Origin of the sequence: Pantoea rwandensis (assembly GCF_002095475.1) — a bacterium.
In the GTDB taxonomy this organism is placed as follows: domain Bacteria; phylum Pseudomonadota; class Gammaproteobacteria; order Enterobacterales; family Enterobacteriaceae; genus Pantoea; species Pantoea rwandensis.
In genome coordinates, this window is the sequence record NZ_MLFR01000001.1 from 748,746 (window position 1) to 795,309 (window position 46,564).

At 50.7% G+C, this 46,564-nt stretch carries 48 protein-coding genes and 1 pseudogene (1 of these 49 running past the window's edge); 26 read left to right on the top strand and 23 right to left on the bottom strand.

Annotated features, from left to right (window positions below):
• A protein-coding gene (locus HA51_RS03515) for a LysR family transcriptional regulator (RefSeq protein ID WP_245840136.1) crosses the window boundary here: on the bottom strand, positions 1-814 show its 5' portion. The gene continues 98 nt to the left of window position 1, outside the view; the window shows 814 of its 912 coding nt (coding positions 1-814); its start codon is at positions 812-814; its stop codon lies beyond the left edge, outside the window.
• Between the two features lie 111 nt (positions 815-925).
• Between HA51_RS03515 and HA51_RS03520 the strand changes: the two genes are divergently transcribed.
• On the top strand, positions 926-1,732 hold the full coding sequence (locus HA51_RS03520; RefSeq protein WP_084931898.1) for an alpha/beta fold hydrolase: 807 nt from the start codon (positions 926-928) through the stop codon (positions 1,730-1,732).
• A 19-nt stretch (positions 1,733-1,751) separates the two neighbouring features.
• On the opposite strand, the gene HA51_RS03525 is transcribed toward HA51_RS03520, so the two are convergent.
• Positions 1,752-3,086: an aminotransferase-like domain-containing protein gene (locus HA51_RS03525; RefSeq protein WP_084931900.1), complete on the bottom strand. Its 1,335-nt coding sequence runs from the start codon at positions 3,084-3,086 to the stop codon at positions 1,752-1,754.
• 110 nt (positions 3,087-3,196) lie between these two features.
• On the opposite strand from HA51_RS03525, the gene HA51_RS03530 reads away from it, so the two are divergent.
• On the top strand, positions 3,197-4,078 hold the full coding sequence (locus HA51_RS03530; RefSeq protein ID WP_084931902.1) for a DMT family transporter: 882 nt from the start codon (positions 3,197-3,199) through the stop codon (positions 4,076-4,078).
• 89 nt (positions 4,079-4,167) lie between these two features.
• Here HA51_RS03530 and HA51_RS03535 read toward each other — a convergent pair whose 3' ends face one another.
• The 3 genes from HA51_RS03535 to HA51_RS03550 form a co-directional block, all read right to left on the bottom strand.
• A complete protein-coding gene (locus HA51_RS03535) occupies positions 4,168-5,562 on the bottom strand; it encodes a M24 family metallopeptidase (protein ID WP_084931904.1) in 1,395 nt (464 codons plus the stop codon).
• A 280-nt stretch (positions 5,563-5,842) separates the two neighbouring features.
• Positions 5,843-6,208 carry a hypothetical protein gene (locus HA51_RS03545; protein WP_342744869.1) on the bottom strand — a complete coding sequence of 122 codons (366 nt, stop codon included), beginning with the start codon at positions 6,206-6,208 and terminating at the stop codon, positions 5,843-5,845.
• Positions 6,209-6,333: 125 nt separating this feature from the next.
• Positions 6,334-6,702 (bottom strand): GNAT family N-acetyltransferase, encoded by a 369-nt coding sequence (locus HA51_RS03550; protein ID WP_158087350.1) that lies wholly within the window; start codon positions 6,700-6,702, stop codon positions 6,334-6,336.
• A 787-nt stretch (positions 6,703-7,489) separates the two neighbouring features.
• Here HA51_RS03550 and HA51_RS03555 point away from each other — a divergent pair.
• From HA51_RS03555 to HA51_RS03600, 10 genes are all read left to right on the top strand, one after another.
• A complete protein-coding gene (locus tag HA51_RS03555; protein WP_084931912.1) occupies positions 7,490-8,671 on the top strand; it encodes an OmpP1/FadL family transporter in 1,182 nt (393 codons plus the stop codon).
• 107 nt (positions 8,672-8,778) lie between these two features.
• Positions 8,779-10,362, top strand: a complete 1,584-nt coding sequence (locus HA51_RS03560) for an arylsulfatase (protein ID WP_084931914.1) — start codon at positions 8,779-8,781, stop codon at positions 10,360-10,362.
• Between the two features lie 53 nt (positions 10,363-10,415).
• Entirely contained in the window at positions 10,416-11,708 is a 1,293-nt protein-coding gene (locus HA51_RS03565; RefSeq protein WP_084931917.1) for an anaerobic sulfatase maturase, read from the top strand.
• On the top strand, positions 11,708-12,706 hold the full coding sequence (locus HA51_RS03570) for an AAA family ATPase (protein WP_084932102.1): 999 nt from the start codon (positions 11,708-11,710) through the stop codon (positions 12,704-12,706). Before HA51_RS03565 ends, HA51_RS03570 begins: the two co-directional genes overlap by 1 nt.
• Positions 12,706-13,632: a DUF58 domain-containing protein gene (locus HA51_RS03575; protein WP_084931919.1), complete on the top strand. Its 927-nt coding sequence runs from the start codon at positions 12,706-12,708 to the stop codon at positions 13,630-13,632. The genes HA51_RS03570 and HA51_RS03575 overlap by 1 nt, the downstream gene beginning before the upstream one ends.
• The gene (locus HA51_RS03580) at positions 13,613-14,050 is read left to right on the top strand and encodes a DUF4381 family protein (protein ID WP_084931921.1); all 438 of its coding nucleotides are present in this window, start codon (positions 13,613-13,615) and stop codon (positions 14,048-14,050) included. Before HA51_RS03575 ends, HA51_RS03580 begins: the two co-directional genes overlap by 20 nt.
• Positions 14,043-15,020 (top strand): VWA domain-containing protein, encoded by a 978-nt coding sequence (locus HA51_RS03585; protein ID WP_084931923.1) that lies wholly within the window; start codon positions 14,043-14,045, stop codon positions 15,018-15,020. Before HA51_RS03580 ends, HA51_RS03585 begins: the two co-directional genes overlap by 8 nt.
• Entirely contained in the window at positions 15,017-16,543 is a 1,527-nt protein-coding gene (locus HA51_RS03590; protein ID WP_084931925.1) for a VWA domain-containing protein, read from the top strand. The genes HA51_RS03585 and HA51_RS03590 overlap by 4 nt, the downstream gene beginning before the upstream one ends.
• Positions 16,540-17,556 carry a BatD family protein gene (locus tag HA51_RS03595; protein WP_084931927.1) on the top strand — a complete coding sequence of 339 codons (1,017 nt, stop codon included), beginning with the start codon at positions 16,540-16,542 and terminating at the stop codon, positions 17,554-17,556. Before HA51_RS03590 ends, HA51_RS03595 begins: the two co-directional genes overlap by 4 nt.
• Complete coding sequence (locus HA51_RS03600) at positions 17,556-18,572, top strand: HAD family hydrolase (protein ID WP_084931929.1); 1,017 nt, start codon at positions 17,556-17,558, stop codon at positions 18,570-18,572. Before HA51_RS03595 ends, HA51_RS03600 begins: the two co-directional genes overlap by 1 nt.
• Position 18,573: 1 nt before the next feature.
• Here HA51_RS03600 and HA51_RS03605 read toward each other — a convergent pair whose 3' ends face one another.
• The 3 genes from HA51_RS03605 to ptsJ all read right to left on the bottom strand — a co-directional run bounded on the left by HA51_RS03605 (position 18,574) and on the right by ptsJ (position 22,001).
• On the bottom strand, positions 18,574-19,719 hold the full coding sequence (locus HA51_RS03605) for a GGDEF domain-containing protein (protein WP_084931931.1): 1,146 nt from the start codon (positions 19,717-19,719) through the stop codon (positions 18,574-18,576).
• Positions 19,720-19,928: 209 nt separating this feature from the next.
• Complete coding sequence (locus HA51_RS03610; protein WP_084931933.1) at positions 19,929-20,648, bottom strand: type 1 glutamine amidotransferase; 720 nt, start codon at positions 20,646-20,648, stop codon at positions 19,929-19,931.
• Positions 20,649-20,672: 24 nt separating this feature from the next.
• Positions 20,673-22,001 carry a MocR-like B6 salvage transcription factor PtsJ gene (gene ptsJ / locus HA51_RS03615; RefSeq protein ID WP_084931935.1) on the bottom strand — a complete coding sequence of 443 codons (1,329 nt, stop codon included), beginning with the start codon at positions 21,999-22,001 and terminating at the stop codon, positions 20,673-20,675.
• A gap of 69 nt (positions 22,002-22,070) precedes the next feature.
• Between ptsJ and HA51_RS03620 the strand changes: the two genes are divergently transcribed.
• Positions 22,071-22,880, top strand: coding sequence for a YggS family pyridoxal phosphate-dependent enzyme (locus tag HA51_RS03620; protein WP_084931937.1), 810 nt, complete (start codon positions 22,071-22,073; stop codon positions 22,878-22,880).
• A gap of 398 nt (positions 22,881-23,278) precedes the next feature.
• Here HA51_RS03620 and HA51_RS03630 read toward each other — a convergent pair whose 3' ends face one another.
• From HA51_RS03630 to HA51_RS03645, 4 genes are all read right to left on the bottom strand, one after another.
• Positions 23,279-23,491 carry a hypothetical protein gene (locus HA51_RS03630; RefSeq protein WP_084931941.1) on the bottom strand — a complete coding sequence of 71 codons (213 nt, stop codon included), beginning with the start codon at positions 23,489-23,491 and terminating at the stop codon, positions 23,279-23,281.
• Positions 23,492-23,842: 351 nt separating this feature from the next.
• Positions 23,843-24,340: a DoxX family protein gene (locus HA51_RS03635; protein WP_084931943.1), complete on the bottom strand. Its 498-nt coding sequence runs from the start codon at positions 24,338-24,340 to the stop codon at positions 23,843-23,845.
• Between the two features lie 163 nt (positions 24,341-24,503).
• Positions 24,504-25,958, bottom strand: coding sequence for a sensor histidine kinase (locus tag HA51_RS03640; protein ID WP_084931945.1), 1,455 nt, complete (start codon positions 25,956-25,958; stop codon positions 24,504-24,506).
• A complete protein-coding gene (locus HA51_RS03645) occupies positions 25,958-26,674 on the bottom strand; it encodes a response regulator transcription factor (protein WP_084931947.1) in 717 nt (238 codons plus the stop codon). Before HA51_RS03645 ends, HA51_RS03640 begins: the two co-directional genes overlap by 1 nt.
• Before the next feature lie 152 nt (positions 26,675-26,826).
• Between HA51_RS03645 and HA51_RS03650 the strand changes: the two genes are divergently transcribed.
• The 6 genes from HA51_RS03650 to HA51_RS03675 all read left to right on the top strand — a co-directional run bounded on the left by HA51_RS03650 (position 26,827) and on the right by HA51_RS03675 (position 31,784).
• A complete protein-coding gene (locus HA51_RS03650) occupies positions 26,827-27,426 on the top strand; it encodes a cytochrome b/b6 domain-containing protein (protein WP_084931949.1) in 600 nt (199 codons plus the stop codon).
• A 2-nt stretch (positions 27,427-27,428) separates the two neighbouring features.
• Positions 27,429-28,217: a molybdopterin-dependent oxidoreductase gene (locus tag HA51_RS03655; protein ID WP_084931951.1), complete on the top strand. Its 789-nt coding sequence runs from the start codon at positions 27,429-27,431 to the stop codon at positions 28,215-28,217.
• A 36-nt stretch (positions 28,218-28,253) separates the two neighbouring features.
• Positions 28,254-28,493: a pentapeptide MXKDX repeat protein gene (locus HA51_RS03660; protein WP_084931953.1), complete on the top strand. Its 240-nt coding sequence runs from the start codon at positions 28,254-28,256 to the stop codon at positions 28,491-28,493.
• 167 nt (positions 28,494-28,660) lie between these two features.
• The gene (locus tag HA51_RS03665; RefSeq protein WP_281253406.1) at positions 28,661-29,089 is read left to right on the top strand and encodes an NUDIX hydrolase; all 429 of its coding nucleotides are present in this window, start codon (positions 28,661-28,663) and stop codon (positions 29,087-29,089) included.
• A gap of 258 nt (positions 29,090-29,347) precedes the next feature.
• Entirely contained in the window at positions 29,348-30,505 is a 1,158-nt protein-coding gene (locus HA51_RS03670; protein ID WP_084931958.1) for a mandelate racemase/muconate lactonizing enzyme family protein, read from the top strand.
• The gene (locus HA51_RS03675) at positions 30,498-31,784 is read left to right on the top strand and encodes an MFS transporter (RefSeq protein ID WP_084931961.1); all 1,287 of its coding nucleotides are present in this window, start codon (positions 30,498-30,500) and stop codon (positions 31,782-31,784) included. Before HA51_RS03670 ends, HA51_RS03675 begins: the two co-directional genes overlap by 8 nt.
• A gap of 107 nt (positions 31,785-31,891) precedes the next feature.
• On the opposite strand, the gene HA51_RS03680 is transcribed toward HA51_RS03675, so the two are convergent.
• Positions 31,892-32,437, bottom strand: a complete 546-nt coding sequence (locus HA51_RS03680; RefSeq protein WP_084931963.1) for a nuclear transport factor 2 family protein — start codon at positions 32,435-32,437, stop codon at positions 31,892-31,894.
• 136 nt (positions 32,438-32,573) lie between these two features.
• Between HA51_RS03680 and HA51_RS03685 the strand changes: the two genes are divergently transcribed.
• Positions 32,574-33,467, top strand: coding sequence for a LysR family transcriptional regulator (locus tag HA51_RS03685; protein ID WP_158087351.1), 894 nt, complete (start codon positions 32,574-32,576; stop codon positions 33,465-33,467).
• A gap of 184 nt (positions 33,468-33,651) precedes the next feature.
• Here the strand turns inward: HA51_RS03685 and HA51_RS03690 are convergent.
• From HA51_RS03690 to HA51_RS03720, 7 genes and pseudogenes are all read right to left on the bottom strand, one after another.
• A pseudogene (locus HA51_RS03690) lies at positions 33,652-33,860 on the bottom strand (YdgH/BhsA/McbA-like domain containing protein).
• Between the two features lie 246 nt (positions 33,861-34,106).
• On the bottom strand, positions 34,107-35,561 hold the full coding sequence (locus HA51_RS03695; RefSeq protein ID WP_084931967.1) for a YncE family protein: 1,455 nt from the start codon (positions 35,559-35,561) through the stop codon (positions 34,107-34,109).
• 52 nt (positions 35,562-35,613) lie between these two features.
• Positions 35,614-36,024, bottom strand: a complete 411-nt coding sequence (locus HA51_RS03700; protein ID WP_084931969.1) for a DUF305 domain-containing protein — start codon at positions 36,022-36,024, stop codon at positions 35,614-35,616.
• A gap of 114 nt (positions 36,025-36,138) precedes the next feature.
• Complete coding sequence (locus HA51_RS03705; RefSeq protein WP_084931971.1) at positions 36,139-36,966, bottom strand: alpha/beta fold hydrolase; 828 nt, start codon at positions 36,964-36,966, stop codon at positions 36,139-36,141.
• 190 nt (positions 36,967-37,156) lie between these two features.
• Entirely contained in the window at positions 37,157-37,906 is a 750-nt protein-coding gene (locus HA51_RS03710) for an SDR family NAD(P)-dependent oxidoreductase (protein ID WP_084931973.1), read from the bottom strand.
• 174 nt (positions 37,907-38,080) lie between these two features.
• On the bottom strand, positions 38,081-38,536 hold the full coding sequence (locus HA51_RS03715; RefSeq protein WP_084931976.1) for a 4-hydroxythreonine-4-phosphate dehydrogenase: 456 nt from the start codon (positions 38,534-38,536) through the stop codon (positions 38,081-38,083).
• Positions 38,537-38,550: 14 nt separating this feature from the next.
• Positions 38,551-39,105, bottom strand: a complete 555-nt coding sequence (locus tag HA51_RS03720; RefSeq protein ID WP_084931978.1) for a VOC family protein — start codon at positions 39,103-39,105, stop codon at positions 38,551-38,553.
• A 162-nt stretch (positions 39,106-39,267) separates the two neighbouring features.
• On the opposite strand from HA51_RS03720, the gene HA51_RS03725 reads away from it, so the two are divergent.
• The 3 genes from HA51_RS03725 to HA51_RS03735 all read left to right on the top strand — a co-directional run bounded on the left by HA51_RS03725 (position 39,268) and on the right by HA51_RS03735 (position 41,116).
• Complete coding sequence (locus HA51_RS03725; protein WP_245840137.1) at positions 39,268-40,284, top strand: LysR family transcriptional regulator; 1,017 nt, start codon at positions 39,268-39,270, stop codon at positions 40,282-40,284.
• A gap of 82 nt (positions 40,285-40,366) precedes the next feature.
• On the top strand, positions 40,367-40,684 hold the full coding sequence (locus HA51_RS03730) for a nuclear transport factor 2 family protein (protein WP_245840138.1): 318 nt from the start codon (positions 40,367-40,369) through the stop codon (positions 40,682-40,684).
• 39 nt (positions 40,685-40,723) lie between these two features.
• A complete protein-coding gene (locus HA51_RS03735; RefSeq protein ID WP_084931982.1) occupies positions 40,724-41,116 on the top strand; it encodes a putative quinol monooxygenase in 393 nt (130 codons plus the stop codon).
• A 22-nt stretch (positions 41,117-41,138) separates the two neighbouring features.
• Here the strand turns inward: HA51_RS03735 and HA51_RS03740 are convergent, their stop codons facing one another.
• Positions 41,139-42,032: a LysR substrate-binding domain-containing protein gene (locus HA51_RS03740; RefSeq protein ID WP_084931984.1), complete on the bottom strand. Its 894-nt coding sequence runs from the start codon at positions 42,030-42,032 to the stop codon at positions 41,139-41,141.
• 109 nt (positions 42,033-42,141) lie between these two features.
• On the opposite strand from HA51_RS03740, the gene HA51_RS03745 reads away from it, so the two are divergent.
• The gene (locus tag HA51_RS03745; protein ID WP_084931987.1) at positions 42,142-42,723 is read left to right on the top strand and encodes a nuclear transport factor 2 family protein; all 582 of its coding nucleotides are present in this window, start codon (positions 42,142-42,144) and stop codon (positions 42,721-42,723) included.
• Positions 42,724-42,894: 171 nt separating this feature from the next.
• Here HA51_RS03745 and HA51_RS03750 read toward each other — a convergent pair whose 3' ends face one another.
• Positions 42,895-43,317 (bottom strand): Exc2 family lipoprotein, encoded by a 423-nt coding sequence (locus HA51_RS03750; RefSeq protein WP_084931988.1) that lies wholly within the window; start codon positions 43,315-43,317, stop codon positions 42,895-42,897.
• A gap of 785 nt (positions 43,318-44,102) precedes the next feature.
• On the opposite strand from HA51_RS03750, the gene HA51_RS03755 reads away from it, so the two are divergent.
• Complete coding sequence (locus HA51_RS03755; RefSeq protein ID WP_245840139.1) at positions 44,103-45,263, top strand: oligosaccharide flippase family protein; 1,161 nt, start codon at positions 44,103-44,105, stop codon at positions 45,261-45,263.
• Between the two features lie 5 nt (positions 45,264-45,268).
• The gene (locus HA51_RS03760; protein WP_084931993.1) at positions 45,269-46,147 is read left to right on the top strand and encodes an ATP-grasp fold amidoligase family protein; all 879 of its coding nucleotides are present in this window, start codon (positions 45,269-45,271) and stop codon (positions 46,145-46,147) included.
• Positions 46,148-46,264: 117 nt separating this feature from the next.
• On the opposite strand, the gene HA51_RS27280 is transcribed toward HA51_RS03760, so the two are convergent.
• Positions 46,265-46,564: hypothetical protein (locus tag HA51_RS27280; protein WP_211282894.1), on the bottom strand; the 300-nt coding region annotated here is incomplete at its 5' end.

Sequence of the window (46,564 nt, forward strand, 5' to 3'; positions counted from 1 at the left end):
AAACCGCTTGAATATAGAGTTCAGTCGTCCGGTATTGCGGCAGAAGCCGGATTAAACTGCCTTTCTGCAGGTATTCACTAAAAACAAAATCCGGCCCGTAAACGATTCCTGTCCCGTTGAGGGCTGACATGAGCAACAACTGCATATTATTGGCGGTAACAAGAGGCGCTCCCTCAATAGGATATGCTCGGCCCTCTGCATCAAATAGCGTCCAGTCTCCCGCTGAAATCGACTGGCTGAAGGCGAGACGCGATGCATGAGAAATATCAGCTGGCTTTTCTGGCGTGCCATGCTTTTTTAAATAATCAGGAGAGGCGCACAAAACCATGTTACAGGGCGCCAGCCGCCGTGTGACCAGCCCGGGGTCTTCAAGACGACCGACCCGGATAGCAACATCAATTCGGTTTTCGAGCAGATCGGTATATTTGTCTTCCAGCACCACATCCAGACTGACATCAGGAAACTTGTTCAGGTACTGTGAGATGATCCCGCCAAGATGCATTGCTCCGAAACTGACCGGTGCTGCAACCCGAAGCAATCCGCGCGGAGTGGTCTGAACATCAATCGCCTCACGGTTCGCGTCGGCAAGAAGCTCAAGTATCATTTTACAGCGCTCATAATAGCGCTGCCCGGCATGAGTAAGGCTGAGACGTCGTGTTGAACGTTGAAGAAGCCGAACATTCAATTCCGCCTCTATCGCACTAACATGCTTCCCTGCCATTGCAGCAGAGAGCTTAAAGCGCCTTGCTGCGGCTGCAAAACTTCCCTCTTCTACGGCCGTGATAAAGATTTGCATGCTGGTAAGTCTGTCCATCAGATCCCGCCATTCAATAATCACAGTATCGAGTGCTGATACTTAGCTACGGATTATCATCCCAGGAAAACACAATTACCATTGCTTTACCTACTTGATGGAGATAAAGCGATGAAAATCAATATAAACGGTACCGGAATTAACCTTCAGCAACAGGGCTGCGGGGACGTATCACTGGTATTTCTGCATTATTATGGCGGCTCGTCCCGTACCTGGGAAAGCGTGATAAACCTGCTTCCGAAACACTACCGTACGGTGGCGATTGACCAACGCGGCTGGGGATTGTCAGATGCGCCACCATCCGGCTATCGGATTGCCGACCTGGCCCGGGATGCTGAAGGTGTTATTACTGCACTGGGCATTGAACGTTATATTCTGATTGGTCATTCGATGGGAGGAAAAGTCGCCCAACTTATGGCTTCACGTCGGCCTGCTGGACTTGAAGGCCTGATGCTGATTGCTCCCTCACCACCTTCTCCGATGATCCTTACAGCAGAGGAACGTGAAAGGCTAAGCAGCGCGTACAACAGCCGCGAAGCCGTCGAATTTGTCATCGATAATGTCCTGACGGCGAAACCGCTCAGTCCAGCACTGCGTGAACAGGTCATAGAGGACAGTTTAAAAGGCTCTGCCGGGGCCAAAGCAGGCTGGCCCGGTATAGCAATCAGCGAAGACATTACTCAGGAAGTCGCCGCAATCAACGTCCCCGTGGCCATCATCTCTGGTGAACGGGATCAGGTCGATAATCCGGCAACACTGCAAAGAGAGTTGCTGCCCCGCATTCCTCATGCCGCTATGGTCATTCTTCCTGGCACTGGACATCTGTCGCCGCTGGAATCACCCGCTGAGATTGCCAGCCGTCTGTCGGTCTTCGCAGCATCCATTGAAAATGGGTTGCCGATTGAACGGTTCGATTGATAAAGCTATTGCTGCAAGCTCAGAAGTCGCGCCAGTAATGGATCGTTTCCCTGACCCGCGTCAGTGCATGTGTCAGCCGTTCTTCGGTGAGTGAGGCCAGAGCAAGCCTGATGGCATGTGGTACATAAATACCTGAACTGTAGGGTGACGCAGAAGAAACGGAAATTTGTTCGTCCATGAGGCTGCGAATTAACTTCTCGGAGCGAACGTCCTCTGGCAGTGGCAGCCAGAGGAAATAGGAGGCCGGGTGGCTGATATAAGGCATGTCATGAAAAATACTCCGTGCCAATGTTTGCCGGTCTCTTGCTTCCTGCCGCTTAAGTTTTTCAAGCCTGCTAACGGTACCGTCGTCAATCCAGCCGCAGACGATTGCCGTCATCAGTGAAGGTGTATTCCAGGTGCTCAGCCTGATCGCTCGCTCCAGTGCCGCACGGGTGTTTTCAGAGCAGACAATCATGCCTACACGAAGGCCTGCCGCCACGTTTTTAGAGAACCCGTTGACGTACACGGTTCTCTCGGGCGCATAGACCCACAGCGGTGCAGGCGCATCGGGAATCAAATAGGCATATGCCGCATCTTCAATGATCAATAGATCGTATAGTCGGGCAATCCTGACGAGTTCAGTGCGCTGCTCGTGACTCAGGACCCAACCAAGTGGGTTGTGGAGCGTAGGCATCGTATAAATCGCTTTTACCCGACGTTTTTCACACAGTTTCACTAGCTGTTCAAAGTCAGGGCCGTGGGGCGTTGATGACACGGCGGCAAGCTCCAGATGGCTGAATTCTGCCAGACTCCTGAATCCCGGATAGGTCAGCGCGTCAACCGCCACAACGTCGCCAGGTTTAAGGAGCGCGTTGAGTGCAACGGAAAGCCCTTGTTGAGCGCCATTGACGATCAGAACATCCTCGGCGGCAGGGTTAAGTCCCAGCCCGGACAAATAGCGGGCGATCGTGGCGCGCTCCTGCAGGCGGCCTCCATGCGGCGTATAGCGTAGGAATGACTCGATGTCGCCTGTTGTGGTCAGCTTCCTTAGCGCATCGCGCAGCAGCGAAGCTTGTTCAGGCAGAGAGGGATAGTTGAAATTCAGATCGATCATGTCATTTGCCACGACGAGTTGATCGACACCCAGATGAGGATGAAGCGTAATTTCCCGGACAAAGGTGCCTCGTCCGGCCTCGCCGCTGACCAGACCCATCTCTTCCAGTTCAGCATAGACCCGCGTCGCCGTCGCCAATGAGATCCGCTCTTTACTGGCAAGTTGCCTGTGTGTAGGCAGACGATGGCCCGCCGCCAGTGTCCCTGCGCGGATCTGGCTTGAAAAATCATCGACCAACGCTTTGTAGCGTGCCTTCATTGAATTGTATCCATTACAATTATTTGATTGTCATGGATTGTCTGCTCTACTCTCGACGAGGTCAATCGTTCCCCTTAAGGAGCGGATTATCAACCCTGAGTTAGAGGTACGTGGTGAGTAGATACGAATCATCCAGCGCGATCAGCGGCTGGTTTAACGGTTTTATGGGCGTTCTGATATTCAGCGGTTCGCTCCCAGCAACTCGAATGGCTGTGCAGTATTTTAATCCTTTTCTGCTTACCTACACGCGCGCTGCGATTGCTGGATTGGTTGCGCTTGGCATGCTTCGAATGTTTCGGGAAAAACGCCCAACGGTTCGCCAGTTGGGTTCATTGATTATCGTATCTTTTGGCGTCGTTGTCGGTTTTCCGCTTTTTACCGCTATGGCGCTTCAGCACGTTACTGCATCACACTCGATTGTGTTTCTTGGCCTGCTACCCCTATCGACCGCCATTTTTGGCGTACTACGTGGCGGAGAACAACCGCGCCCGGCATTTTGGTTTTTCTCCCTATTGGGTAGCCTGCTGGTTTGCGGCTTTGCCCTGGCGCAAAACGGCACGGCTTCGCTGGCGGGTGACTTACTGATGCTGGCCGCCATAATAGTATGTGGGCTTGGGTATGCCGAAGGCGCGAAGCTGACCAAACAGCTAGGCGGCTGGCAGGTCATCAGTTGGGCCTTGGTCATATCTCTACCCTTTATGCTCCCGGCAACCCTCCTGATGATGCCCTCCTCGCTTGCTGGCGTCAGCATAACGGCGTGGCTAGCCCTGGGTTACGTCAGTCTTTTCAGCATGCTGATTGGTTTTATTTTCTGGTACAAAGGCCTTGCGCTGGGTGGCACAGCGGCAGTAGGACAGTTGCAACTCATTCAGCCATTTTTTGCTTTGGCACTTTCGGCCCTTATGCTTCATGAAGAAATAAGTCCAGCCATGATTGCCATCACCCTATGCGTCATTGCCTGCGTACTGGCATCAAGAAGATTTGCCCGCTAATCTCTTTTCTAATTATCGGCTAAGGCGAAAAGGCCTCTCATTTTCTTCGACGCTGCAGAAAATAACCTTTCGTCTGCCGATTGCCGAAATTACTTGTCCACGCTCAGCGAATGATTTTTCGCAAGAAGGAATGGGCGTAAATAAGCAACGGTATTCGACAAAGGTAAAACCTCATCACTGAGTTCAATACCAATAACTGCTTTTAGATAATGACGACGCTTATCGATACGATCCCAGAGTGCTGGGTAAGCTGCGCGGATTTCTGCCTGCAAAGTGCTATTCGCCAACACCACACATTCCTCTGCACTTACACCTGTATAACCCGGCACAGAGGGGATGATATCAATCTGCATGATCATGCCACTTTTCAGAACTTCTACAGAATCGTGGTAAACCGGAGAAGACATCCATTCTTCATCAGATACCAGATGGCCCGGATTCAGATGCCAGCCATATCGCTCTTTAGGTAAAACCTCTTCGACCAGATTATAAAGCGCTCCTCCACTCATTCCTGTCTGAATATTCTCAAGCCAGGCTACCACGGCGGAAAAATAGGGTTTAGCAACGCGCTCGAGCCAGTCTTTCTGCGTAACCGGGAGCTCACTTTCTTTGGCAATGACGAAGCCGGTTCTGCTGGAAAGGCCACCTTTAAAGCCCGTGGTCAGAGACAGCGGGTCACCCTGCTGCACCTTTTTATAAGTCGGATAGAGGTTCGCTTTATCAAAACGGCTACCGGTCGCAGCAATGGAAACCACCGTATTGTACTGGCCTTCAGCACTCAAACAGGCACCAAGATCCACTTCGCGCACCCCCACTTCGACTGCGTTCAGCGCATCCAGAATGCAGTTGGATGAGAGATTGGCGCCATACTCATAGTGCGCAATTTCATTCGCGTTACAGATCGACCTAGCTCCACTTTTGCCACCTATAAACAGGTGGGCTGCGTTTTCGAGTGCGGCGTCTGGCTTCAGCGCGCATTTCACCGCCTCTACAATGAAATACGGCAGATCAAAATAAGCTTCACCGTCGCCCTTTGCAGGGGTAAACATCTTCCAGCCGACCAATCCGACTTTGCTTTTGGTACTGAGCCCTGCATCGCTAAGGATATTTTCCAGCGGCACTTCATTGTCCATTGGCTGGTTTGGCAGCGAGAAGTACGGGCTGTGTGCGAGTGTGACGGGAATACGTGAGAAGCGGGCCATTTTGAGATTTTCATTACCCAGCACAGCAGTACTTTTCCCACTGGCATCAAGGATCAACAGTCCTTCTTCGAAACGCGGGATGAATCCCGTCAGATATTCAAAGTTACCGCCGTGCTCTTTATCTGCGTAAATGACGAGAGCGTCAAAGCCCTCATTTTTCATTCCTTCCAGAACTTTAGCTTTACGTTCCAATATTGTTTCATCAGAAAGAAAAACGGGTTCAACATCCGTAAATTTTGCAGGTGATTCGGTCGGTCCGAACTTGATTGCCTTGGAAACCATGATGCACTTCCTCAGGTTAGGTGTTAGTCATTATCCATTCTAGGTTATTCCTATGGAGCGACTGAATGATTGTGTTAACCGACAAGAGGTATCACGACACTTCACGTCAGCGGCCAAAAGTTTGAGTAAGGCATACATATCTTTAGCTGAGAGAGTGGAAAGCGTCTTTTAAAAAACTTTCCTTTATCGACCCAACCGCACAAGGCCATGCCATCTTCACATTCGAGCACAACCATGGTTCTCCATCTCTTTCGACGCCTAACAATTGTGCCGACTTCAGTCATGTTGATGCCTTTTTTGAAAGCGCATCCCCATCAACATTTCTGTTTAAAAGCACCGATCTGACAATGAATTCGTTACACTTCTTGAGATCGTCAATATCAGGCTTTATTTTCCCGTAAACTCGCATTCCTTCCAGCATCATAAAAATGCTCAGGGCCATGACTCGCGGGCTTTCATCGCGCCGGAAGCACTGCTGCGTCTGGCCCTTGCATAATATACTTTCCAACTGATTGATGATTGAGTTGAATTTATGATCCACCTTGCTTTTTATCTCTTCATCACCCGGAAGAAGTTCACTGGCCGCGGCAAAGATCAAACGCTGTTCGGTTGCGGTCTGAGAGGCATCTGTCAGGTTGTTAGTCACCTTCCGCTCTACGCACGATTCCCCTTCAACTTCCGCTCAATGTTGATATTCACCTCAATCAAGCCAAATTATTCAGCTCTCAAGTCCATGGTTTGACCTCACTACAGCAGCAATTTCCGCCAGTTTTAATACACCAAATGCATATTCCACGCGTATTCCGCTAACTCAGTTGTGAAACTTTTACCCCATGCTTCTGTCGCAAATCGGTGTCCAAGATTATTGATCGATATATCGGCATAGCGGGAGAAGGTCAGCCCCCCAAAACCAATAATTATTTCAGGTTGCACGATAGGAGATATTACCCAGTTGCCAACGCCATAATTATCCCAATGGTCAATCCAGCGTTCGAGGGCCTTTCCTGCACATTGAATATCCGGATAAGGGCCTGCCGGATTGACAAGGTTCGTAGCAGGGTCGCCATATATACTTAAAAGTTCATTGGCATCGGATGATGCAGGAAGGCGAAGACATAAACGTTTAGTTTCAAGCTGCAAATCAATCTCCAAAATGCTGAACCCACTGTTTTAAATATAACAGGATAAGTCCCATTCCAGTCGTAAATTCATCGATCAGGATAATTATATTTATAATAAACCACACCTATCCCAATAAAGAAAAAATCATCAATCACTATCCCAGCCCAATATTTAATATGCCACGATAAAAATATAAACATTGAAGATTAGATTTTCAAATCACACCGAAAATAGCCTTCTCTAATTACTCAGTTGAGTTAGCAATGGATAGTAACTAAGCGCAAGAATGTCTTACGTATAAAAAATCAATATGGACTCTTCAACTGTCAACTTAAATCGAGACTTGAGTGGCTAAAATCCTAAAAAATTAGAAATCATGACGTTTTCATTATGCTTTGATTTTCAAGGGTATTCATTAACCTCTAAAAACAACATGCATAACAATAAAAAATAAAAAAACATATAATTCATTATGATACATTCTAATTAGGTCCATTCGCGATTTTAGATCCGTTATTTGATCAACCTCTAGATTTCGACTTAAGGCAAATATTTTTTGATAAGCGAACCTTGTCAAAATGCTGGCTTAAACTATTTTGAATTAAAAAGTGTAACTAAAACAATCTAGTCATTAACAGCTTTCGCCGTTCTTTACGTTCAACAATCTGAAATCCTTTTACAACCACTTCACCAGCGATAATCAGCGTCACCGCAGTTTTCAAATAGCACCATCCATTTTTGAAGATCTGTCGGGAAATTTGAATGTGTGACCCATTGAACTTAAACGTGTTTAAGCAGGAGTCTCATGCGCAAAGTTATCTGTCTGATTTGTTCGCTCAATATTACGCCGGCTCTTGCCAGCGGTTTATACCTTTACGAAATAGGCACTGATGATATTGGACTCGCAGGCGCGGGCCAAGCGGCACGGGCACAGGACGCATCTACCCTGTTTACTAACCCGGCAGGCATGACGATGCTGCCCGACAGCATGCTGACAATAGGCGCACAGGTGCTCTACGGCGATGCTTCTTACCGTCTCGATGATGACGCTCGACTTTCTGGCAACAGCCCTGGCAATGTGATTAGTTGGTTTCCGGGAGGGAGCGCGTTTTATACCCAGCGTCTTTCCCCCGTGCTCAGCGCCGGGATCGGATTTTACGGTAACTACGGTCTGGGCTTACATTTCGGCAACTGGGCGGGTGAAAACCTCATCAAAGACAGCACGCTGTTAGCCGTCACCCTGATGCCCGCACTGGCCTGGCAGGCAACAGACACGCTGTCACTCGGCGCGGGTGTCGGGATTAACTATGGCCTCCTCAAGTTGAAGCGCGGCGGGGGTGATGAACAGACTGATCACGACTGGGCGTTAAACGGAAAAATAGGTGCACTCTGGCAATTCACGCCGCAAACCCGCGCCGGTCTGACTTATACCAGCCGCACGAATTATCATTTCAATGTTAACACCACGGTCCGTCTGGACCAGCTCAACAACTCCCCCTCCTGGACACTGCCCATCGCAGCAACCGTCAATACGCCTCAGCAATTGATGTTCAGTTTGTTTCACCAGCTGGATGCGCGCTGGGCGGTAATGGGTGATGCAGGCTGGCAGGACTGGAGCGATTACAGCAACAGTGAAATCACCGCGGCAGGAAGTCGAGTCGGCGATAACGGGCGTTTGCGTGATACCTGGCACCTTGCGCTCGGCACACAGTTCAGGCTCACCGCAGACTGGACGCTCAATACCGGCGTGGCTTTCGACAGCAGTTTTTACCGTAATCAGCAGGACACCTCACTCACCATGCCCTCTGGCGATACCTGGCGCTGGGGGATAGGCGCCCGCTATCAGCTCGATCCTGACAGCAGCATTGGTGCCGCATTTGAATATGCCCATATCGAATCCTCACGGGTTGCCTCTCCCCTCATCAACGGGGAATACGACAATCCAGCACTTTATTTCTTTGGCGTGAATTACAGCCGAACGTTTTGATCCCACTAAAAAAAGGAGGTGTCACACCACACAGAGTTTTGTCAGAGCTGACTGGACGGGCGTCCGTTTGCCTTTCCCAAGAGAGTCCACTTATCTGGAGCACAGAAATGTCAAAAGTGCCTTTTTGCAAATCGCTGCTCGCCTCAATGTTGTCCGTTGCCTGCTGCGCGACCAGCGTCTATGCAGCCCCGGCAAGCAACGCCACGACGGCGCCAGAGCAGAACACGCAGAAACCCAATATCGTCGTGATTTTTGGCGATGACATCGGCTACTGGAACCTCAGTACTTACAATCAGGGAACGATGGGCTATAAAACGCCCAATATCGACAGTATTGCGGCGGAAGGGGCAAAGTTTACCTCCTACTACGCCGAACAAAGCTCGACAGCCGGACGTTCGTCTTTCATCACCGGTCAGATGCCGTTCCGTACCGGGATGAGTAAAGTGGGCATGCCCGGCGCACCGCAGGGCCTGCAGAAAGAAGACCCCACCATCGCCAGCATTCTTAAACAGCTTGGCTATGCCACAGGTCAGTTTGGTAAAAACCACCTCGGTGACCGCGATGAGTTCCTGCCAACCGCACATGGCTTTGATGAGTTCATGGGCAATCTCTATCACCTGAACGCGGAAGAAGAGCCTGAGAATCCGGATTATCCAAAAGATCCGGCATTCAAAAAACAATTCGGCCCACGCGGCGTGATCAAATCCACCGCTGACGGGAAGATAGAGGATACCGGCCCGCTCACCTCCAAACGTATGGAGACGGTCGATGAAGAAACGCTGGCAGCGAACAATGACTTTATGGAGCGACAGGTTAAAGCCAATAAGCCGTTCTTCACCTGGTTCAACACCACGCGTATGCACAATAAAACCCACATCAAACCTTCGGATAAAGGTGTGACGGGGCTGGGTGATTATGCAGATGGCATGGTTGAGCACGACAAGATGATTGGCGAGGTGTTGAAGAAAATTAAAGATCTTGGCATCGAGGACAACACCATTGTGCTCTACACCACCGATAACGGGCCGATGATTGCCACTTGGCCGGATTCCGGTATGACCCCGTTCCGCGGCGAGAAAAACACCGGCTGGGAAGGCGGATTCCGCGTACCTGCCATGGTCAAATGGCCCGGACATATCAAACCGGGAACCATGATCAACGATATCTTCGGCAGTAATGACTGGTTCCCAACACTGGTTGCAGCTGCGGGCGTACCGGACATCAAGGAGCAATTGTTAAAAGGATATAAAACGTCTGCAATGACCTACAAGGTGCATCTTGATGGCTATAACCAGCTTGATTACCTGACAGGTAAAACACAGGAAGATCCGCGGAAAGAGTTCTTCTATTGGAGTGACGATGGTGACCTGTTGGCGATGCGCTATGGTCGCTGGAAAGCGCACTTCATGATTCAGGAGCATACCGGTCTCGACTTGTGGAAATACCCGTTTGTCAAAATGCGTATTCCGCTGATTTTCAACCTGGAAATCGACCCACTTGAAAAGGGCGATACGGGTATGGACTACAACCACTGGTTCTACGACCGTCTGTTCCTGCTAGGTGGTGCTCAGAAATATGCAGCAGAAATGCTGGAAAGCTTCAAGGAGTTCCCGCCGCGTCAGAAACCAGGCTCATTCACCGTTTCTGATGTTCAGAAGTATTTTACCGAAGGCAGTCCGGCCACTAACTGATGCTCTGACAACCCAGCCGGGTGATCTTTTCACCCGGCTTTCAGGAGGCGTTCATGAAGTACAGCACAACACTGCCCGTCAAACCGCTGCCTACCGCGGAAAAATACAGTGGCAAAGGCCCCGCTTATACTCGCCGCTTTCACGTCATGGCTAAACCAACTGGGTCACGCTGTAATATCGACTGTAATTACTGCTTTTATCTGCACAAAGAGCAACTTCTGGAACAGGACAGACACAGTGGCATGAGCGATGACGTGCTGGAAACCTTTATTCGGCAATACATCGACAGCCAGGACGGCGAGCAGGTGGTGTTCTCCTGGCAAGGAGGTGAACCCACGCTGATGGGGCTGGCTTACTTTGAAAAGATTGTGGCACTGCAGAAGAAATATCAGAAGCCCGGTCAGCGCATTGAAAACGACCTCCAGACTAATGGCATTCTGATCAATGACAACTGGGCGCGTTTTCTGCGTCAGCACAATTTCCTCGTCGGCATATCTATCGATGGTCCGGCTGAACTGCACGATCGTTACCGCGTTACCCGTACCGGCAAGCCGACGTTTGAAAAAGTGATGGAAGGTGTCGCGGCGTTGAAGCGTCATCAGGTGCCGTTCAACGCACTGGTCACCGTCAACCGTACCAATGCACGCTTTCCACTGGAGGTTTATCGCTTTCTGACTCGTGAACTTGGAGCCACCTATATCCAGTTCAATCCCTGTGTCGAACCCGTCGATTTTAAACAAACCGCACCGCAATTCTGGCAAGACGACACCATTCCAGTAATGGGTTCGCGCCGTGCCCGACCCGGCGATCTGGATTCTATTGTCACCGACTGGTCTGTGGACCCCGATGACTGGGGTCGATTTCTGATTGCCATCTTTGAGGAGTGGGTCAATAACGATCTCGGCCGTGTGCAGGTCAATCTTTTTGAAACCGCCGTCGCCCAGACGATGGGCATGCCAGCACAGATCTGTGTGACCTCTGAATTTTGCGGTAAAGGCCTGGCCATCGAGAAAAATGGCGACGTCTTCTCCTGCGACCATTACGTCTACCCAGAATATCGCCTCGGCAACGTTGAAAGCACCAAACTGGCGCATATGGCCTTCTCCGAGCGTCAGAAAGCCTTCGGCCTCGGCAAACGTGAAACGCTGCCTGCCGCCTGTAAAACCTGCCCTTACTTGAAGCTTTGTTACGGTGAGTGCCCGAAAAACCGCATTGTTCGCAGCCAGGAAGGCGAACTGGGGATGAACTATCTCTGTCCCGGTATTACCGCCTTTTTCGATTATGCGCAGCCAATCCTGGTGGGCATCGCCACGCTATTAAACCGCCAGACGGTGGAGCCTGCATGATGACGATTCGTGAGAAGCTGCTGGAACTTGAAGCCAGCATGAACAAGCAGGTGATTGGGCAGCAGGAACTGGTGCGGATGCTGATTGTAGCGTTGCTGTGCGATGGGCACGTGTTGCTGGAGGGCCTGCCGGGTCTGGCAAAAACCCGCGCCGTGCGCGAGCTGGCTCGTCACATAGAAGGCGAGTTTCGTCGCATTCAGTTCACGCCTGACCTGCTGCCTTCCGACATCACCGGCAGTGAAATTTATCAGCAGAACGCGACGCGAGAGGAAGATCAATTCCGTTTCCGGCCCGGCCCGGTGTTTGGCAACATCATCCTTGCCGATGAAATCAACCGTGCCTCTGCGCGCGTACAATCGGCTCTGCTGGAAGCAATGGAAGAACGCCACGTGACGGTTGCGGGTAGAACCTGGCCGCTTCCGGGCATTTTTATGGTGCTGGCCACGCAGAACCCGGTCGACCAGGAGGGCACCTGGCCTTTGCCCGAGGCGCAGCTCGACCGTTTCCTGATGAAGGTGATTGTGGGCTACCCGACGAAGGAAAATGAGCAGCGGGTCATGCAGTTAGTGCGTGCGGAGCAGCAGGAAAAATATCAGGCAACACCGAGTGAACCCCGTTCACCTGAAGCTGCGCCGCTGCTCATTAGCCAGCAGGATGTGGCTGACTGCTGGCAGGCTATTTCAGCGGTGTACGTCGCCCCCACCGTGGAGCAGTACATTGTCAATCTGGTTGAAATGACGCGCCATCCTGCACAAGTCAGCGATGCGTTTTCAGGCTATATCAGTCTGGGTATCAGCCCGCGTGGTACTTTGGCACTGGATCGCTGCGGGCGTGCCCTTGCCTGGCTTGAAGGACGCGATGCCGTCCTTCCAGAGGACATTCAGCGCATCGCGCCCGCGGTGTTGCGCCACCGACTGCTGCTCAGCTATCAGGCGGATGCTGATAACTGCACCCCCGATCAGGTTGTGAAAATGCTGCTAGATGCGGTGGTGGCGTAATGGCTCACCCTCTCACCATCGATATGGCTGTGCTACTCGCATTGGCCGCAGAGGCTAAGCGGCTGGACAACCCTCCCAGCCAAATTCCGCCCGGCGCGATGGCAGGAGAACGCGTATCACGCCAGCAGGGGCGCGGACTAAATTTTGACAGTCTGCGACGCTATCAGCCGGGGGACGATGTCCGTTTGATTGACTGGAAAACCACTGCGCGCCTGCGATCGCCATGGATACGACTGTACAATGAAGAACGAGAGCGTCCGGTGTTTATACTGCTGGATCAGCGTCTGGATATGTATTTTGGCACTCGTCTGCAAACAAAGTCCGTGGCGGCAGCGAAGATTACCGGACTGCTCGCATGGCGAAGCTGGCATGACGGTGATCGGTTGGGGTGTGCCGTGATGGGTGATGATGAGTTGGTACTCCATCCGTGCCGTGCGCCTAAGCGAAATCTGATGCCAATACTCACCGACGTTGAGCGTCTGAATGGGCAGTTGCCCGCGCGCCATGCAGAAAACCAGGTTTCTACACTTTCATTAGCAGGGGCACTTCAACGCATTATCAGGCTGCTGCCATCCGGAAGCTGGCTGGCAATCATCAGTGATTTTCATGATCTGGACGCGAGCGGCGAAGCCCTGCTGGCACATCTACGTCGCCGTTGTGATATTACCGCTTATGTCACACTGGACGATCTACATCAGCGTCTGCCACGGCGCGGCCAGCTTGCCGCGTATTACCAAAACGTTAGCAGCACCCTCAGTCTCTCGGCCTCTCTCAGCCAAAATATTCAGCAATCCGTTACCGAACGCCTGTCCCAGCAGCAGCGTCGTTTGCAGCGCGTGGGGGTCACGGTCAAAACGGTGATCACGGGCGAGGCTGTTTTGCCTCAGCTTCAGCAGGAGGATACCCATGCTGGCAAAAGGTTTTAGTACGCCAGAACTGGGGCATCCGGCGCTGCCGAGTGATCCCTCATGGTTTCCTCTGCCTGTTGGCTGGGAAGTACTGGGGGTCATTTTATCGATGCTCCTGTTGGGCACAGTTTTGGTGTTTTCGGCACGCTATCGGCGTAATCGCTGGCGCCGCGAAGCACAGAAGTTGCTGCCACAGCAAAGCGTTGATGACTGGATGGTGATGATTAAGCGGGTGTTACTGGTTCAACATTCACGCGAAACCGTAAGCCAGTGGCATACGCCAGAACAGCTCCTTGCACAGACCTCGCTTGACGCTGAACTGCAAGTGCAGATGTGTCGGCGTTACTGCCAGCCTGATAACCAGCTGGATACCCGGACCAATGCACAGGTTGCCACACAACTACGCCAGTGGCTGGAGAGTCTTCCTCATGTCTGAATTTCTCTCAAGGGTAGATTTTGCCTGGCCTTGGGCGGGCGTGCTGGTGTTGCTCCCTCTGCTGGCCCGCTTTGTGCTGCCGGTTAAGCAGCCCGTCACTGAACAGGTGCGCGTGCCTTTCCTGCCTGAGCTGGCGGAGTCACTGCAACTGAGTGCACCCGCCCCCAGATCGAGCGGCTGGGCAAGTCTGCTGTTCTGGGCTGTCTGGATTTTACTGATTATCGCCCTTGCCCGCCCCGAATATCTGATGCCGCCAAAAACGTTAATCAAACCGATGCGCAATATCGTGCTGATCCTCGACGTCTCCGGGTCCATGGAGAAGAATGATGCGCAGAATGGTCAGACGCGCCTTCAGGCCGTACAGCAAACAGTACGCACCTTTATCGAACAGCGTAAAAACGATCGCATTGGTCTGGTTATTTTCGCCAGCCAGGCCTGGCCGTTTGCCCCCATCAGCGAAGATAAACAGGCGCTGCTGTCGCGCATTGCTCAGCTTGCGCCAGCTATGGCGGGGCAGCAAACCGCGGTCGGTGATGCGCTGGGCGTTGCCGTCAAACTGCTTGATCAAAGCCTGGACGCGGACGCCGCCAAAATGGCCATTCTGCTGACAGACGGCAATGACACCGCCTCACAACTTCCCCCTACGCTGGCAGCTCAGCTGGCTGCAGCACATCACGTCATGGTGGACACCATTGCATTTGGCGACACTAGCAGCAGTGGTGAAGACAAGGTCGATACTGCATTACTTGAGAAGATCGCCGCTACCTCAGGGGGTAATGCTTGGCATGCCGCCACCCAGGGCGATGCACTGTCGCAAGTCTGGCAGCAAATTGATGCTCAGACACCGCAACAGGTGAAAACGCTGGGCTTCTCCTGGCATCGTCCGTTATTTCACTGGCCGCTTACTGCTGCGCTGGCTTTGTTACTGCTCTATGCCATCGGCAACACCCTGTTAAGGGGGCGCACTTGAGCGATTTCCATTTCCTTTACCCCTGGCGACTGCTGGGGTTACTGATCTGTCCACTGGTTTTCTTTCTGGCCCGGCGAACGCGCAGTGCGTGGCATGACATTATGGAAAAACCTTTTGCAGCAGCGCTGATTAAGGGCCAACAGCCGCGAGCAAAACAGCTGCTGCCCTGGCTAGTCGCCGTCGGTGTGCTAGGGCTCGCGGGCCCCAGTTGGCAACGCGAATTACCTGCCGCTTTTACACCTGATAACAATGTGATGGTGATTTTACAGCAGGATCTGAGCATGCTGGCGCAGGATGTCCCGCCCAGCCGCCACCAGCGAATGCAGCTGAAACTGTCGATGTTGATGTCACAAATGCCCGGCAGCCATTTCGGGCTGGTGGTTTACCGTGCCAATGCCTGGCTGACCATCCCCCTCACCAGCGATCCGGCATTTTACCAGCTGTTTTTGATGGCACAGCAGCCCACGCAATTGCCGCAAGATGACGGGTCAGGTCTGCGTCAGGCTGTGGCTCTGGCGCTGAAAAACCTCCCCTCTTCACCGGATGCACCTCGCTCAATCATCCTGGTGACGGATAACGTTGATGAACAGGACGCACAATGGCTGCAACAGCAAACCGTCCCATTACAGATGTGGGTGCCGGGGACGGCCGCTGGGGGAGCGCTTCCTGAAGCGCAGGCATCTCAGGGGACAGACACCCGTTTGAACGTCACTCGATTTGAACAAATCCGTGATGCCGGGATACCGGTAACGCTAGTTTCATCGGACGATACAGACTTGGCCTCCATCCGTGACAACATTCAACAAAGCATAACGGCGCAGCAGAACCATCGTCAGGATTTACAGTGGAAGAACAGTGGCTATCTGCTGGTCATCCCGATGCTGTTGCTGCTCCTTTTCTGGCGCCAGCAACTGATTTGTGTGCTGTTCCTGTTTGTACCGTTAATGGCCTTGTCTCCCACCAGCCATGCCGCCCTGCTGGATGCCTGGGTGCGGCCGGATGTTCAGGGACAGAGGGCCTTTGAACGTGGTGACTATCAGGCGGCCGCTCAGCACTTTGACGATCCCCTGAGGCGTGGCATCGCCCTCTATTACGCTGGTGATTATGCTGCGGCACTGGGGGCTTTTCGCTTGGCTCCTGCCACCCCTGAAACCCTGTTATGGACAGGCAACAGCTACGCGCAGCAGAAAAACTGGCAGCAGTCGCTGAACAGTTATGACCAGGCGCTGAGCCTGCGACCCGACTGGACATTAGCGCAACAAAACCGCGAGAAGATCGCACACATCCTCATGCAACTAAGGCAGAAGCAGCACGATCGTCAGGCCAGCCAGAGTGAAGAAGCGAATTACGATGCTGACGAGATTAAAAATGACCTGAAGCGCGATGAAGGGGCTAAAGAGCAGCAACTTAAACCGATGGCGGGTACACCGGCGCCGGCACAGCAATGGTATGACAATGCTTCACTCTCGCCCAGCGGCCTGCTGGAAAATCTCTATCGTTCTTCTCCGGCGGAGGCGCAATGAGAAAGTGGCTGATGTCGATAGTACTTTTTTCATGCTTACCTGCGATGGCCGAGATGAACATGACCCGAGAACTGGGTGTACCCGCGCAACTTGTACCGGGCCAACCGGTTACGCTTGCCGTCACGTTCTGGACCGATAGCTGGTTTAATCCGCCGCCTCAATGGCCAGAAATGACAATTGAAAATGGCAATGTGCTCACAACACCGCTTCCTAATCAATTGGTCACCCGCAACGAGGGGGGCGCACTCTGGAGCGGCATACGTATGGAACGCCAGGTGATGGCATGGGATCAGGGAATCTTGCGTCTGCCTCAGATTGATCTGGTCATGCGGTCCGCCAATCAGCCCCCCAAAACGATCACGCTTCCCGCCCTGGAAAAAAACGTTGCCTGGCCTGCCGAAACACATCAACCGGACAGGTTTTTACCTGCAAGCCGTCTCGACCTGTCTCAAAAATGGCAACTCTACCGTGCCGTTGAGGATAGCGAGCTGCACGTGGGCGATGTGATCGAGCGCGAGGTCACTTTGCGCGCCACCGATGTCATTGCCGCGCAAATCCCTCAATTGCTTTATGCCATTCCCGGTTCAGGGACACAGCGTTTGGACCCTGTCAGCAGCAACCTGACGCAAGGCCGTGGCGAAATCACCGGCGTGCAGCGACAGGAGCGTCTGCGGTATTTACCCACTGTGGCGGGTGAACTGTCTATCCCACCGCTGAAGTTACGCTGGTGGGACACGCGCCAGCAGCAATGGCAACTCACCGAGCTGCCCGGCGCGCATTACACCATTGCAGCAGCCCGAGTAGGAGGGAGTGAAAAAGCACTGCAGGCGAGAAAGCCCGTTGACTGGATACGCACGCTGGCATCCCTTGCACTGTTGCTGGTGCTGATTGGCCTGTCAGTGATATTTCGCCGCGCCATCGCTTTAGGGCTAAGGCGAGTGGTAAAACGCACCCAAACATTCTGGCAGAGCGTGTCACTGCCCGAACTGACTCCAGAAAAAAGGAAGAGATGATGAAAAACACCCTTATAGCTGGCTTGCTGCTGACGACCGGCATCCATTACGCAGCAGCGGCTGAACCTGCACTCAGCGCCTGGAATGACGGCACAGCCAAACAGGCGATTGAAACCTGGGTCTCGGGCGCAACGCAGTCTGGAAGTCACAACTTTATCCCCGAGAACCAGCGTTATGTGGTGTTCGATAACGATGGCACCCTGTGGCCAGAAGCACCGCTGACTTTTCAGCTGCAATTTGTGATGGACGAAATTCAACGTCTCGCGCCACAGCACCCAGAATGGAAAAACGATGCGTTGATTCAGGCCGTCATTAGCAACGATATGAAAACGGTTGGACAGTCAGGAAAGAAAGGCTTAATGCAGCTTATGGCATTGACGCATAGCGGCATGACTACCGATGAGTTCAACCAACGCGTCGCTGATTGGGTAGATACGCATCGGCATGCGCGTTTCGGCTGCCGCTATGATCAGTTGGGGTATCAGCCAATGCGACAGTTGCTGGATTATCTGCGGGATAATGGCTTTAAAACCTGGATTGTCTCCGGCGGCGGCATTGACTTCATGCGCGTGCTAGCTGAAAAAATGTATGGCATCCCGCCAGAACAGGTGATTGGCTCTTTCTCATTGAGCGAATTTTCGTTAACGAATAACGGTACACAGTTACGTAAAACCCTGAACGGTGCCTTTTACGATGATGAGGCGATGAAACCGGTTGCCATCCATTTGTTCATGGGTCGGCAGCCGGTTGCAGCATTCGGCAACAGCGATGGTGACGTACCAATGATCCAGTACACCTCAGCCAACCCAACGTACAAAGCATTGGGACTCCTGGTACATCACACTGACAGCGCACGAGAATACGCCTATGACGCGCATCCTACCGCCAGCGGAAAACTTGTCAGAGGACTTACGCTGGCAGCCAAAAATGGTTGGGTCGTTGTCGATATGAAGCAGGACTGGAAAACGGTGTTCGATCCGGCGCAATGTAGGCCGCCATCATTTTCCGCAGAGTGAATCAATCACTGAGTTGATAAATCACCCAGCGATTACGCCCCTGCTGCTTTGCCTGGTAAAGAGCGTCATCAGCACGAGCAATGATGTCATCAGGCTTTTGACTGCCATCAGTCTGCGCGATCCCCATACTAACGGTAACCCGTTGACTGACTTCAGAGGCCACGTGCGGCAGCGATGATTTTGCAATATTGCTGCGAATACGATCGGCCACTTGGGTGGCTTCATCGATGGCTGCAGTAGGGAGTACAACCACAAACTCCTCTCCACCATACCTTGCCACCAAGTCCTCTGGTGTTCGTACAGATGCTTTGATCATCTCAGCGACGGTCGATAAACACCTATCGCCTGCCTGATGGCCGTAGTGATCGTTGTAGCGTTTGAAATAGTCGACATCGAGCATGATGAGCGCATAAGGCTGCTCATGAAGCGACGCTTTCTCAAGATAACTTTCCATTGCGCGTCGATTCGCCGTGCCCGTCAGGGGATCCTGATGAGCAATAACCTCCAGATGCGCAACCAGCGTCTGATTTTGCTGATAACGAAACCAAGCTTCGTTGAACCAGCGCAGCAAAATCTGGCGGCCGTAGATCAGAATCGCCGTCAGAATAAGCCAGATAACAAAGAACCGAATATTCAGTCCCTGATTGAGTTGAATGCTGGCAATCAGCGCGGTGATCCATAAAGGAATGAGAAACGCCAACAGAGAGGGAGGATGATAATAAAGCGCAGAGAGCGCAGTCAGCATCAGGATAACGCTCAGTGGCCAGGCAAAGGGCAGTGACCACCAGACGATAAAGTGATAACAGCTAAAGCTCCACATCAGGCTGACGAGACTGAGCACCGCCAAGCTAAGTGGCATAAAGCCAGCAGACAGTTTACGTATCAGCAACATCAGTAAAAGTGAGCCAATGATAATCCCGACCATGGTCCTGTCTATGATCGCAGTGAAGCCAAGGGTGACATGAAGTGAACGGTCGAAATCGTTAAAAAGCACATTGCGCCAGTAAATCATCAGGGCAAAACTGATGTTCACAAAAATGAACCAGTTAATACTGATGCTCATTGCATGGCTCACCATATCTCTACGACTTTGCCACATTTTCAGATCGACAGCGCTTTTCCGCCTCTCATGCCTGTTTTGCTTCATCCTTTGTCGCCTCGCCCATGAGCCGTTCATGACTCAGTATAATGGCTAATTGAAGCAGGTTAGTTTGACGGGGAGATTTGTGTCCGGACAGAGAGATACTGGGATTGTGTCGATTCGCAGAAATTCACTGGCTCACCGGTTAACGCCGTCGGGCTGACGGCTTTGAGGGAAATGCCCAGAGCCAAAGATTTCCGGGCATTCAACTGTGTTTAAGCGGATTGGTAGCGAGCTTGCAACTTATCCAGGAACCCAAACAGTACCTGATTCATTTCGCGGTAATCGTGTGCGCGAAGTTCTTCTGGTGTGTTAACAAAGCGGTATTCTGCGGCGCGGCTCAGGTCCTTTTCGGAATGCGCGATCAGCAGGTCAACAACATCCAGCGTCAGTTCCATATGGCATTGGAAACCGAACACGCGATCTGAGTACGCAATGATCTGGCGCGGACATCCCTCACTGTAAGCGATGATTTTTGCATCCGGGGTTAGACCCGGCATGTCATTGTGCCAATGCCCCACTTCCAGCGTCTTGGCAAAATGAGAAAACATCTCATCCTTGCTGCCTTCTTCCGTCAGTGTGATCGGGAATTTACCAATCTCTTTTTCAGGGCTGTGAGCGAACGGCGCGCCGAGTGCTTCACCGATGAGCTGTGAACCGAGGCAAATTCCGATGACAGCTTTATCGGTTTTCACCGCAGAAGCAATCAGTGCCTGCTCAGCTTTCGCATCGAAGTGCGGACATTCTTCACGTGTAGTGGCGGGGTCCTGCGGACCGCCCATGACGATCAGGAAATCGATACCTTCCGCGTCAACGGGTAACGTATCGCCTGCGTAGACGCGAGAATAAGTGACATCATGACCCTGATTTCTGGCCCATGTTTCATAAGCACCCGGTGCTTCAAAATCTTCATGTACGATGAAATGTACGTGCATTACAGAGAACTCCATTAGTGATGTTCAAGCCCTATTGATGGCTTGAATCTGACGCTGCTGTGCCAGAATACCGGCCAGAGATTTTGCAATTAATTCAGTTTCCGGTTCATCAAGGTCAGAAACGGTGATCCTTACCCCAGAGCAAGCATTATCCAGGATGAAGCCCTCTCCAGACCGAATCAACCAGCCCCTGTGCGCCATTTGCATAACCGTTGTCGCGCTGTTTTGTGCCAGCGAAACCCATACGTTCAAGCCATCGTGATGGCCTGAAACCGTGACACCATGTTGTTGCAATGCACTGACAAGCCGCTGCCGTTGGCCGATATAACGCTCACGTGCGGCCAGCATTGATGGTTTAAAGCCAGGCGAACTCATGTAACCCGCTGCCATATCTTGCAGAATATGGCTTACCCAGTTGGTTCCGGCATTCAGGCGCTGGCGCAGACGCTGTGAGGTTTCCGCATCGCTGGCCACAAAGGCCATACGTAAATCAGGCCCAAGAAACTTGGACATCGAACGGATGAGCACCCAGTTACGGGTATTTGCCGGCACAACGTGGTGATATTCCTGTGATGAGAGCAGCGAAAAGTGGTCATCCACGATCACCAACACCTGGGGATAACTTGCCAGTAAGGTACGTATACCTTCAGCCCTGCCCGCACTAAGACCAAATCCGGTTGGATTGTGGGCGCGAGGCGTGATGATCACTGCCTGTACGCCAGCAGAAAGTTGGCGTGACAGCGCCTCTATCTGCATGCCTTCCGCATCGATTGCCACGGGTGCAGCCTCAAGGCGGCTGTGCCGTAGTGTACTGATGCTGCTGAGAAAACAGGGATCTTCGACAGCCACGCGATCGCCTGCAATCAGGTAGCTGGCAAGCACCCTTTCGACGGCATCAACAGCGCCGTTAGTCAGGTTTAAATCGAAAGGGGTGATCAGATCGGGCTGGAGCCATTCAAGGCCTAATGTTTCAAGCTTCGGGCGAATCAAAGTCTCACCATACAGACCCGGGGTATTCTCAATATACGTAGCCAGCTGACTGACGGGGGGGAGAACCGAAGCCGATGGATTGCCGCTGGCAAGATCGCGCAGTACCAGGTCCGGCGCGCTACCTTCGATATCAATGGCCGCGATGGGTTCGCGTACAATCGTGCCGTTTCTACCTCTCGATATGACAAACCCTGCGTCCGTCAGGCGCTTATAAGCCAAAGCAACGGTATTACGGTTGATACCCAGTTCACTTGCCAGCTCACGTAGTGTAGGCAGGAGAGTGCCAGGAGCCAGTTCTCCTGCCTGAATCATTGCGCGGATCTGGTCAAAAATATCACCCGCTGTTTTTCCATTTATCTTCATTGATCTGGTTCAAATAAAAGTTTAGCCTAGGACAATGTTAATGGAGTGCAGAGCCCTTGTCTATACGCTATGAAAAACATCGAAAAAAGCACCGAACCCTCTTCAATAATTGATACGCAGCCTCGCCATGAGATGCACAATCGCTGGCCCCGTGCGGAGTGCGTGCAGGATTTCATCGACAACCTGGCTGCCGTTCAGTCCCGTATTGATGCCGCCTGCCTGCGAGCAGGTCGCAGCACTTCGGACGTTCGCCTTCTTCCAGTCAGTAAAACAATGGACGAACAGCACATCAGGCTAGCCCATCAGGCAGGATGCAAAATACTGGGCGAAAATAAAGTGCAGGAAGCCTGGGGAAAATCTCAGGCGATGTCAGATCTGACCGACCTGAAATGGTCTGTCATTGGTCATCTTCAGTCGAATAAAGCCAAGCTGGTGGCAAGATTTGCCAGTGAATTTCAGGCTCTGGATTCGCTGAACACGGCAGAGATACTGAACCGGCGTTTAGAGCTTGAAAACCGTACGCTGGACGTTTTCGTTCAGGTCAACACCTCCGCTGAACCCAGCAAATATGGTCTGGCACCGGAAAATGTCGCTGACTTCATGGCACAGCTGAGCCCGTTTCCAAACCTGCGCGTTAAAGGACTGATGACGCTTGCGGAGTTCAGTTCCGACGCCGATCGCGTCCGAGCCTGCTTTATCCGGTTACGGAACTTGCGCGACCAGCTTGCTGAAGTTTATGGCAATCTGCATCTGTCTATGGGCATGTCGGGGGACTTTGAAATCGCCATTGAAGAAGGTGCCAATGTGGTGCGCGTGGGCCAAGCCATTTTTGGTGCACGCTCGCTACCTGATGATCACTTCTGGCCCACAGGAGGATAAGGCAATGTTGCCCTATCATCCAATAGTGGAAAGGCTGATGGCGAACGCATTCGAAGCGGCAAATAACAACACCGCCGTCAGCGCAATCAGTGAAAGATTTATCGCTTTATTGATGTTCACTTGGTGATGCCTCCTCAAAAAACCACGTTATCGAAGCCTGGCGATAACGTGTAAATATCGACAGTCGTGTCATAAAAGAGTCGAAACGTCCGGCCCTCAGCGAAAAGCCGAATAGTTCGCGTTCTGTCGTCCCACATAATGGCGTCAACCGTGACGCGAATTTTCCCCAGCATCAGGGTATGCCCTTGCTGAAGATGCTCGGCTCGGATGCTGGTCGTCAAAACGTCAGCCTGTATCTCTGTCATAAACACCTCGCACGTCCTACGTTCACGCTAAATTCAAATCTTGTCGGTGAGGTACTGAAGCACGCAGCACAAGACACCGAGAAACAGTGTGCAAGCTGCAGAAATTGCAAACGGAAGGGGATGTGACGCTATCCATAGATGCAGGGGATAGTCGTCTGGCGCGGCAAGCTCAGCGGCGATCAAACCGACAATCATCGGGACAATGGTCAGCAACGCGATGCCACTGAGTGGGGTTAAAATGAACATTTATTTCGCGCCTCGAAAATAGTTTTCGCGCGCAGTTTGTGCAAAAAGTGCGGGGATAATTTTGATCTGTATCAAAAATAGATGGGATGGCTGCCCTTCAACCTACGTTTATTGAAGTAAAATTCGCTCATGATTCTGTTTCTACTAAAGAAACAATTAATGATTTATTAAAATTAATTGTGTGTTTTTGCATTGGCAATCGTATTTAGCATCTTGCAGTTCATGCCGGAAACAGGGCCGCTGGGGGTGAGCCAGATTGAGCGATCTCGAGTTATGGAATGGATTTGCCTGCCACCCATCGGTGCATCGCTGAATCGTTGGGGGCCACCGGCCCCCACAGCCTAATTAAAATCATTTACCGCGATGTGATAACCGCCTACGCAGTATCGCATCGACTGAGAAAGGACCAGCCCCGCCAATGACTAGTGCAAGAATACTGGCGATATAAAGCAGATCGGTTTCATAACCTGGCTGACCGAAATGCGCCCCCATTGCGTCATAGGAAAGCAGTTTAATTGAAGAGAAACCATAGGGTAGATGCGCTGTGAAAATAGCCACCAGCAATATAATAATGGCTGGGATGGCAGCCAAAGGAACAAACGCGCCAATCAATATCAATGCACCGCAAAGGATTTCCATGACCACGGTCGCCCATCCCAGTAATTCAGGAAAAGGAAGATGCATGGCAACTAATATTCCCACAAAGGCATCCCCTCCACGTAATAACTTCGCGAAGCCATGCTGTAAGAAACCAAAACCGACAATCAACCGTAACGGAATTGCAAAAAAGTTTGCAGGGATAGCGACAGGCGAAACAATAACGCCTGTTAAAATCGAGGATAATTTCATTACACAAACTCTATTTAGATGAAATGACATATTCACGAATGTGAACAACACTTCCTCAGAGATAAAAATGACGCCAAATATAAAATAATAAACAAGTTACATAAGCCGGTAATTTCTTACCGCTCATAGGGAAATTGTAAGACACACTTTCATCTGGCCGATTTTACAAGGGAACAAATATTCTGAAACAAGCGCCTGGCGCCTCTATCAATGAAATATCTCCTTGGTGAAGTTGCAACATACGTCTGACAATCACCAGGCCCAATCCTCCGTTGTCGCGGCGTGTAGGGTCAGTGATGGAAGGACGCTCAAACAGGGTTTCACTGACGGCAGGAGAGATACCGGGGCCGCTGTCTTCCAGTTCCAGCATCACTTTTTGTTCCTGGCTCCAGATGCGCAGCTTAATCACCCCGCCAGAGGGAGTATGGCGAATAGCATTGTCCACCAGGTTAGTGAGCACGCGCTCGATCATCGACATATCGGCATCCACAAGCGGAATCCCTGGCTCTATGTCGAAATGAAAATCCAATTGTGACTTTTCAATCGCCAGCCCAAATTTTTGCATCACATCCTGTACTAAATCAGAGAGTGAAAAGCGCTCACGCTGCGGCGTCACCACGCCATGCTCCAGACGCGCCAGCTCAAAAAGTTGCTGAGCCAGCATCCCCACCTTCTCACTTTGTGTCAGAGCAATCTGCAAATAGCGGCTACGTTCTGCCTCACTGAGACTCGTCGCCTTGACGGACAGCGTTTCGAGATACCCTTGTATCGACATCAATGGCGTACGCAGGTCATGAGAAATGTTGGCAACAAATTCACGTCGCTGCTGATCTTTCAGCTCAAGCGCTTGCACCTGTGCCGCGATACGTCTGGCCATCTCAATAAAGGCATTTTTAAGCTGCGCCACTTCATCCTGCTGCTTCGAGACAGGTAGCGCCGCCAGTTGTTCGATAATTGGCTGTCGATCAGCATCGTGGGCCGTGACCTGTTGCGTCAGTTTTCTGACCGGCCGCGTCACCCAGTAAAACGCACATGCCCCTGCCAGCAGTCCGCACGCAAGAATCACGATGACCGACCAGAACATGGAACTGCGCAGAACCGAGGTCAGTACTCCTTGCTGCAACTGCTGATAGTTTTCCCCTTGGAGAATCACATAGAGGTAGCCAACCGTCCGATCACCATCGAGGATGGGTGCGGCACTGAACACCTTCAGAGCAGAAGCAGAACGCGGATCCTTCCCGTATATCGGCAAAGGCGCGCCAGCCAACAATGCCCGTACCGGTTGAATATCTACCTTCTGGTGATGCATATGCCCGGCGGGTGCATCGTTAGCCAGGATGTGTCCTTGGGTATCCAGTAAGTACACTTCAACGCTGGGGTTGTAGGACATCATCTGGCCAAACACCGTTTTTATGGCCGGAACGGCAGTGCCTTGGGCGTTCATCAGGGTCCCGCTTTTCGCAATCGATGAGGCCAGGTCACGGGAAAGGTTCTGGATCATCGCATCGCTGTATTGCGTGCGATTCCTGTCCTGGATGAACAAGATCAGTGAGCTGCTGATCACCAGCATCAGAGCGAACACCAGCGTCAGACGCTGCGTCAGGGATAGCTTTCTCATCACGCATCGCTCCCCTCTTCTGGCACGACAAATTTATAGCCCTGTCCCCAGACGGTTAATATCCAGCGCGGCTCTGCGGGCGTGGTTTCGATTTTCAGGCGCAGACGATTGATGTGCGTATTGACCGTGTGTTCATAGCCCTCATGCTGATAACCCCAAACCAGATTCAGTAAGCTCAGGCGAGAAAACACCTTGCCAGGATGACGGGCAAAGTGGAACAGCAGCTCAAACTCACGCGGCGTCAGCTCGATGGCAACATCATTGAGTGAAACCTCACGTGCCACCGGATCGATATTCAGGTTGCCAAGGCGAAGCGTACCGGCGTCCTGCCGCAGGTTTTGACTCATCGCTTCCTGACGACGGAATAACGCCTTAACGCGCGCAACCAGTTCCAGCATGGAAAAAGGTTTAGTGAGGTAGTCATCGGCGCCCAGCTCCAGCCCCAGCACGCGGTGCACTTCGCTGGCGCGGGCGCTGATCATAATAATCGGCGTATAGTGCGGCATGTTGCGGGCCCGGCGACACAACTCAAGCCCGTCAACGCCCGGTAGCATGATGTCGAAAATCAAAGCATCCCAGCGCTGGCTTTCCAGCAGTTCACTGCCCTTATTGCCATCTGCAGCGTGAGTAATATCAAAGCCTTCATCCCGTAGGTGGATGTTTAACAGCTCTGCGATATTGCCATCATCTTCAACAATCAAAATCTTCTTTGCCATGTCTGCCGCCTCAGTCAACAACCTCTTAATCATATACATACACGCCTTAAAGAGTTATCACATTTTGTTTAACTCTCCGTGAGGATTCCGTAATAAATAAAAAGTGAAACTGTCTGCACTCCAGAAAAGACTTCCTTGTGAAGAGGCGTAGAATGAAAAAAATAAGCAATAAAAATATTCATCCGCTCTGGTTACGGATAAACCACTGGGTTAATGCGTTGGCCGTTATACTGATGATTCTTAGCGGTTGGCGTATCTATAATGCCTCACCCTTATTCGCTTTTTCATTCCCAAAGGAATATACCCTTGGCGGATGGCTCGGTGGCGCACTGCAGTGGCATTTTGCCGTGATGTGGTTATTTGGATTAAACGGACTGCTCTATCTTATTGTCAATATTATCAGCGGGCGCTTTCGCCAACGCTTCTGGCCGCTGAGCGTTAAACAGCTCGCATCAGAGTTTACCTCCGCGCTCAAATGGCGACTGGGTCATGATGATCGTGGGCAGTACAACATGGTGCAAAAATGCGCTTATTTACTGGTCATGATAGATGGCATTTTATTAGTGCTATCGGGACTGGTGCTGTGGAAATCGGTGCAATTCGCGGTACTGAGAGAATTACTCGGTGGTTACGACAATGCCAGACTCATCCATTTTTCCGCGATGGCATTTCTGTGCCTTTTTATTCTTGTCCATCTGGCAATGGTATTGCTGGTTCCTAAAACACTGCAATTGATGATCCGTGGCCGCTGAATATGGAAAAGAATAAAATAAATTTATCCGCCAGTGATGCCAGTGATTTGGTTAAAGACGCGCAAACATTGCTAGCCAAAAAACTCACCGGCAATTCACGTCGCCAGTTTCTGCGTATGGGACTGACGCTAGGCGGCGTTGCGATGCTGAGTGGATGCGATATTGATGATAATCCCGATGTCGAAAGCGTCTTAAATCGTATATCACGTTTTAATGACCGTATTCAGGGATGGTTATTCAGCGGTTACCGTATGGCACCAGAATATACCCTTGCGGATATCACAAGGCCGTTTCCCTTTAATGCGTTCTACGGTGAAGAGGATATTCCCTCGATTCATGAAGAGAATTACCAACTACAGATAAAAGGGAAGGTGCGAGATAACCGCAGCTGGCGCCTGCCTGAGCTTTATAAGTTAGCGCAACATGAGCAAATCACCCGGCATATTTGCGTTGAAGGCTGGAGTGCGGTTGGGCGTTGGGGCGGTGTTCGCTTCAGCGACTTCCTGCACTTGATCGGCGCAGACACGCGGGCGAAATACGTCAGTTTTCGCTGCGCGGATGAGTACTACACCAGTATCGATATGGCTTCAGCGCTGCACCCCCAAACGCTGCTGGCGCTGAGCTGGGATGGACGTATTTTACCCCCTGAATACGGCTATCCCATGAAACTGCGTATCCCAACCAAGCTCGGCTACAAAAACCCGAAGCATATTGTTTCGATTGAAATTACTGACCGCTTTACCGGTGGCTACTGGGAAGACCAAGGCTACAACTGGTTTGGCGGCAGCTGAACAGTGTTACCCCCTCAACCATGTAAGGAATGAATCATGAAAAAGATCGTTGCGACTGTATTTACTGGTGCCCTGATGATGGCCTTCTCTGGCGCCTACGCGGCAGACTCCATGGCCAAAGATGGCATGCAAAATCCAAGTGCTATGTCTCATGACAGCATGAGTAAAGATGGTATGACCAAAGACGGGATGAAAAAGCCGATGAAGAAACATCACGGTATGTCCAAGGATGGCATGAAAAAAGATGACATGGCGAAAGATGGAATGTCTAAATAATATGTGTAGAACCGGGCTGAGGCCCGGTTATTCCCCTCCTGCTAGCAACCTATCCCACCTGTGCAATAATCTCACTTATTAATAATCATTCTCAATTAGGTTATAGTGAGGGCCTCCAAGTGCCGCCAAGGCAAAGGATGACTCAATAATCGAACAGGAGGATGGCAGTGAACGCAGATAAGACGATACACATCGCAGCAGCAATCATTATGGATGCCCAGCACCGTGTACTTCTGGTCCGTAAACGCGATACGCGTTATTTCATGCAGCCCGGTGGAAAAATTGAAGCCGCTGAACAGCCGGTCAACGCGTTAATTCGCGAGCTTGATGAAGAGTTGCAGATTAAGGTTTCTGAGACGGATACCCGCTACATCGGTCAATTCACAGACACTGCCGCGAACGAACCTGGTTTCAAACTTGTTGCTGAAATCTTCTCTGTGCAGACGTCTGCCAGCGAGATCAGTCCCGCCGCTGAAATAGAGGAAATCGCCTGGTATCACCCATCGAGTAATGATGGCCTGCCACTGGCGCCGCTTACGGGCAAACAAATCATTCCTTTGGTTTTCAGAGCTGATGATCAATACAGTTTGCGCTGACATCATCTTATTCACAGTCAAGCAGCTAGCAAATCAAAAATGCATTGCTTGATTGTGGCTAGTCCAGAATTAATGTGATCCTCCCCCTTCCTCATCGTTAGTAAGCACAAAATCTGGCTAAAAATGCCAACGACTCCTGTGCTTCTGCCCGATGCTTCATGCCTGATTGCCTTTTTATACTTATTAATGGTTTACCTCCTCTTAGCCACGGCACTCCCTATAAAAACTGCCGGGCGTTACCCCTATGAGGTTTATGGCATGAAAATTACCGCTATCGAAATTACACGTATCGCCATCCCGTTTGATGCGCATAGGCGCCAGCCCGATGCGCAAGAAACCACCTATAACGCGGCATCTCCATCACTCAAGCGCATGGAAACGCTGCTGGTTAAGGTCATTACCGAAGACGGTATTGAAGGCTGGGGGGAAGCATTTGGACATTTGTCCAATCCGGTCACCGAACAGTCGCTGATCAATCTGGTTTCTCCTTTCTTCCTTCAGCGGACTATACCGACAAGCCAGCAGCAGATTGCGGAGTTGATGCAATCTGCTGAGCAGGCACTGCATGCCTTTGGCCGCAGTGGGCCAGTCCGTTATGCGCTGTCCGCACTCGATATTGCGCTGTGGGATCTGTTAGGTAAGCAGCAACAGAAGCCTCTATGGCAACTAATGGGGGCAGCCCATAACCAGATTGAACGCTATGCCAGCCTGGTGAGCTACGGTAATGACGCAAAGGAAGTCGCCGCTCAGGTTCAGCGTGCGCATGCAGAAGGTTATCGTGCGCTCAAACTTCATGAAACGCATCCTGATGCAATTGCCGCTGCACGTGATGCTTTGCCGCCAAACGTGGACCTGATGGTCGATGTCAACTGCCCGTGGTCACGCGAACAGGCGAATGCCATCGCCAGTGAACTGCGACCACTGCAGTTGGGCTGGCTTGAAGAGCCTATATGGCCGCCAGATGACTTTCTGGGGCTATCTCAGCTGCGTGAAAACGGCGTACCCCTTGCCGCTGGTGAAAATGTGGACGGCGATTTTGGATTTGTGAATTTGTTTGAAAGTGGTGCCGTGGATATTGCACAGCCCAGTGTTGCCAAAGTTGGCGGCATCACCGCTGCACTGCGCGTATTCGAACTGGCACGTCAATACCGTGTGAAAGTCGTACCGCACTGCTTCTACTTCGGCGCGGGGATGTTGGCCACTGCGCATCTGGTTGCCACATTGCCAGATGATATCAAAATGGAAATCCCCTGGATTACGTTCGAAGCGCAATTGTATCCATCACTGCCACAAAGCGTACGCTTCAACCTGAACGATGCCCCAGGATTGGGATATGAGCCTGATCCCGCCGTTCTCAGGGATTATCGCCTTTCATGGACGCGTATTGATTCGCAGGGAGTGAAAAACCATGTTTAAAAACTACCGTAATGTCATTGCGCTGTTGCTGTTTTTTGCGGGCATCCTTAACTATCTTGACCGGGCAGCACTTTCCGTCATGGCGCCGTTGGTGAAGAAGGATTTGAGCATCAACGATGCACAGATGGGTATTTTGTTCAGTTGTTTCTTTATTGGCTATTGCCTGTTTTGCTTTATTGGCGGCTGGGCGGCTGACCGCTTCGGGCCTCGTCGCGTATATTCCTGGGCGGCCAGTATTTGGTCGCTGTTTTGCGGTGCCACAGCACTGGTGACAGGGTTCACTCACCTTCTCATCGTTCGCATGCTGTTTGGCGTGGGCGAAGGCCCTATGGGCACCACCACCAACAAATCCATTGCCAACTGGTTCCCGCGCAATGAAGTTGGACGGGCGGTAGGCTTCACCAACGCAGGCCAACCTCTTGGAGCCGCCATTGCAGCGCCGATTGTCGGTCTGGTCGGTCTGCAATTTGGCTGGCGTATTGCTTTCATTGTTATTGCTGCACTTGGATTCATCTGGGTTGCCTGCTGGCTGTTGCTGTTCAGAGACAAGCCAGAACAACACCCGCGTGTAAGTGCTGAAGAGAGCCAGTACATCGTGCAACGACGACCGGCCGGCAATACCCTGAACCAGCCACAACAGGACAGCCACAGCCTGTGGCATTACGTGTTTTCTCTGCCTGTACTGGGCGTTGCCAGTGCATTTTTCTGCTTCAACTATATCCAGTTCTTCTTCCTGTCATGGCTGCCGAGCTATCTGACCGACTTCCAGCATCTGGATATCAAAAGCATGAGTATTATCGGTGTGCTGCCGTGGTTAGGCGCTACCGTCGGTTTTCTGGGGGGAGGCATCATCTCTGACATGCTGTTCCGCCGCACGCAGGATTTCCTGTTGTCACGCAAACTGGTGATTTTCGTCGGCCTTGCCGTGGCGGCACTGTGCGTGCTGCTCACTGCATGGAGTCAAAGTGTCACCTCCGCCGTGACATTTATCACCTTGGCAAGCGTCTTTGCATATATGACTCCGCAGGCATGCTGGTCTCTGCTGCAGGATATTGTCCCCGCCGGGCGCATAGGAACAGCAGGTGGCTTTGTACACCTGCTGGCAAACCTGGCCGGGATTTTATCCCCTAGCATCACCGGTTTTCTGATCCAGTATGGTGGCGGCTATCACACCGCTTTTGTGCTGGCTAGCATATTAGCACTTTCAGGCATGTTGCTGCTGGCAGTGCTGGTTCGACAGAAAGGAGTGAATTTGCTCCGGTCACAAATTAGCCAATAGCGCAGGTTTTGGGGGCCTTCAGCGGACAATCATCCCACCTGTCATCACGCTATCGCTAAGCGAAGACCGGTTTGCTCCTCGCGGGGCAAGCCGGTCATTAAGGCGCACTATTCAATTCGGTTACGCGCAAGGATCTCTGTCAAACCTGCATTAAGCAGTTCCAGTGGGGCTTTGCTTCCATCCACAGGCAGCAGAGTTCGTGCACTTATTTTCCATTGCCCTGCGATGCGTTCCAATTCCCAGCGATTGACCACTACGCGGTGGATGCGGTAACCGGTGGAAACACCATGGTTTGCCATCTCTCGCGGTTTACCCGTTTTATCGTGTTGGATTAACTGCAGATACGAGGTGACAATAGCCCTATCCCCCTGCAAATTGACCAGCGGCAGTCCGGTAAAATGCGCCAACCCTCCTTGGATCGCTTCGCGGTGAGCGGGCCGTAAAATAAAATCAGCAATGGCTTTGGCACCTGTGGCCCCGTCTAAACCCACTCCCCGATTGAAAATCCCCTCCTCTTTATAAACCTGCGCCGTATATTGCGCATGCCCTGTGTCTGCACTGGGAGGATGGGATGCAATCAATTCGTAAATCGCTAATTTATCTTCAACTTCCCGCAAGCGCGCTTCAATACTCTCACTGACTTCAATCGCCATTGCACTCTCCTCCTCTCTGGACTCGATGATTGCCAGAGTATAATTATTTAGTTTAGTGGCATAATCAGGCCATTCCTTCACACACTCCTTAGTGAAAATAAACAGTATGCCCAGCAGACTTAACCGAGCAGATTATTTGGCACTTAACACCTTTGTCTTGGTCGCGGAAAGGCTCAGTTTCCGGGAAGTGGCAGAGATGCTTGATATTTCTCCGTCTGCGGTAAGCCAGCAGATCATGGGTCTTGAGGATCGCCTGGGAATCAGGCTGTTTACCCGAACAACCCGTGTGGTGAAACTTACCGATGAGGGAAAATCACTCTACGCTCAGACCTCTTCCTTGCTTCAGGGATTAGCAGATTCTTTGGCGCAAGCCCACGCGAGAAGCCAGCTCATCCAAGGTCACCTGCGCATTCATGCTTTTCGCTCAGCAGCCGAGATGCTGTTGGATAAAAAACTTGCTGACTTTCTTTCGGCCTTCCCCGATGTGCATCTCGATCTGTCGATCAATGATGCCCCCACCGATCTGATCGCTGGCGGTTATGACTTATCCCTGAGACTGGGTGAGGTACTTGATCCGGGACTCGTCGCGGTCCCGGCGGGGGGGCGTTTGCATCAAATTGTCGTCGCGGCGCCTTCCTACCTGGAAAAGCGCGAGACAATCACCAAACCCGAAGATTTGGTGCATCACAACTGTATTGGTTGGCGATGGCCCGGCACCCTGTCACCCGTTCCCTGGCAATTTACCTGCAATGGGCAGCTTCGGAATGTCCAGCTAACGGGTAATCTTGTGGTGGATGATCGTGAGCGCCAGTATCAGGCAGCCATCATGGGCATCGGTATAGCACAGGTCACAGCGGAGAGAGTTGAAGCGCAACTCGCTTCCGGCAAGCTAACGCGAATCCTCGGGCAGTGGGAGACTGAGTTTCCGGGATACTATTTATGCTGGACATCAGGGAAAGCGGTCACCCCGGCAATGAGGGCCTTTATCGACTGGATATCACTGAACGGCCCGCTTCCCAGCGCGCGTTGATCCTGCCTCCGCAGCACCTCTGCACTGGGTAAGCTTCTGGAAACGTCTCAGCACCCGATCGAAGTGAACGTTGCAAGGTGGGGTTGTTCAAATATCAAGAGCGCGTTGGCTGCTATCACTCATCTATTGAAAGATCAGCAAAGGCCGCTTTAGGCGGCCCTTAATCACATATTAAGACACTGACTTATTTGGTCAATTCAGCAGAGATATAGGCACCATTATTGAAACGGGCGCTGATAATTTTGTATGAAGCACCTGCTGATGTGCCTGAGCAGCAATCTGCGCTTCTGCAGCATCCAGAGTTGAAGCTGACGCGGTGATGCTCTGTGCAAAGCTACCGAATGAAACAACTGAAAGTGCGATAACTGCAACGAAAGTTTTGATGTTTTTCATGGTCTGTTCCTCAATGATTTATTTAGTTTGAAAGGCTATCTGCCTCGATGGATTAATCATGCGCTTACAAGTCTGGGTTTTAAAGCTAAGAGATTTATCGAAAACATTCAAAAAATATGAATGAAACTCAGATGTACTTTTGCCCTATTAATCCATAAAAAAACCCGCCATTTAGGCGGGTAAGTGTGAGCCAGAAGTCCAGTCATACAGACGCATAGTGACTTGATTGACTATATCCAATCGGTATCAGCGCGCCTGAACCTGGACGACGCTCCTCTGCTCGCTGCCGTCGCTTTTGGCAATCACAAGGTAGCGACGTTCATCCGCGTGTCGGGCATCTACGATCTGCCGTATCGGTCCAACTGCATTAACAATGGCCGCACCAGCAGGGTTAGTCATAAAGCGCGTCAAGGGTTCCAGTTCACCGCTGCCGTCGGCTCGCGATGACAATGCCAGCAGGTAAGGTTGTTTGGGTTCTAAACCCGTCGCGGATGCCTGAAGAACCTGGGTTATCCCTTGTTCAAACAGTGAAACTGTTGTCGTCGGCTGCGTGTTTTTGGCGGCACCCACGCTTTTCAGCTGGAGATGCACTGCCTGGCCGGCAATCCCCAGAGGCTGCAAGCCTTGCATTCCATCCCCTTGCGGCACAGCACCAGGCACATAAGCAACCGCTTGCGGCGCCTGCCCAATAGGGATGGTAGCGACCACCTTATAAGTTGTCGTATCAATGGCTGTGAGCGCATCGGCATTCTCCAGACCGACGTAAATACGCTTCCCGTCACCAGATGGCCACAGGCCGTGCGGGAGATTTCCCACCGGAATCGAAGCCACCTGTGAGAAGTCATCAGTGCGGTAGACGTTGACTCTGTTCAGACCACCGACCGTGACCCAGGCAAAACTGCCTTTCGCGTTTTCGACGATGTTGACGTGATTGGTGATGGGGCCGGTATCCAGCGTTTTAATAATGTTGAATGGCGGTCTTGCGTTAAAGACCTGCACTTTCCCCGTGTCCTTGAGGGTAAACCACACCTGTTTACCGTCTGGCGATGCCGCGATGTTAGGGCAGAACGGGCTGGCCTGTTTCACCGATCCAACAATTTTGTGCGTCCTGACGTCAACCACCACGGTATCCGGGTTAAACGAAGAACAAACGTAACCGTACTGCCCGTCGGGCGAAAAGATTTGCATGCCCGGACCACCAGGCACTTTAATGCGCGTCTTCTCTTCACCGCTGCTGGCATCAAGTACCGAAACGTAGTCCTCACCACGGACCGTCACCCACACTTCTTTTCCATCCGGCGTAAAGAACGCTTCGTGCGGAGAACGTCCCACGTAGGTGATATGCCTGACGGTGTTCGTCGCAGTATCGATAAAGCTCACCGAATTTGAGCCAATCGAGACCACAACCAGCGTTTTACGATCCGGTGAAAATCCCATGCCGTGTACCAACACCTGGCCTTTATACAGGGGACTCAGGTTTGCCGGCTGGGGATCGCCCAATCGGATAACGCCGAGCAACTTATTACTGGCTGGATCGGTGACGGAGACCGTATTCGAGAACTGTTCCGCGGCATACACACGGTCATGGTGGCTGAGGGGGATCTCGGCGGCTGCAGCACCAAAGGGAGCCTGACCTGCCATCGCGGACAAAGTAGAGAGCGCGACAGCGACAGCAAGTCCGGTCCTTAATAACGTTTTCATTGCATCATCCTGTTCAGTGGGGGTCTGTCAAAAGGAGAATTGGTGAGATTTATCAGGGTGTTGTACCCTCTACTGGCGCAATCTGGTCGGGAGCCGCCTGCGCGGGTGGCAGCGGTTTATTCAGTGCCTGATACATGGCAGTGATCTCCTGCTGCTGGGTGACAATAATTTCCTGCGCGATACGGCGAAGCTGCGGATTGGTGCCGTAGCGAAGTTCGGCGATGGCCATGTCTATCGCCCCCTGATGGTGCGGGGCCATCATCGCCACAAAATCATCATCGATGTTGCCAGATGGCTTGACCTCCATGGCTGTCATCATTCGGTCCATCGCTGTTTGATTGTCCTGGATGAATGCGGATTCAGCAGCGCTCGACTGAACAACCTGATGAGGGTGATACTGTGCTTCAGCATCCGCGATAAAGAACAGCGCCAACAGGGAAGGAATTAATTGATATAACTTCATACGCATGCATGCCTTTATTTCATAAAAATGAAAAGGAAAATGCGGCGTGAGGATAAAAAAAGACTGAATAGCGTGACCACCTCATAATCAAATGAGGTGGCTGGCCCGGATGACCTACGACTGAATAAATTCCAGCAAATCCTGGTTAAGTTGATCCTGATGGGTTGCCGCCAGACCATGAGAAGCGCCGGGATAAATTTTCAGTTCGGCATGCGGGATAATCTCAGCAGATAAGAGCCCAGAGTGACCGATTGGGACAATCTGATCATCATCACCATGAATAACCAGCGCTGGCACAGTGAGTTTTCTCAGATCTTCGGTGTAATCCACTTCCGAGAACTCTCTAATACAGGCGTACTGACCGACAATCGAACCGGCCATACCCTGATTCCAGAAGCTCAGGCGCAGGCCTTCGTTGATCTCCACCCCCTCGCGATTCATCCCGTAGAAAGGGATAGCGAGGTTGAGATAAAAGTCCGAACGATTATCAAAGACACCTTTGCGAATACCATCGAACACCGCCATATCGCTGCCTTCAGGCCACTCAGCCGATGAAATCATGATGGGCGGAACCGCGCCAACCAGCACCACTTTTGCTACGCGAGCTTCGCCATGGCGTCCGATGTAGTGCGCCACTTCACCACCACCGGTCGAGTGTCCAACCAGCATCGCATTTTTAATATCCAGCTCATTCAGCAGCACTGCCAGATCGTCAGCGTAGGTGTCCATGTCATTGCCGTAAGACGGCTGGTCGGAGCGGCCATGACCGCGACGGTCAAGCGCTATCACACGATACCCTTGCTGTAACAGGAAAAGCATCTGACCATCCCAGGCATCTGAACTCAATGGCCAGCCGTGTGAGAAAATAACCGGCTGTGCATTTTTGTCACCCCAGTCTTTATAAAAAAGACGAGTTGTATCAGGTGTGCTAATAAAGCTCATTTTTTGTTTCTCCGTTGATGATGTGCAGGTTATTCCTGGCCTGACGTCATACCCGAATGAATAAATATCGTCTTTTACAACGACATTTATTCATCGTTCTGATATGCATGGCGCAAGGCTATCCACCGACAAAATGAATAATAATGTCGTCGTGGTTTTAAATAATTAAGAGGGTCTGTCAGGTAGTGAATTAAATCTGTGCTAAGCCACCGTCCACATATATTTCCGCAGCGTTAATAAAGCTCGCATCATCAGACGCCAGGAATGCCACGGTTTTACCGATCTCTTCCGGTTCACCCAAACGACCTAAAGGAACGCCGGCTGCGAGTGCATCAAACAAACCCTGGCGGTGCTCTTCCGGTACAAGACCTCCCAGGCCTGGGGTACGGATAGGACCCGGGCTCACCACATTGACACGGACGCCACGATCCTTCAGATCAAGCGCCCAGGAGCGTGCAAGACTACGCACGGCTGCCTTGCTTGCGCTGTAAACGCTGAAGCTGGCGGTGCCTTTCACCGCAGCGGTCGAGCCAGTAAGAATGACGGAGGCACCTTTGGTCAACAGCGGAAGCGCCTTCTGTACGGTGAACAGCACGCCACGCACGTTGGTACCAAAAATACGGTCAAAATGCTCTTCAGTGATGGCGCCGAGCGGCATCATGTCACCACCACCTGCATTCGCGAACAACACATCAAGCTTTCCTGATTCACTCGCAATAGTGGAAAATACCGTATCGAGATCGCCCAGAACTGAGGCATCTGCGCGGATCCCTGTGGCTGATGGCCCGATGAGGGCGACTGCTGCATCAAGCTCTTCCTGACGGCGGCCGGTGATGTAGACTTTCGCGCCCTGCTCTGCCAGCTCCTGCGCTGAGGCCAGACCAATACCCGAGCTGCCGCCCGTGACTAACGCGATTTTGCCTGAAAGTTTTTTACTCATGGTGAAACTCCTTAATCAAAGTATGAATTAGTTTTTAAAGTCATCGGGTTACAGTGAAAGTCAGCCTGATGAGTTCGGTTAGCACTGTAACGTCATTGATCATTGCGAAAAAATGCACAAATCCAGAAAACACTTTCCACGTGGGTGGATAATCAAATAATTACTGCAGCAGCGTTATTTATTGAGAAACACCCGAGCGCTCGACAACGTGCCCTCGCTGACCGTAAAGATGTCTTCTCCCCGCACCAAATACGGATTGTCTTTTGGGCCATAACCCCAGGTCACACGGGCAATGCCGTGATTCCACTCAACAGCTGCCGGGGTAAAGATAAAGCCTGGATGCTGTGACTGAACTTTACTGATGGCAGCATTCACGCGGTCCGCCCCTGCGTTCAGTCCGTCATAATCGGCAACGAAAAAGTCAGATGAGTAAACCGCCGCAAATGCTTTCTCTCGTTCAACAGCATCGGTGTTATTCCAGATAGCAAAGTGGCGATCGATCAGTTGCTGCAAACCTGCGGGTGCGAGTTGAGCCGTTGTGATGTTCATGGTTGTGTTCTCCGCTAATACGTTATGTGACCCGGCCAGCAGTACCGACAGCAGCAGGGATTGGGTGAAGACCTTTTTCATGTTTGTGTCCTCTGTCAGTTTGCTGCTTTCGCTTTGCCGACCAGCTCAATCTGCGAGCCCCATGGCGTCAGGAAATAAAACCACTGAGTGCCGTCGGCGTTGGTCACTGGCTCATTCAGGGTTTTCAGTCCGGCCTTTTGAATCGCCTTAAAACTGGCGGGCACATCCTGCGTTCTCAGGGCGACATGCGTCGCCGCATCATCATCCTGATGAGGACGTGTATGGCCGATTTGCGCACCGCTGTACTGGAACAGCTCGACTCCGGTGCCATCAGGCATACGCATCATGACAAAACGCTTGAGGTCACTGGACTGATGCCAGTTGAACGCGGCTTTCCACGCATCCGGGATAGCGCCGGGGGTGATGTCCGATTCAATCTTGGCGCCAAAGGTGGTCTGGAAAAACGCGATGGCCTTAACCAGATCAGGAACGTTGATACCAGCGTGGTCAACGCCTGATATGGTGACCAACGGTGCAGCGTCAGCGCTGAAAGCCGGAGCAGAGAGGCTGGCAGCGCCCAACAGCAGAGAAGAGGCAAACAGCGTTGAAGCGATACGTTGAGTTTTCATGTCTTATATTCCTGTGATAAGTGAATCAGCTCATTGACGACAGCGGTTGTTGTCGCGATGGAATAAGCATATCGACGTGCGCCGACTTTCAAAATAGAATGATTTGAAACTCATCATTGCAGATTTGAAATGAACAGATTCCCCGATTTCGAAGGACTCGCGATGTTTGCGAAAGTGGCAGAGGAAGGTTCTTTTGCGGCAGCAGCCAGGGTGATGGGGGTTTCCGTGCCCACCGTGTCACGTGCCGTTGCGCGCCTGGAAGAGCGGTTAGGCGGTCGGCTGTTTAACCGGACGTCGCGCCAGTTGGCGTTAACGGAGTTTGGTCAAAGCATGGCGGCGAAGGCGTCAGAGATGTATCGCCAGGCTGAAGAAGTGGAAAGCGAAGCCCATGAACTGTCGGTGCAGCCTCGTGGTCAGGTGCGCTTAGCAGTCCCCATGTCGTTTGGCTTACGCTGGGTAACCCCGCTGATGCCAGAACTTATCCGCCAGTTCCCGGAGCTGAGTGTCGATCTGCATCTGTCCGATGCCTCGGTCGATCTGATCGCCGATGGCTTTGATGCCGCGTTACGTATTGCCGCATTACCGGACTCTTCGCTGGTGGCGCGCAGGCTGTGTGCCGTGACGCAATATTTGGTGGCTTCACCAGCGTATCTCGCTGAACAGGGTGTACCGCAGCATCCGCGTGAACTCACTTCCCGGCAGTGCTTCAGTTATGCCTATCGTGCCAGAAGCCAGGTATGGCGCTTCACGCATGATTCCGGCGCACAGGAAGATATTGTCCCGAGCGGGCCGTTGCGCGTGACCAACTCTGACGCCCTGCTGCCGCCCCTGCTGGCGGGTCTGGGGATTGCGGAACTGCCAGAATTTATGGCTGCAGAATATCTGAAAGATGGCCGCCTAATTCATCTGCTGGATGAGTGGTCAATGACACAAGGCGGGCTCTATTTTGTCACACCCACTTCGCGCAGCCGGCCGTTGAAGGTCAAGGTGCTGTCAGACTTCTTTGCCAAGCATCTCAGTGAACCTGAATGGCGCTGGCCTAGATGGTCCCTTAATCATTTCATTTATGAAATGATGGTTTTCATTCTTTGCTGTTTTGATTACTCCTGTGTTTCATTATTGTTGCTTCACGCCGCCGACACTCGTCTGGTACTGAAAACAGGAGCACTCGTATCATGAAACTGCCGTTCAATTACTCCAGAACTACCTGGACAGTATCCAGGATCCTAAAGCCGCCGCGGCCCTTTTTGCCGCAGATGGCGTGTTGGAACTGCCCTACCTGCAAACGCTTGGCCTGCCTCACAGAGTGCAGGGGCCGGCTGAAATAGAACGCTTTATCGCCGGATTGCTGGTTAAAATTCCAGATTTCCGCTTCCGCAATATCCAGTTTTTTATCGATACCCCAACACAGGCCTTTGGCGAATACAGCGTGGAAGCCGAACTGGCGGGCACCGATCGGGTATACAAGCAGACATATGCCGGAAGGTTGGTGGCTGAAGAGGGAAAAATCAAACTGCTGCGGGAATCGCTGGATACCCTCGCCGCATGGCGTGCATTCAGTGGCGAACAGTCAGCCTGAAGCGGTTTTTTCATTCGATAAAATAACTGGAGATAAAAAATGAGCATCAACACAGCTGATACACGCATTTCTTCTGCGGGCGATCATGATAAAACCCAACCGACTGAAATCATCGTCAGCGCTTACTATCGTGTACACCCTGATGACCGCCAAACCTTCATCGATGCTGTAAAACCGGAAATGCAGGCAGCACAGCAACTGCCTGGCTGTGTGTTTTATGCCTTCTCTCAAGACCTGGTGAATCAAGATGCTTTTCATCTGTCAGAGGGCTGGGCGGACATTGAAGCCTATGAGCGACACGAACATTCAGAGACATTCCTGAAAGCGCTGGCGACCGTGGTGAAACATGTTCGCATCCTTAATCGTGAGGGTATTCGTTACGACGTGGCGAAACAGCACATTGATGACCCGCGAGGCAAGGTGTCGGCCTGATTGTTCGACACCATTAAAATATTCAGCTGGAAAAGAAACCGTGCTTTCGCGTGTGGTTCAGATAAGCGAGCACGGTTGCACTGGGTTCATTTTTACGACTAACCATCATCAGATTTGCTGATAGTTCGGGCATATTCAGACCACGGTAAACGACGCCCGGTAGCGCCATTTTCGCCAAAGGTGCCGGAACCAATGCAATACCCAATCCGGCACCGGCCATAGCAAGAACACTCAACGAGCTAGAGATACGCCATCCAATATGTAATGAATCTCCCAGCAAGCTTTGTAATTGCCGGTCCAGTAGAGAATCCGCGTCATTAATGGCGTACATAATCAAAGGTTGGTGGGAGAGCATTTCAATCGTCAGGTTCTTTTCAACGGCAAGAGGATGTTCACTGGACATCACCACCACACGCTCCCATTCTCCAATGGATTCATATTTTAGCGCTGGATCGTGTTCTGGATAGAAATCCGGCATATAACCAATATCCAACGTTCCCTTCTCGATAGCCTCCTTTTGGAGCTGTGGCGGCAGCTCTTGGCAAATCAATTCCGCGTCCGGATAGTCTTTTCGAAATGCCCGAATATCTTGCATTAGTCTTCCGCTGAAGACAGCATTACCGGCAAATCCTAAGCGTACTCTTCCTGTTTCACCACGAACGGAACGCCCTACCGCCAGGCGTGTAGCTTCGAGTTGTTCAAGCGTGCGTACTGCTTCAACTTGCAGCAGCTTTCCGGCTTCGGTCAGTTCGACACTGCGACTGGTGCGAATCAACAATGGCCCACCTAACTCAGCTTCCAGTGCCTTAATTTGCATACTCAACGCAGGTTGAACGATGTTAAGTCGTTGTGCTGCACGGCCAAAATGTCTTTCTTCAGCAACAGCGAGAAAATACTTTAGATGACGTAAATCCATACCCTACCTCATCAATCATAAAAAATGATTAATTAGCAATATCTATATATTGGAGTTTATCGGTATTCACCGCCAAACTGAATGCTGTGACCTAATAGGAATGAAGAAAATGCAAAACCGATTACAAGATCGTCAAGAACTGAATGATTTGATGAATGGTTGGATGCATCGCGATCTGGGGCAATGGGATAAGTTGCGCGATTTGTTTCACCCAGATGGTACGATTGAGATTACTTGGTTCGAAGGATTGGCCAGTGAGTTTGTAAATGGCTCGATGCGCATGGGCGCATCAGATTTACGAACAAAGCATCTCATCGCCTCCCCTGCAGTTCAATTCAATGCCAGCGGTGACAGAGCTATTCTTGAAACGAATGCGATAATTATTGCCGAGAACGTCAAACTGAACATTGGATGCGAATGTCATAACCGCTTCTACGATCTGGCAGAAAAAAGGGATGGCGTATGGAAATTGTTCCACCGCCAGTCTGTCTACGATATGGGTACATTCACCTTTCCGATCGGCCCTGTAGCCATAGAACAAGAGGTTGTAATGAAGTATCCGCGTGAATATGCCGCGCTTGCCTATCTTTTGGAGCAAAGTGGATTCCCTCTCGGACGTACGTTTGCAACTCGCGGAAGTGAACTTGAAACAAGCATGAAAGCTGAGGCTGCGCGTTGGTTATTAGCCTAGTGACTATTCATTTTTTTGCTCGCTCACCTTGGCTCAACATGCCTGTGTGCTAGATAAGATATGACATCACCGCTTGCAGGAAGGATGTGCCAGGTGCAGATTGCAGCAAAGATAGGGTTCTCCGCTGTCTATTCAGCGGAGCGTGCCACAAGGCATTCTCCGCTAGCTGCACTATTTGATTCCGTTGTATCCATCCATATAGGTTTCAATAACGGCATTAGACATCTCCCTGCGCCAAAGGGGGGATATCGAACTATCTTGGTTGTAATCTGATCCCGCAAAACGAGATTTCCCTCGGACCTCATTCGTAAATTCAACGCTCTGGAAATACGTCATACGCTGCGCGATATCTTTTTTAGCTAAGCCAGCGTCACGATCCTTCTTTCCCTGCTGCCAGAATTGCTCAAAAAATGGCGTAGTCATACGCGCTGAATCTGCAGTATTCAGACGGAAGTTTGGTCCGGAGGAATCTTCAGCTGTTGCCATGATGAAATGATTAGCGTGTCGTTGAGCGCTAGTTTGATTTTGCGCACAACCACTGAGTAACAAGAAAGGAAAAACAGCAATAAGAGAAAAACGTTCGAACTTATTCAAAATGACTCCTTGTAGAATAATCAAGATTTCACACCCTTATGAAATCACTGGTACTTTTTGGTGTACCAACCTGCCTCACGCACCGAGACCCTTCCAACAAAAATGCGCGACCAAGCCTACACCACTTTGCGTTGAACGTATTGAACTGCCTGAAAAAATTTAGAGATTTTGGATCTGAATGCTGATCTTCTAGCTGTAGATCATCTTAGCGAATTGACTTAAGTTATTGAGGGTTGTGTTTAAAGAGATCTAGCACGCATATTTACATAATGTTCATTACATTTGCACTTTTCTACATGATGTTAATCCAACATTTACCCAGTGCCAGCATAGGCAAGGGCTTTGTATGTTCACCACTTTACTGACGATGGATATCTGCCCAACCTACGGGGGTTGAACCAGTATCCACCTTGGCCTTTATCTCACCGTAATAATTCAACCATCAATAATAATTGGATCTAAGATTAAAAAAGAAATGCAATTAATCTGATTAATTTAAAAAAGCCTTCACTATTTTAATATGAGCAGCCACAATACCAACCAAATTAAATGACTATAAGAAGCAGTGAATGTAGATGGATGGTTATTAAGAAAAATAATCATCTTAAAGAACACGTTTTACATCCATATAACTTAATAAAAGAAAATTATAAAAGCTCGTAGGTTAACTATTACAACACCAACAAAATCATGCATATGCGAGATATGAAATGTACTCTAACGCTATATGGATCATGTTAGAAAAGTCAGTGAATATCATTGGGTTAATTTACATTAACTCACTTATGGCTAAGTATATTGGCCCGGAGAACTTTGGAAAAATAAACATATCAACATCACTCTTTATTTTTGTACAAACGCTATCTTGGTTTGGTGGTGATAACATCATCTTCAAGCGCATGAGTGAGAAAACAAAATCTGGCATTGCCATGGCAATGCACACGCGAAACCAACGCCGTGTAATTTTTTTACTCTCATCCAGTGCAATCTTAACTTATCTTTATCTGTACACTGATGTGACAGTTTTCTTATTTGGTGTAGCGAATTGCATTGCCACCTACTACATCGTGATGGACTTCTTTGCCATTTATAACAACACACAATTAAAGTCAAAGATAAACACGATAACCAACATCACTGGATTGCTTATTGCTCTTGTGATCAGGTTCTATATCTCATACTTTAAATTGCCCGTTTACTGCTTTACGATCCCTATCATTATCATTCCTTTAGTACCTTACATTATGCGTTTAGTTTACTTTAAGCGCACAACCAATACTGAAGATGTCAGTAAGAGTGGCGGAATATACAACCGATATATGTTATATGCTGGAGGTGCGTTAATTTTATCTGGATTATCCACTGACATATATACTCAAATATCCAGCATTTTCTTGGCTAATGTAATCTCTTACTCAACGTTAGGTGTTTATAGTGTATCTTTAACCATAGGAGGTGCGTGGTCTTTTATTGTTATCGCATTAATAACCAGCTTTTTCTCAAAAATATACAGTGAAAAAAACCAAGCAAACATAGAAGAACTGCTAACTAGAATCAATAGGTTAGTCATTATTTTATCCTTGGGCGCTTTAGGTGGCTTCTACCTTGTGGGTGATTACTTTATCCATTTCCTGTACGGCGATAAATATATGGAGTCAGTGAATATTATCCCAATCATCATTATGGGGACAATGTTTTCTGCATTAGGAACGATTTGTTACAGGTACATAATAAAAGAATCAGGGTATAACTACCTGGCTAAAAAAATGGTTTTATGCTGCATCTTAACAGTCCCTTTATCCTGGTTAATGATTAACACCTTCGGGATTAAAGGCGCTGCTTATTGCTTTTTGATCGTAGAGATTTTGTCTTGCACATTATTAAATTATTTTTTCAGAAACAAGACAATTGTCAAAATGCATCTTAACATTTTCAAACCGAGATAATTTAAATGAAAATGATAAAACACACAGTGAAATCAGCGTTAAAAATCAGTGCTAACATTTCTCCAAAACTGAGCGCTAAAGCTCACTATTACTTTAAATTCAAGAAAAAGTTAAATTTAACCAACCCTACCCGATTTAATGAAAAGATTCAGTGGCTGAAATTCAATGAATTCAGCAATGACATTTACACCTTGTGTGCTGACAAATATAAAGTCAGAGAATATGTTATATCTAAAGGTTGTGGTGAAACCCTGAACGAGCTTTACGGTGTATACGACAGCCCACAAGATATTGACTATGCTGCACTGCCAGAAAAGTTTGCGCTTAAATGTAATCATGGTGCAGGCTACAACATTATCTGCAATGATAAATCGTCTTTAGATATCAAGAAAACCAACCTGCAGCTAGCAAAATGGCTCAGGCAAGATTTTTCTTCGCTATTCATTGAACCGCAGTATAAGAAAATAGAAAGAAAAATATTGTGTGAGAAATACATTGAGAATGAACGCGGCGGTTTTCCTGACGATTACAAGTTCTACTGCTTTAACGGCAAGCCATACGCAGTGATGGTTTGCATTGGAAGAGAAAAGGGAACGCCTAAATTTTACTATTTTGATATGGACTGGCAACCTCTTCCTTTCGAAGACACCCTGGAGTTAATTAATAATAACCAGTATCCAGAAATGCCTGATGGCTTTATGGAAATGAAAGGTTATGCGATGAAATTAGCTTCAGACTTTAAATTTGTCCGTGCTGATTTCTACCTGCTCAACGGTAAAGTTATTTTTGGTGAGTTGACCTTTACCCCGGCCGCAGGTCTTGACGTCACATTGCAAGAAGCCGATGTGGTTTTAGGAAGCCAGTTAAGATTGGATATTGGCTGATACGAATCAAATGAGGCGGCACAGCCTGATGCTAGTGAGTTAAGCATGTGATGATAACGCAGTCTGGTGCCGCTCTGGGGCTGGCTGTCCTCGCGCCGCTGACGCGGTACCTTCACTTCACTCGTCCGCCTGACGGACCGGTGCAGACGGGACTTTCCCTGTCCCGGCTGCACCTTTCGCCAGCATCCATGCTGGCTCTCCTGGCTTCCTCATTCCGTTCAGCGCTGCGAAATGCCAGCCCCAGAGCGGCCCCAGCCTGCTTGCTAACATCCGTTTACGCTGTGGAAAAGGACGCGATGACTCAGGAGATAGCGTTTTTACTGCTACAAAGGGCACCGTGTCTGAGGCCACAGCGCCTCTGATGCTGCCACGGGCTATCCGCAGCGCTGAGGCGGAGACGTTGTGCCAGGAGCCGGT

Bases quoted from the DNA above. Each gene is read 5' to 3' on its own strand.
- HA51_RS03570 (WP_084932102.1), top strand. From the start codon at position 11,708: ATGACGATTCGTGAGAAGCTGCTGGAACTTGAAGCCAGCATGAACAAG.
- HA51_RS03610 (WP_084931933.1), bottom strand. From the start codon at position 20,648: ATGCACGTACATTTCATCGTACATGAAGATTTTGAAGCACCGGGTGCT.
- HA51_RS03710 (WP_084931973.1), bottom strand. From the start codon at position 37,906: ATGAGTAAAAAACTTTCAGGCAAAATCGCGTTAGTCACGGGCGGCAGC.
- HA51_RS03670 (WP_084931958.1), top strand. From the start codon at position 29,348: ATGAAAATTACCGCTATCGAAATTACACGTATCGCCATCCCGTTTGAT.
- HA51_RS03695 (WP_084931967.1), bottom strand. From the start codon at position 35,561: ATGAAAACGTTATTAAGGACCGGACTTGCTGTCGCTGTCGCGCTCTCT.
- ptsJ (WP_084931935.1), bottom strand. From the start codon at position 22,001: ATGAAGATAAATGGAAAAACAGCGGGTGATATTTTTGACCAGATCCGC.
- HA51_RS03520 (WP_084931898.1), top strand. From the start codon at position 926: ATGAAAATCAATATAAACGGTACCGGAATTAACCTTCAGCAACAGGGC.
- HA51_RS03760 (WP_084931993.1), top strand. From the start codon at position 45,269: ATGAAAATGATAAAACACACAGTGAAATCAGCGTTAAAAATCAGTGCT.
- HA51_RS03705 (WP_084931971.1), bottom strand. From the start codon at position 36,966: ATGAGCTTTATTAGCACACCTGATACAACTCGTCTTTTTTATAAAGAC.
- HA51_RS03700 (WP_084931969.1), bottom strand. From the start codon at position 36,024: ATGAAGTTATATCAATTAATTCCTTCCCTGTTGGCGCTGTTCTTTATC.
- HA51_RS03650 (WP_084931949.1), top strand. From the start codon at position 26,827: ATGAAAAAAATAAGCAATAAAAATATTCATCCGCTCTGGTTACGGATA.
- HA51_RS03680 (WP_084931963.1), bottom strand. From the start codon at position 32,437: ATGGCGATTGAAGTCAGTGAGAGTATTGAAGCGCGCTTGCGGGAAGTT.
- HA51_RS03555 (WP_084931912.1), top strand. From the start codon at position 7,490: ATGCGCAAAGTTATCTGTCTGATTTGTTCGCTCAATATTACGCCGGCT.
- HA51_RS03565 (WP_084931917.1), top strand. From the start codon at position 10,416: ATGAAGTACAGCACAACACTGCCCGTCAAACCGCTGCCTACCGCGGAA.
- HA51_RS03735 (WP_084931982.1), top strand. From the start codon at position 40,724: ATGAGCATCAACACAGCTGATACACGCATTTCTTCTGCGGGCGATCAT.
- HA51_RS03620 (WP_084931937.1), top strand. From the start codon at position 22,071: ATGAAAAACATCGAAAAAAGCACCGAACCCTCTTCAATAATTGATACG.
- HA51_RS03535 (WP_084931904.1), bottom strand. From the start codon at position 5,562: ATGGTTTCCAAGGCAATCAAGTTCGGACCGACCGAATCACCTGCAAAA.
- HA51_RS03645 (WP_084931947.1), bottom strand. From the start codon at position 26,674: ATGGCAAAGAAGATTTTGATTGTTGAAGATGATGGCAATATCGCAGAG.
- HA51_RS03720 (WP_084931978.1), bottom strand. From the start codon at position 39,105: ATGAAAACTCAACGTATCGCTTCAACGCTGTTTGCCTCTTCTCTGCTG.
- HA51_RS03740 (WP_084931984.1), bottom strand. From the start codon at position 42,032: ATGGATTTACGTCATCTAAAGTATTTTCTCGCTGTTGCTGAAGAAAGA.
- HA51_RS03600 (WP_084931929.1), top strand. From the start codon at position 17,556: ATGAAAAACACCCTTATAGCTGGCTTGCTGCTGACGACCGGCATCCAT.
- HA51_RS03655 (WP_084931951.1), top strand. From the start codon at position 27,429: ATGGAAAAGAATAAAATAAATTTATCCGCCAGTGATGCCAGTGATTTG.
- HA51_RS03745 (WP_084931987.1), top strand. From the start codon at position 42,142: ATGCAAAACCGATTACAAGATCGTCAAGAACTGAATGATTTGATGAAT.
- HA51_RS03560 (WP_084931914.1), top strand. From the start codon at position 8,779: ATGTCAAAAGTGCCTTTTTGCAAATCGCTGCTCGCCTCAATGTTGTCC.
- HA51_RS03580 (WP_084931921.1), top strand. From the start codon at position 13,613: ATGCTGGCAAAAGGTTTTAGTACGCCAGAACTGGGGCATCCGGCGCTG.
- HA51_RS03660 (WP_084931953.1), top strand. From the start codon at position 28,254: ATGAAAAAGATCGTTGCGACTGTATTTACTGGTGCCCTGATGATGGCC.
- HA51_RS03675 (WP_084931961.1), top strand. From the start codon at position 30,498: ATGTTTAAAAACTACCGTAATGTCATTGCGCTGTTGCTGTTTTTTGCG.
- HA51_RS03635 (WP_084931943.1), bottom strand. From the start codon at position 24,340: ATGAAATTATCCTCGATTTTAACAGGCGTTATTGTTTCGCCTGTCGCT.
- HA51_RS03595 (WP_084931927.1), top strand. From the start codon at position 16,540: ATGAGAAAGTGGCTGATGTCGATAGTACTTTTTTCATGCTTACCTGCG.
- HA51_RS03585 (WP_084931923.1), top strand. From the start codon at position 14,043: ATGTCTGAATTTCTCTCAAGGGTAGATTTTGCCTGGCCTTGGGCGGGC.
- HA51_RS03630 (WP_084931941.1), bottom strand. From the start codon at position 23,491: ATGTTCATTTTAACCCCACTCAGTGGCATCGCGTTGCTGACCATTGTC.
- HA51_RS03640 (WP_084931945.1), bottom strand. From the start codon at position 25,958: ATGAGAAAGCTATCCCTGACGCAGCGTCTGACGCTGGTGTTCGCTCTG.
- HA51_RS03525 (WP_084931900.1), bottom strand. From the start codon at position 3,086: ATGAAGGCACGCTACAAAGCGTTGGTCGATGATTTTTCAAGCCAGATC.
- HA51_RS03725 (WP_245840137.1), top strand. From the start codon at position 39,268: ATGTTTGCGAAAGTGGCAGAGGAAGGTTCTTTTGCGGCAGCAGCCAGG.
- HA51_RS03755 (WP_245840139.1), top strand. From the start codon at position 44,103: ATGGCTAAGTATATTGGCCCGGAGAACTTTGGAAAAATAAACATATCA.
- HA51_RS03605 (WP_084931931.1), bottom strand. From the start codon at position 19,719: ATGAAGCAAAACAGGCATGAGAGGCGGAAAAGCGCTGTCGATCTGAAA.
- HA51_RS03575 (WP_084931919.1), top strand. From the start codon at position 12,706: ATGGCTCACCCTCTCACCATCGATATGGCTGTGCTACTCGCATTGGCC.
- HA51_RS03715 (WP_084931976.1), bottom strand. From the start codon at position 38,536: ATGAAAAAGGTCTTCACCCAATCCCTGCTGCTGTCGGTACTGCTGGCC.